Source organism: Pseudomonas sp. B8(2017) (genome assembly GCF_002113575.1).
In the GTDB taxonomy this organism is placed as follows: Bacteria; Pseudomonadota; Gammaproteobacteria; order Pseudomonadales; family Pseudomonadaceae; genus Aquipseudomonas; species Aquipseudomonas putida_Z.
In genome coordinates this window covers 1-57,671 of sequence record NZ_NEIO01000010.1, presented here as the reverse complement: position 1 = coordinate 57,671, position 57,671 = coordinate 1, and the positions used below count along the sequence as shown (strand labels likewise).

Here is a 57,671-nt window from a genome sequence, read left to right as displayed (position 1 = left end):
GCCGAGCCGCTGTTCCCCTATACCCAGCCTGCGCTGTTCTCCATGCCGTTGGCGTTTGCGGTGGCGTATGGCGTTTCCAGGCTTGACCGGACCACGCGGGCCAAGGCGGAGAGGGCGGCCTTCGCCGACCAGTTCGTACGCGGCCAGACCGGCCTCGGTGCCAGCGGTGCGGTCGATCATTGAGTCACAAGCGGCCGCTGGCGGATGAGAGCCTGCGGCCGCGCTCCCTCCTTAGTACCCCCTGAAGACCTCGCCGATGCTGGTGATCGGATGCCCCATGTGCTGCGCCGCCGCTCGGTTGACGAGGGACGGCCTGGGGGCAAGCAGGGCACTCAGGAAAATGGCCAGCGTCAAGACGGCCAGCAGAAAACCAAATCGGCGCATAGGAACCTCCAGCGACATTTTTGTAGTTGTTGTCTTCGGGGTCGATCCGAGAAGCCTGTAGAGCACAGCTATTCCTTTGCGTCTTTCTCGCAGGCGAACACCTGGGTGGCGGCCACGATGTCCTGGTCGCCATAACCCATCGATTCCGCGCGCTGCACGACCTGGCACACCGCGTCGAAGACCGGCGTCCAGGCCCCTTGTACCTGCAGGGACTGGGCAATGTGCGCGAAGGCGTGCGCATGCACATCGAGCCTCGCCTGATTGCCTGCGAAGTCCTGTGTTTCGAGTCGGCGTGTCGCTTCCTCCAGGGCGTCGGCGACGAAAAAGCGTGAGGTGTCGAGCAGGAGCCTGGCCGTCTTCGAAACCGGCAGGCCAAACCGCTCGCCCGCGCCCACGGCCTCGAAGAACGCAACCATCGCGGCAAACGCATGGGCGTGAAGCACGGTCGCAAAGGCCAGTGCTTCGTCCCAGGGAAGGAACACCGTATGCCCGGCGAGCCCTTCAAGCAGCGCCCTGTTCTGCTCGAAGGCTTCACGATCACCGGTATGAATGCTGTGGCTCTCGCGATGGCCGACGTTGCGCGGGTAGGCCACGATCATCCCTTTGACGTAATCGCCGCCTGCCCGGTTGACGAGGCCCTGAAGCGCCAGGCCCTCGTCCTGGGCGTTGGTGGTGTAGTCGACGATCGTGCGATTGGCCAGTGCATGCATCACACCTGGCATCCCGAGCACCTCGTGGGTCGCGTGGTCGTCCAGGAGCACGAAGATCGTGGCAGGGCTTGCGACCAGCGCGGCTTCGGCGCTGTCGCACAGGTGAGCGCCGGCGGCGACGAGCGCCGCGGCCTTGGCGGGTGAGCGGTTCCAGACCGCCACGCGTTTGCCTTGCTTGAGCAACGCGTGCGCCATGATCGTTCCCATGGCACCGAGCCCGACCACGGACACATCGAACTCGAAGCTTTCATCATTATTTTGTTCGCGCACGGCCAAAGCCTCCTGATTGTTGTTTGACGTGATGCCCCACGGGGGAGCCTTTTGCTCACAGCAGGTTCTGCGATCGCGCCCAGCCCGTCGCGTCAGCCAACGTGCGCTCGAAGGCGCTGAAGATCGCTTCGGTATCGTCCTGCGTGGTGATCAACGGCGGGCAGAACGCGATCGTGTCGTAGATGGCGCGAATGATCAGGCCGTGCTTGTGGGCCTGTTTGAACACGTAGCCACCCAGTGCACCTGGTTGGGCGAACGGTTGGCCGGTGGCCTTGTCCGCGACCAGTTCGATCCCGCCCATCAGCCCGACGCCTCGGACGTTGCCCACCAGCGGGTGGTCTTCGAACGCGCGCAGGTGGCGCTGGAACACAGGGGCCAGGTGCTGCACATGGCCAACCAGGTCGCGCTCTTCGATGATGCGGATGTTTTCCAGCGCAACCGCGGTGGCGACAGGGTGGCCCGTGCAGGTCAGGCCGTGGGCGAATGCGCCCAGGCGCTGGCTCTGGCTCACCAGCACATCGTTGATGGCATCGGACACCACCACGGCCGCCAGCGGCTGGTAGGACGAGGTGAGTTGCTTGGAGAGCACCATGATGTCGGGCTGGATGTCGTACAGCTGAGCCCCGAACATCGTGCCCAGCCTGCCGAAACCGGTGACGATCTCATCGATCACCACGAGGATGTCGTAGCGCTTGCACACGGCCTGGATCGCCGCCCAGTAGCCGGTGGGAGGAGGGATCACGCCGCCCGCTGCGATCACCGGTTCGCCGATGAAGGCGGCAATGGTTTCCGGCCCTTGCGCGAGGATGTAGCGCTCCAGTTCGTTCGCCAGGCGGGCCGAAAAGGCTTCCTGCGTTTCTCCAGGCCGGGCAAACCGGTAGAAGTTCGGGCACGTCAGGTGATGAACCGGGATGGCCGGCAGGTCGAAGTCGCGATGAATCGGGGGGATGCCGGTCAGGCTCCCGGCGGCGACGGTGGCGCCGTGGTAGGCCTGCTGGCGAGAGATGAACGTCTTCTTGTGCGGTTTGCCCAGCGCGTTGTTCACGTACCAGACCATCTTCACCATCGAGTCGTTGGCTTCGGAGCCTGAGTTGGTGAAGAACACGTGGTTCAGGTCGCCCGGCGCCAGCTCGGCCAGCTTGGCGGCGAGCGCTGCCGCCGGGGCATTGGTCTTGTGGCTGAAGCTGTGGTAGTAGGGCAGTTGCCTGAACTGTTCGACGGCGGCGTCGACCAGGCGCTGTTCACTGAAGCCCAAGGCAACGCTCCACAGCCCCGACATCGCCTCGATGTAGGCGTTGCCTTGCTCATCGAAGACCCGCACGCCATCGCCGCCGGCGATCACGAAGGGCCCGACTTCCTGGTGCTGCGCCAGGTTGGTGTTGGGGTGGATGAATGAAGCCAGGTCATTCTGGGCGGTTGAAGTGACGTTGCTCATTGACGTGATTTCCTGCCACGGTGGTTGTCCACTGCATGCGATGAGCCTGCGTACGGCACCTGTATCGATACGGGCCGCACGACAGGCCCGTGCAGTTACTGGCTCAGCGCTGCCGCGACCGATTCACCGAAGGCTTTCAGGCCTTCTTCGAGCTGGTCGGTCGGGGTGTTCACCGGTGGCATCAGCTTGATGATTTCGCCGTTCGGGCCGCAGCGGTCGACCAGCACACCCGCCTGCAGCACACGCTGCTGGGCATCCTTGGCGAAGGCGACGTTGCCGCGGCCGAAGTCGATGCCGGCGATCATGCCGCGACAGCGCGCGGAGGCGACGCCTGGAATTTCCGCGAAACCGGCCACCGCGCGCTCCATGGCTGCGCAGTTGGTGGCCAGCAACTTCAGGAACGACTCGTCGCGCCAATAGCCGAACGCAATCTGGGCCGTCAGGAACGCCAGCTGGTTGCCGCGGAAGGTGCCGATGTGATCGCCCGGTTGCCATACATCCAGCCCGGCGCGAATCAATACGATCGCCATCGGCAGGCCGAAGCCGCCGATCGATTTGGCGCAGGTGATCAGGTCTGGCACCACCCCGGAGCGCTCGAAGCCGAAGAAGTCGCCGGTGCGCCCACAGCCGGCCTGGATCTCGTCGCAGATGAGCAACACGCCATGATCGCTGGTCCACTTGCGCAAGCGTTGCAGCCATGCGTTGGAGGCCGGGTAGACGCCGGCCTGGATCTGCACGGACTCGACGATCACCGCGGCCGGCAGCTCCGAGCCGCTGCCCTGGTCGTTGGCCAGGCGCTCGAGGAAGCCAATGCTGTCGAATTCGCCGTAGGGGCTGTCTTCGTATGGCACGAACACCACGTCGGTGGAAAGCCCAGGGCCACGGCGAGTGCGGTTGCCGGTGACGGCCAGGGCGCCGGCGGTCATGCCGTGGTAAGCCCCGTAGAACGAGACGACCTTGGTGCGCCCTGTCGCCTTGCGCGCCAGCTTCAACGCCGCCTCGACGGCGTCGGCACCGGTCGGGCCGGTGAACTGCACCTTGTAGTCCCAGCCGCGTGGCTTGAACAGGTCGCGCTCGATCGCCTCGAGGAACTGGCGCTTGGTGGTGGTGTGCAGGTCGAGGGCGTGGGTCACGCCGTTGGACGACAGGTACGCGATCAAGGCATCGCGCATGCGCGGGTCGTTGTGGCCATAGTTCAGGGCGCCGGCGCCAGCGAAGAAGTCCAGGTATTCGCGGCCATCTTCACCTCGGATCTTGCTGCCTTGGGCGGTATCGAACACCAGTGGCAGGTCACGGCAGTACATCCGCACGTTGGACTCGAGCCTTTCGAACGTCTCGATGTTGTTCATGCAAACCTCTTGAAAAAATGATCTGGGCTATCGGGGTGGTGGGCGGTCAGTGCTTGAACATCACGTGGCGAACCACCGTGTAGTCTTCCAGCCCGTACATCGACAGGTCCTTGCCGTAGCCGGACAGCTTCACGCCGCCATGGGGCATTTCGCTCACCAGCATGAAATGGGTGTTGACCCAGGTGCAGCCGTATTGCAGGCGAGCGGCCAGGCGATGGGCGCGACCCACATCGGCGGTCCACACCGACGAGGCCAGGCCGTAGTCCGACTCATTGGCCCATGCCAGTGCCTGGGCTTCGTCTTCGAATGACGAAACCGTCACCACCGGACCGAAGATTTCACGGCACACCACCTCGTCCTGCTGCGTGGCGCCGGCCAGGACCGTCGGCTCGAAGAAGAAGCCGCCACCCGCAGCGCGCTTGCCGCCGGTGACCACCTCGATGTGAGGCAGCTCCTTGGCACGGTTGACGAAGCCCTCGACACGTTCCAGGTGCTCTTGGGTGATCAGCGGGCCCATCTCGGTCGCCGGGTCATCCTGAAGCCCGCACTTGATGCTGGACACGGCTTCGCCGAGCTTGCGCACGAACTCCGGGTACACCGCCTTCTGCACATAGAGGCGGCAGGCGGCGGTGCAGTCCTGGCCGGCGTTGTAGAAGCCGAAGGCGCGGATGCCTTCGACGGCGGCGTCGATGTCGGCATCGTCGAAGATCAACACCGGCGCCTTGCCACCGAGCTCCATGTGCATGCGTTTGACGCTGTCGGCGGTGCCTTCGATGATGCTGCTGCCGGTGCGCACGGAGCCGGTCAGCGACACCATGCGCACCTGGGCGTGGCTGGTGAGCGGCTCACCCACCGAGGCGCCGCGGCCGTGGACGATATTGACCACGCCGGCGGGGAAGATGTCGGCGAGCAACTCGCCCAGTTTCAAGGTGCTCATCGGCGTGTGTTCCGACGGCTTGAGCACGACGGTGTTGCCGCCGGCCAAGGCCGGGCCCAGTTTCCAGGCCGCCATCAGCAGGGGGTAGTTCCACGGCGCGATGGAGGCGACCACGCCCACCGGGTCGCGGCGGATCATCGAGGTGTGCCCCGGGATGTACTCGCCCGCCGCCGAGCCCTGCAGGCAGCGCACGGCGCCGGCAAAGAAGCGGAACACGTCGGATACGGCAGGCAGTTCGTCCTGCAGCACGGCGGTGAACGGCTTGCCGCAGTTGTCCGCCTCCAGACGGGCGAACACCGGCGCCTGGGCATCGATGCTGTCCGCGAGCTTGAGCAGCAGTGCCGCGCGGTCCTTGGGCGGCGTTTGCGACCAGGCGTCGAAGGCCGCATCGGCGCTTTGCACCGCGGCATGGACCTGGGCGCGGCTGGCTTCGGTGGTCTGTACCAGGACGCTGCCCAGGGATGGGTTGTACACGTCGAGGTTTTCGCCTTCGCCGGCCACCAGGGCACCGTTGATCAGGAGTTTGGTTTGCATGTCGATTCTCGCCATTGAACGGCAAGGCGAGGGCCTTGCCTTGTGGTTGTCGTCAGGGCATTCGATTGGAAGGTGGCCGCTACGCCAGCGCGTCGGGCACCGGGTTGCGGAAGAAACTGGTCCGGCAGGCGAGGTAAACCGCGCCTAGGGCGAGCCAGATACAGCCCATGATCAGTGCGTCTTTATCCAGGCTGGCCAGCATCCAGCCGGCCGTGACCAGGCCGATGAGTGGAAAGAGCACGCCGCGCAGCAGGCCAGCGCCGTCCTTGACCTGTGCGTCGAAGGTGAGCCGCAACGCGCAGAGGTTGACGGCGGTGAAGGCGAGAAACGCGCCGAAGTTGACCAGCGACGTCGCGGTGGCGATCGTCAGGCCAAAGCCCGCGGTGCCGAAAATGCCGCAGAGCAGGATGTTGAAGACCGGGGTCTTGTAGCGAGGGTGCAAGGCCCCGAACAGCTTGCGCGGCAGTTGGTTGTCCCGGCCCAGGGCGTACAGCAGCCGGCCCACGCTGGCCTGGAACGACATGCCCGCGGCGAAGTGGGCGATGATGATCCCCGCCAGGACCACGGCGAAGAACAGGTCGCCGCCGATCATGCGGGCGATCTCGAAGGCGGCCCCATCCACGAACTCGAAGGTGGGGGAGGGGTGCGCCAGGTACATGAAGTACGAGGAGCCGACGTAGACCGAGCCGCCGATCAAGGCGACCAGCAGGATGGCACGCGGCAGCGTGCGACCCGGGTCGCGGGTTTCCTCGCTGAGCGTGGACAGCGCGTCAAAGCCCAGGAACGAGTACGCGGCAATGGCGGCGCCGGCCATGCTGGTGGCGAAGGGCACGTCCTGGTTGAAGAACGGCTTGGCCGACAGCAGCCCGCCTGGGCCGTTTACTGCCACGATGTAACGCACGCACAGGCTGATGAACACGACGATGATCGCCAGTTGCGCGACCATCAACAGCACGTTGAAGCGGTTGGCGACCTGGATGCCCAAAACATTCAGCAGCGAGGTGGACACGATGAACCCGGTGATCCACACCCACTGCGGCACCTCTGGAAAGGCCATGTTGAGGTAGCTGGCGCCAAGCAGCCAGATCAGCATCGGAATGAAGAAGTAATCCAGCAGGGCGGCCCAGCCCACCATGAAGCCAAGGTTCGCGCTCAGCATCTTGCGGGTATAGGTGTAGGCCGAACCGGCTACCGGGAACACCCTGACCAGCCGGCCATAGCTCAACGCCGTGAACACCACGCCGGTCGCTGCGATCAGGTAGGCCATCGCCGTGGTGTTGCCACTGGCCTGCGAGATCACGCCATAGGTGCCGAAGACGATCAACGGGGCAAGGAACGCCAGGCCGAACAGCAGGACCGAAAACGGGCCCAGGGTGCGCTTCAGCGAAGCGCTGGGGGGTGATTCGCTCATGACTGACATCCCTCACGCTACGAAGTGGTAAGCGGTGGCGACGATTTCACGGTAGGTTTCCACGGTCATTTCCTTGGCATTGCTGCCATCGGAGAAGTTCTTCTTCGACTTTTCAGCGATGGCCAGGAAGTCTTCCTCGCGCACGCCTTTCACCTCGGCGAAGCGGGGGATGCCCAGGTCCCTGCTCATCTGGAACAGGTAGCCGACGGCGGCCTCGGCGGCCTCGGCCGGCGAAAGGTTGGGGTCGATACCCAGCGCGTAGGCGACTTGCGCGTGGCGGATGATGTCGGCGTCACGGTTATGGCCGAACACGAAGGGCAGGAAGATCGCGTTGCCCATGCCGTGTGGCGTGTCGTACATGCCACCGATGGCTTCGGAAATGCAGTGCACGCTGGCGACGTCCGCGTTGCCGAAGGCCATGCCGGCGATCAGGCTGGCCACCAGCATCTGCTCGCGGGCGTGCAGGTTGCCGGGTTCCAGCACGGCGGGCTTGAGGTGTTGGCTGATCAGGCGGATGGCATGCAGCGCCAGGCCGTCGCTGATGGGGTTCGACACGCGGCAGGTGTAGGCTTCGATGGCGTGGGTCAGGGCATCCATGCCGGTTGCGGCGGCAATCGACGCGGGCAGCGTGTCGAGGATATGAGAGTCAAGCAAGGCCAGGACTGGCCCGAGTCGGTAATCATGCACGCTCATCTTGTAATGACGGGCGGTGTCGGTGATCACCGAGAAGCAGGTTACTTCGCTGCCGGTGCCAGCCGTGGTCGGAATGGCAACGATAGGCGGGATGGCATGGGTGAGCGTGAACGACCCTTCGTAGTCCTCGATCCGACCCTCATGGCTGAGCAGCACGCTGATGGCCTTGGCTGCATCCATAGCACTGCCACCGCCGATGGCTAGCAAGCCATCGATACCTTTGCCGCGGTATCGCTGCGCGATCTGATTGACGTCCTCGCTGCGCGGATTGGCCTTGATGTCCGACACTTCCTCGAAGGCGATGCCTGCCTTCTCCAGGCTGGCGTAGACGCTGTCCAGCAGGCCCGCCGCCTTGACCCCAGGATCGGTCACGATGAGCACGCGGGCCAGGCCAAGTGAGTGCAGGTGTTCACCGGTGCGCTCGCGCAGACCAGGTTCCATCACGACTTTGCTGGGGAGTAAAAACTTGAAGTCCATACGTACCTCTTGCTCAATTGTTGTCATTGTTGAAAGGGCAGTAGAGGAGCACTTGCGCCAGGCCGTGGATAACAGCTCGAGCGGGTGATGTGTGGCCTGGCAATTCGCACAAGCCAGCATTTTGTTGTTGTGGGTTTTGCTTGAAGCTGTGGTCAAAGGCCTCCTTCGGGGGGAAAAAGAGGGGCGGCCAAGCTGCACGCCCCTGAAAGGGTGATCGCGCTACAGCATGTGTCCTGCCAGCAGGGACAGCAGCGTGCCGGACAGGCAAGGCGGGAAGTCGTGCCCCATCCCGGGCAGCAGCACCAGGCTGGAACCACGGATAGCTGCGGCTGTGGCGTACCCGCCGCTGGGCGCGACCATGAGATCTTCATCGCCATGGATGACCAGGGTGCGGCAACGAATCCGTTGCAGTTCCTGGGTGCGGTCGCCGGAATTGATGATCGCGCCGATCTGCCTGGCCGTGCAGATGTTGCTGGCCTCGCCACCGCCTCGCTCCCAGGCCAACAGGGCATAGTCACGGAAGGCGGGCTCATTCCACTCCAGGGTCGAGCCGATCAGGCGCATGATGTCCAGGTAGTCGCGAACGCTTTCCTGCTCGCTGCGCGGCGGGCGGCGCAGCAGCTGCCGAATGGATTTCAACGCCGGCTGGCCGACGCGCAGCGATCCGGTGGTCGAGAAGATCGAGGTGAGCGTCCTGATACGCTCGGGGTAACGGGCAGCGAGGGTCTGGGCGATCATGCCGCCCATCGACATGCCCACCACGTGCGCCGTTGCCAGGTTCAGGCCGTTCATGAGCCCGATCACGTCGTTGGCCATGTCACCCAGGTCATAGCCGGGGGTGCGCTTGCGCAAGAACTGCTGCATGGCCGTGGGAGGCACTACGTCGGTGAAGAACGACCGGCCCGAGTCGCGGTTGTCCAGCGTGATGACCCGAAACCCCCGCTCGACCAGGCCGGCGATGATCGGTTGCGGCCAGTAGGTCAATTGCAGCCCCAGGCCGACGATGAGCATCACCGCTGGCGCTGTTTCGGACCCGTGGCTGCGATAGCAAAGGGGGCGCTCGCCAGGCAGTTCGCAGAAGCGATCGGGGCTCATCCGCGGCTACCCTGTTGTTGCAGCTCGACGTTCGCGCGCAGGGGCGTGCTGGGTACGGAGGAGAACGCCAGGCACTTGTCAGCCACAGCGCCGCGGCGCAGGAGTTTGGTATCGCGGAAGTAGTCCATCGACATCACCCAGGGCTCGCTTGGCCCTTGGCGCGGAATGCTGTCCAAGGCGCGTTGCACATAACCGGCACCGAAATCCAGCAGAGGGCGGGTCTGGATCCCGTCTGGCGCCCGGGGTTCGCAAACGTTGTAGCCGTGGTTGTCCATGAAACCCAGCAGGCGACAGAAGTGATCGCACAGCAGGCACACTTTCAGGGTCCAGGAGGAGTTGGTGTAGCCCACCGCGAACGCGAAGTTGGGTACACCGGATAGCATAGTTCCTTTGTAGGCGAGAGTGTCGCTCAGCACCACTGGCTTATCGTCCTTGTACAGACTGATCCCCCCGAACATCTGCACATTCAGCCCCGTGGCGGTAATTACGATGTCAGCTTCCAACGCCTTGCCGGATTTCAGCAACAGGCCGGATTCGGTGAACCGCTCGATATGGTCGGTGACGATGTCGGCCTTACCCGCGCTGATCGCCTTGAACAGATCGCCTTCAGGTACCGTGCACAAGCGCTGGTCCCAAGGGTTGTAGGGCGGATTGAAATGGACGTCGACCGGGTAGCCTTTCGGCAGCTCCTTGCGCGTCAGCCACAGCAGCAGTTTGCGGGAAAGCTTGGGGAAGCGCTGGCAGAAGGCCCAGAAGGCCAGGGTGATCCTGGCGTTCTTGTAGCGTGTCAGAGAGTAAGCGGTTTGCTCGGGCAGGACCTTGCGCAGAAACGCCGCAATCGCATCATTGGCTGGTTGGTTGATGATGTAGGAGGGCGTACGCTGCAGCATGGTGATGCTGGCAACTTTGTCCGCCATCGCCGGAATCAGGGTCACTGCCGTCGCGCCGCTGCCGATCACTACGACACGTTTGCCCGTGTAATCCAGGTTCTCTGGCCAGTGTTGCGGATGAACGATCTGCCCCTTGAACTGTTCGGCTCCCTCGAAGCGGGGACTGAATCCTTGGTCGTACCTGTAATAGCCGCCCGCGCTGAACAGCCAGCGACATTCGATTGTGCGGGCCTGCCCCAGGTGACCGTCCTCCACCCGCACCGCCCACAAGCCCTTGTCCGTTTGCCAGTTCGCCGAGATGACTTTCTGCTTGTACTGGATCAAGGACTCCAGCTCATGCTCGTCGATCGCTTCACGCAGGTACTCGAGAATGTCTGCGGCGTCCGCCAGGGATTTCGCCTTGGTCCAGGGCTTGAAGTCGAAGCCGAAGGTGTACAGGTCGGAGTCCGAGCGGATGCCGGGATAGCGGAACAGGTCCCAGGTGCCGCCCATTCGCTCACGAGACTCGAGAATCGTGAAGGTCTTGTGAGGCTGATGGCGTCGCAAATAGGCCGCCGCGCCGATGCCAGACACACCGGCTCCCATGATCAATATATCGAGTGGCTCAACCGGAAGAGCAGTGTGCGAGGACATAGGGCTTCCCATTATTGTTTTTTAGGACTGATCTTTTGACTTGATCATTTGACCATGATGAGGCGACAGATTACCTGGGGCAAGGTGCAAAATGCACCGAGAAGCTATTTTTTTGGGACGATTTGAACCTGGTGGGATTGGGGTAGGGGTTATTACGCGTCGGACGACTCCAGGTTTTGGCGTCGTTATGACAGGGCGGTATGTGGGTTTGGGTGGGAAGAGGCGACAGTCCGTTTGTCTGTCAGACCCTATGGATACCGGATTGCCGTGTCACACCGGACCACGGCAATCTGAATGACGTCTCAGTAGCTGGCCACCAGCAGCTTAACCGCCTGGCAAGCCGTTTCTGTCTCAGCCTCCAGGCGTTCGAGGTTGCCGTGGGCGGTCCAGGAGAGAAGCAAACCATCGAAAAGGTTGATGAGCAGCCGACTGACTGTGGTGAGTGCGGCCTGATCCAGCGCATCGCCGGTCGCCTTCTGGATGGCCTGTCGGGTGGCTTCGATGGAAACGGTATAGATCTTCGCTGCCATTTCCGGGTCATTGCGCAGGTTCCAGAAGAACAGCTCGAACTGGGTTATGGCCCGTTCGGGGTGTGCGATGAACCACTTGACCAACTGGCGCAGCATTTCCCCTACCGATTCGGCGGGGAGAGCGTTTGCCGGAGCCTGCAGCGATTGCTGCGGCATGTTGATCAAGGACTCGTAGACCGCATAGAACAAGTCTTCCTTGGTGTGAAAAACGTAATGCAGCGAGGCCAGCGGCGAATCTGCCGCTGCAGCAATGCGCCGCGTCGTGGCGTTGGCTATGCCGTGTTCTGCGATCACCTTGATGGTCGCTTCAATGAAATCCTGTCTGCGTTCTTCCGCGCCTATCCGAGCCATTCAGCGTTCTCCCCTTTTGGCCTTGCGCCAACCGCCGGGTCCGGCGTCGGCGGTGACGAATGCTATCGCAAAGTCATGGCCCAATCCATGAGATGAGTCGATGCAACCCTTTCCGTCTGCGGTCTTGCCGTCGGTTTGTGGCCATTGCCCAGAGGCAGATGCTGACTGCCGTACCTCACCGAGGCCGGGGCAGTGGCGAGGTTGTAAAAAAAATCAGATCAAATGACTTGATCAAATGACTATATTCAATAATCATGGCAATGCCGAGCAGATCATTACGGGCTTCGGCAGCGGCATAAAAGGTTGCTGTGGTGGTTGCGCCGGTGGGACGAGGCGGTTGCCTGGGCTCGCTGGATAGAACAATGAAAAACCGGACAGGTAGAAGGCAGATGGATACACAAAAACTCTCGACGGTCAGCAGTGATGCGTCGGTGGAACAAGTGGTGGAAATCATTCGGCGTGACGGCGGGGTCATCATTGCTAATTTCGTCTCGCCAGAGACGCTCAAGTGCCTCACCGAAGAGCTGGACACCTACTTGAATGTCACGCCCTGCGGAGAAGACCCCTATTTCGCAGGCATGCAGACCCGTCGTATCGGTCGTATCATCGGGCGAAGCGATACAGCGGTGGAGGTGGCACTAAACCCGTTGTTCATCGGCGCGGCCAGGCAGATCTTGCAGACACCGACCCATGTCTGGGTGGGCAGCGACCGCATCGAGATGGCACCTGACATTCAACTCAGCATTACCCAGGCCATTCAGATCGGCCCGGGCCAAGGCCTCCAGCCCCTGCACCGCGACGATGCCACCTCGCTGTGGCGACATCCCCAGTTCGGGCGCGAGGCCCGCCTGCAGATCATGCTGGCCATCTCGGACTTCACCGAAGAGAACGGTGCCACGCGCGTTATTCCAGGCAGTCATCAATGGGATGACGAGCGCGGGCCGACCCAGGAAGAAACCATCGCCGCCGAGATGAAAGCAGGCTCTGCGCTGTTGTGGCTGGGGTCGGTCTATCACGGCGGTGGCGCCAATACCACAGCGTCTCCTCGTACTGGTCTGACCATGGCCTACGACTTGGCCATCCTGCGCCTCGAAGAAAATCACTTCCTTTCCATTCCCATTGAACGGGTTCGCCAGCTCCCCGCAGAAATGCAACGCCTGCTGGGCTGGAGTGTGAGCTCCACGCTGCTGGGCTGGGTGGAAATTGATGGCCAGATGCGAGACCCACAAGAGCTCTTGGGCATGCCTGCGTTTTCCGAGGCGGGAAAAGGCTTCTGAGCCCCTGAGTTTGCACAGCCTGCTGCGTATTGAATTTCTGCCCTTTTGGGCGCAACCAAGGAGATGACACCATGGCGTTCTCAATCGACTCAAAAGTTGGCGAGCTGCTGGATAACAGCACTACGAGCCAGATCCTTGAAAAGCACCTGCCCGGTATCGGTAAACACCCACAAATTGGCATGGCCCGTGGCTTTGCCTTAGTGACGGCGGCGAAATATTCTGGCGGGTTTATTTCTCAGGAAACGCTGAATAAAATCGACAGCGACCTGAGGTCTCTGGTCGACTAATCACGGCCATGCTGACCTGCTCGTATAACTTTAGTTGCCGGTGCAGGTCAAATAATTCAGCCCGTATTTCCCCGCTGATCGGGTTTGCAATAGTCGTCCGATTGGCTGCCGATTTCGACGTGCAGTGTGATGTCGATCCTCAGATTGAGAGAGGCTGTTCTCGTGGAACTGATAGAAGTGAGTATCCTGGGCTCATGTATATTGCTAATCATCTGTGGTCTGTATTATGGGGCGGCATTCCTCGGGCGAAGAAATTATCTGCTCGGCGGAGAGTTTTTGATTGTCGGGATATCCGCGACGAATTTCGCGATCTTCCTCGTTACGGGCTGGCTGGAAAATTATAACGTTGCCATATTCCTCGATGCTTTTTCCCGGGGCGTTGGAATTCCTGTTATTGCAACGCTTGGCTTGATGGCGGTAACGCACGATTACAAACCGTCCCCGGTGAATGACATTGTGTTGTTCCTGGCTGGCTTTACGGTTGCAGCCATTTACTTCATGTCGAGTTCATTCAAGCAGTTCCTGCCTTATTTTTATATGGTGATGTGGCTGGCGTACACAGCGTACCTGGCCTATTTCATTTGGCGACTGGTTTGTGCCAGAGAGCTTCTGCATGCGCTGGCTACCACCTTGGGCGGTGTGGCGGGGCTAACGATAGCATTCCGGTATGACTTCTTTCCGATTCCGGGTGACGACTCAAAGATGGTATTCATGACCTTTGCTTTCTTGACTTGGTCGTACTCGATTGTGCAATCGTTCTATGCCTATGGTGCACTTCAGCGTTCTAGAAGTGCCCCAGTTGAGGCGTTACTCAATGCTCGTTGAATTGAGCGGCGCAGGTGCGCCGTTATGCCGCCAATTTCTTGATTCGAAGTAACTCCATGTCGGGCCATAGGCCCGCTTCTTTACCGCCTCCAGGGGCGGTTTTTTTATGGGTAATTGATTCATTTCCATGATTGGGTTTTCAATGGAAATATTTAAGGCTTGCTCAAAGTAAACGGCAGCTTGCGATGGGTAAGTATAACTAGCAATGCATCATGGTTGGGCATGCGCTGGTAACACATGTTTCTTTACTTCCCATTAAGGTGCAGGCATCTGATGAACATAGATCGCCACTGTCGACTAAACACCTGATTTATCTAACTTAATCATTCCACGAGACTTCTGGCATATGGATTGCTTTCTGATCATTTGACATGGTCAATTGATTATGTCAAATGATCAGCCTGCGATAGGTGCCCATTTCCGTGTGGATGGTCGGGTAGCCGGTCCAGGCCCTTTGTTCGAGGAGCCTCCAATGAAAGAAGTATCTACAGGGCAGAAAGACGACATGTCCGCCCGCTGTATTTTCAGGCATCTGCTGGTCACCCTCGCGGTATCGACCGCGATGTGCTCGGTACAGGCCGCACCCCAGGGGGCGGGGGAGCTGGGTTCGAAGCTGACGCCACTGGGCGGTGAGGTGGCCGCTAGTTCAAGCGGGGATATTCCGGCCTGGACTGCTCCGGGGCCGCAAGGGGGGGGCTGGAGCTATGGCCAGGTGCGGGGGGACCACTGGAAGTTCAAGGATGACAAACCCCTCTACAGCATCGACTCGAACAGCGTGACGCAGTATACGAGCAAGCTGTCCCCCGGCCAGCTCGAACTGTTCAAGAAGATTCCGGGCTATCGCATGGACGTCTACCCGACCCGCCGCACCTGTGGCGTACCGGACTTCGTGGCGGATAACACGCGGCAGAACATTGGCTTCGCCAAGCTCGACTCCACAGGGGTTGCCCTCGAGGACGCCCATGTGCCAGGCATCCCGTTCCCTCTGCCCAGTACCGGCGCAGAGGTGATGTGGAACATGAAGATGCGCTATCGCGGCCTTGGTGTCGAAATTCCCAAAAGCATTTCAGGCATTTCACCGCGCAAGGGCGGGGAGTGGTTACGTCAGTCGTCAGACACCTTTTTCTTTACGCCCTGGGGAAAGAAAGGCAGTGCACTTTTTTCGTCCATTGGCCGCTTGGAAAACGCCACGTTCTCCAGTTACCGGGAGCCAGCGGCGCTGGCCGGCCAGGCTGGTGTGCAGACGACTGTAGCAGGCGAGCAGGCCAGCACCTTCTACTATTTCCCCGGCCAGCGTCGGGTGAGGCGCATGCCATCGTATTCCTACGACGCTCCGCAGATCGGGCTGGACAACCAGTACACCGTCGATGAGGCGAACGTGTTCTTCGGAGCCATGGACCGCTTCGATTGGAAACTGATCGGCAAGCAGGAGCTGCTGGTGCCGTACAACGCCTTTGGCGCCTATGACACCGCAGCCAAGGTGGAAAGCTTCGCTGGCGACGATTCCATCGCGCCACAGTCGCGCCGCTACGAACTGCATCGTGTCTGGGTCGTCGAGGCCAATGTTCGCCAGGGCATGCGCCACCAGGCACCCAAGCGCCTGTTCTACATCGACGAGGACAGCTGGAACCCGTTGCTGGCCGTTGACTATGACAAGCAAGGGCAGATTTGGAAGGTGCGTGAAGGGTTCTCGATCCCCGTCTACGAGATCGGCGCGTGCGACGTGCAGGCCCAGGTCCAGTACAACCTCGCCGATCATCGTTACCTGTTCGACATGACCTCGATCGGCGCGGGCAAGAACGATATTCGCTGGCTCACCGAAGACAGTGGCAACCCTCGCCTGAAACGCGACTTCTTCACCTCCGACAACCTGCGAGCCATCAGCGAGCGCTAAACCGACGCCAGATCGAGAGCCCACATGAAAAAAATAATTACGAAAGCATCAGGCCTTGTCATCGTGTGCGCAACCCCACTGGCAATGGGGTTCACATTTGAAACCGAAACCCTCAATGGCTCCTTCGACTCCACGATCACCGCAGGCATGGGCCTGCGTACCGAGTCACGGGCCTGCAACCTGATCAACCAGGGGCCGACCGGGCACAACGTGCCCTCCGGCTGCCTGGCGCAGAGTTCCGGCGTGGCGGACCAGGGCGACCTGAACTACGACCGCGGCGACATGTTCACCAACTACCTCAAGGGTACCCATGAGCTGTTGCTGAAGATGCCCGAGGAATTCACCTTCATGGCGCGCGGGACCTGGATCCGCGACTTCGCTGCCACCGATACCACCGGCACGCTGTCGTTCAACACCCCAGAGAGCGTCGGCAGCAACGGGCTGAGTGACGACGCCCGCGACGACCTCGCCTTCAAGGCTCGCCTGCTGGACCTGTGGGTGAGCAAAGGCTTCGACATGGGCGGGCAGCGGGTCCGTGCGCGCCTGGGCAACCAGGTGATCAACTGGGGCGAAAGCCTGTTCGTGGCCGGTGGCATCAACAACACCAACGCCTACGACTACCAGGCCTTGGCGCGCCCCGGCGTGCAGCTCAAGGAGGCCGTGCTGCCCGCGCCGATGCTCAGTGTCGCTTCGGGCCTTGGCTCGGGTGTTAACGTCGAGACCTACTATCAGTTCCGCTGGAACAAGAGCGAGTTGCCGCCGGTGGGCAGCTACTGGTCCACCAACAACGCGCTGGGCGAGGGCAGGGGGGACTACGGGTTCTCCGAGAAGGACGCCCGCGACAGCGGCCAGTGGGGCCTTTCGCTGCGCTGGCAACCGGAGGACAGCGACATAAACTACGGCTTCTACGTGATGCGTTATCACGACAAGTTGCCGTCATTGCGCGTCGCCATTCTTGACCCGGACACCTTCGCCGCTGCCCCCACCTGGGAATACCAGGAAGACCGAATGATGTATGGCATCAGTGCCAACATGCCGATCGGTGACTGGGCCGTCGGTACGGAGCTTTCGTACCGGCCGAAGGACTCGGTCATGCTCAACCCGGTCATCGACCTGTGCTCCAGCAATGGCGGCAAATGCTGGAAGGACGAAAAGAAGTTCCAGTGGCACCTCACCGGCCTGTACAGCTTCACGCCTTCCAACTCCCCGACGCTGCTCGACTTCACCGGAGCCAGCACGGGCACCTTGTTGTCCGAGCTTGTGGTCATCAAATACCCAGGGCTGCATGACGAGGTCAATGGCGAGCCACTCGCTGCGGGGCTCAATACCTGGCAGTTGGACCCTGCGACAGCGCCCAAGCCCCGTGGCGACAAGACGTCCTCTGGCATCAACCTGGACTTCAGCCTGACCTATGACGGCACCTTGCTGCCGGGCTGGCAGGTCACGCCAGGTGTATTCTATTCGCGCTCGCTAGGGGGCAGGACGCCGAACCTGAGTGCGACCTTCACCGAGGACGCGAGCAGCATGAACCTGTATCTGAACTTCGTGCGAAACCCGGCCAGTTGGCAGATCTCCCTCAACTACGCAAAGTTTATGGGCGGCGACACGCCCTACGACCAGCTTTATCGTGACCGCGACTATGTCGGCGTTGCGATTTCCCGCACCTTGTGAGGCCCGCCGTGAACGGTTCTGTAAAGTTATCCGAAGCTCCGGCACCTGGCCTGCTGTCACGTGTCGAGGGTGTGTTGTTCGGGCATCGTCGTCTGGTGCTGGCGACCCTGGCGGTGTTCACGCTGATCATGGGCTGGTTCGCCGTGCAACTGCGTATGGATGCAGGCTTCGAAAAGCAATTGCCGGTAGGCCACGAATACATCAAGACATTCGAGGCCTACCGCAACGACCTGCTGGGAGCGAACCGGCTGACCATCGTGGTCAAGGCCCGACAGGGCGATATCTGGAGCGCCCCGGGCCTGAAACGGCTGTATGACGTCACCCAGGCGGTGACCTTCCTCCCGGGGGTTTCCCGCAGCAGCGTGCGTTCGTTGTGGACGCCCAATGCCTTCGTCAACGAAATCACCGAAGAAGGTTTTCGCGCTGACCCACTGGTACCAGGAACGGTTTCGCCCGAGCACCTGGATGACCAGGTCATCGCGACGATCGCCAGCTCCACCGCCCAGGGTGGTTTCATCGGCACGCTGGTTTCCCGGGATCAGAGCAGTGCGATGATCACGGTGGAACTCAACGAATACGACACCAATGGCGCGCACCTTGACTATGTGGCGTTCAACCACAGGCTGGAGAAAGAGATCCGCCAGCAATTCGAGGATGGCGATTTCGAAATCCAGATCATCGGTTTCGCCAAGCAGATCGGTGATATTGCTGACGGGGCTTCAGCCGTGCTGGAGTTCTGTCTGCTGGCGTTGCTGCTGACGGCGGGGGCGGTGTACTGGTATTGCCACTCGCTGCGCTTCACGCTGCTGGCGCTGGTCTGTTCATTGGCCTCTCTGGTGTGGCAGTTCGGTAGCCTGCGCCTGTTGGGGTACGGGCTCGACCCGTTGGCGGTGCTGGTGCCCTTCCTGGTATTCGCCATCGGGGTGTCCCATGGCGTGCAACAAATCAACTTCATCGTCCGCGAGATCGCCATCGGCAAGAGCGCCGAAGCGGCGGCGCGTTCGAGCTTCACGGGGTTGCTGATCCCCGGGACGCTGGCGCTGGTGACCGCGCTGGTTTCCTTCGTGACGCTGCTGTTGATCCCGATCCCGATGGTGCGGGAGCTGGCGATCACGGCCTCGCTTGGCGTGGCCTACAAGATCATCACCAACCTGGTGATGTTGCCGTTGATGGCGTCGTTACTGCGTGTCGATGACAAGTACGCCGCTGCCCAGGAAGCCTCCCGGCAGCGCCGGACCCGCTGGCTGCGTGGCATGGCCCGGCTCGCCGAGCCGCGCAGGGCACAATGGGTGCTTGGCGTTGCCTTGGTGGTATTCCTGGTGGCGATCTGGCAAAGCCATGACCGTGTCGTTGGCACGCTGCAGGCGGGCGCGCCGGAATTGCGCGAGGACGCCCGCTTCAATCGCGATGCGGTCTCCATCGCCGGCAACTACGACATTGGCCTGGACTGGCTCAGCGTGGTGTTCGAAATCAACAAGGAGCCCTCTGGCGAAGACAGCCAGGTGGCCTGCGAGGATGTTGCCCTAGGCCAGTACCAGGATCGCTTCGTGTGGGCTATGCAGGGGGTGCCCGGTGTCCTGTCGGTAGCGTCGTTCTCCAGCAACATGCGCCAGTTCAATGAGGGCTACAACGAAGGCAACCCGAAGATGGCAGCGGTGCCCATTGACCCGATGAACTACGCCGCCCTGGCTACCGAGGTTGCGCGCACGCCCGGGCTGATGCGCACCGACTGCAGCATGTCCGCAGTGCACCTGTACCTGGCCGATCACAAAGCCACCACGATCAACCGGGTAGTGGATGCCGCCAAGGCATTCCGCAGCGAGTACCCCCTGCCAGGCATCTCGGTGCGCCTCGCTTCGGGCAACGCCGGGGTGCTGGCAGCCATCAACGAAGAAGTGGAAAAAAGCGAAACACCCATGCTGCTTTACGTCTATGCCGCCATCGCATTGCTGGTGTTCGTGGTGTATCGCGACTTGCGGGCAGTCCTGGTGTGTTGCCTGCCGCTGACCATCGGCACCTTCATTGGCTACTGGTTCATGAAGGAGCTGCAGATCGGACTGACCATCGCCACCTTGCCGGTGATGGTGCTGGCGGTGGGCATTGGCGTCGATTACGCCTTCTACATCTACAACCGTCTGCAACTGCACCTGGCTCATGGGCAGTCGATTACCAAGGCCGTGGAATACGCGCTGCTCGAAGTGGGTGTCGCCACTATTTTCACCGCCATCACCCTGGCCGTGGGCGTGGCCACCTGGGCCTTCTCGGAACTCAAGTTCCAGGCCGACATGGGCAAGCTGCTGGCCTTCATGTTCATCGTCAACATGGTCATGGCCATGACCGTGCTGCCGGCCTTCGCCGTGTGGCTGGAGCGGGTATTCCCACGTAAGCGCCCCTTGCGCATGATCGGCGCGCTGGTGCACTGAGGAGAGAAGCATGAAGTTCAGGGTTTCATTCACCGCAGCCTTGCTCGCAGCAGCAGTGCCGCTGATGTCTATTCAGGCCGCGCCGTTGCAGGCCGTACCGGCCGTACAGGCGAGCCATGCCACGCAGGCCACCATGCTGGCCGCCGGTTGGGCGGGGGCGCGCATGGTGGCCGTGGGCGACCACGGTGTCGTGCTGTTATCCGACGATCAAGGCATGCAGTGGCGCCAGGCGAGGTCGGTACCGTTGTCCACGCCATTGACGGGCGTGTCTTTCGTGGATGCCAAACGCGGCTGGGCGGTTGGCCACTGGGGCGCGATCCTGGCCACCACCGATGGCGGGGAGTCCTGGCAGGTCCAGCGACTGGTCACCGAAGAAGACCGGCCACTGTTCGCGGTGCACTTCTTCAATACCCGGCAGGGTGTTGCGGTAGGCCTCTGGTCGTTGGTGCTAACGACCGAGGATGGGGGGCTGACGTGGGCTGAGCAGGCGGTGCAAGCGCCGCCCGAGGCCAAACGGGCCGACCTCAACCTGATGGGGTTGTTTACCGACAGCCGCGGCACGCTGTACGCCACCGCCGAGCATGGGCGGGTGCTGCATTCCGAAGACCAGGGGAAGAACTGGCATTACCTGGATACCGGCTACGAAGGCACCCTGTGGTCTGGCGCGGTACTGGCCGATGGGCGTCTGCTACTGGGTGGCCAGCGCGGCACCCTGTTGCAGGGTTCAGCGGACGGCAAGGGCTTTCGCCGAGTGCCAACGCAAAGCAAGGGCTCTTTCACTAGCGTAGCGGTAGCGGGCTCTCGTGTGTTGGCGGTCGGGCTGGATGGGCTGAGCGTGCAGAGCAGCGATGGCGGGCACAGTTTTCAGGAAACGCAGACCGCTGATGGCCTTTCACTGACGGCGGCGTTGTTCAACGCCGAGGGTGTACCTGTCTTGTTTTCACGCCGTGGGGTAATGCCCTACCAGGAGTGAAGGGCCGGCCACTCGCTCAGAGGCCAGGCATCGCAAACCGATGCCTTGCCTGTTTCCTTGCCTGGGCGTTTGGGTGGTCGTGGCACCTTCAGGCCCAGCCAAGTCAACGCTGGACGCTAGAGCTGAAGGTAATCCGCCAGGTCTGCGTAGTTATGCTGCCAGAGGCCAGGGCTGCCATTGGGGTATTGGGAGCGGAAACCGAGGATCTTCTGAACCCGTGGAGAAAGCGTGCGCACCAGCTCGAGCGGCACGATCAACGGGTAGGCTTCTTCAGGCGTGATGATCGAAGCCTGCATCGGGATGGTCAGACCGCGACGGTAATGGTCGGCGGTCACGTTGGCCCCGCCACCGTGAACGACCTTGCCGCCGAACAGCACGGCATCCCCGGCTTTTAGCAGGGCTGGAATCGTCATCTCTGGGGTTCCGACATCGTCGAAGTCATCCCAGTCCTGGCTCCCCGGAATCAAACGCGTGGCGCCGTTTTCCTCGGTGAAATCGGTCAGCGCCAGCATCAGGTTGGTGATGGCGCGTGGCGCATGTTTGTTCATGGCCACGAACGGATGGTACTGCATCATGTCACGGTGCAGCATTTGCGCTTTGTTGCCTGGGCCGATCTCGATCAACTGGGCCGTGGTCAGCCACCAGTCACCGCACTCCGGGGCGTAGAGCACGTTCCCCAGTTCGTGAAAGAGGTCGTCATCTAGGATTTCCTCGCGAAAGGTCTTGCTGTGGGTGACGAGGTTGGTAAGCCGTTTGGTCTGATGGCCATGGAACTCGGCGATCAGCTCGTGCTCGTGCCTGGAGCCGGCATCGAGCGCGGCCAGGGGGGCGTCGAGTTCGTTGTTGATCCGTACGACTTGTTCTGGGGTCATGAAGTTGCGGATGATGACCGCACCTGCCTGGTCGTTCAGCAGCGCAATCTCTTGCGCGGAAGTCGAGCGGGTTACCACGGGCAGGCTTGGCATGGAGTCGCGAGCGGCTGACATTGAGAACACTCCAGATTGAAAGGAACGGTTGGCGGAAGCGGGTCGACGCTCAATCGAGGGGCATCAGGAAACAGGCCCGCTTGCCACTGCGCTAAACCCAAAAAAAGGACATGGAGCGTCACGGTGCCTCCTTGTATTTTTTGTTCAGGCAGTGCATTCATGCTAGGTTTCCACTGACCTTGCGCCAAGGTACGAACTGCACCACTTTCCAGACGATTTTTGAGTGATTTGCACTGCCCATGACCAGCACGCCATTGCCCTGGCCACGCCCCTCGGAAGCCGTTCGCGAGCTCATGCGCAAAGGCGCCGAACTTGCTCAGGCGCTGCCACCCGAGTGGATCGAGCGCCTGAATCAGTCACTGTTCTCTTCACCCGAGGATGCCAAGTTGCTGGAGGACCCGGTTATCCTCGCAGCGTGCCGGCGCGCCAACCGGGCAGAGTTGCTGCACTGGGCCAATGCCAACCTGCAGCGTCCTGGAGAGCCGGTGGAGCCCTACGTCTCCGCTGACATGGTGGACACGGCCAGGGAGCTCGCCCGCAGGGGGTTGTCCGAACTGCTGATGAATGTTGCACGGTCGACACAGAACGCAGCCTGGGACCTGTGGATGAAGATGGCCTTCAGCCTGACGCAGGATCCCGTGGTGCTCGAGGAATTCCTGGAGGTCTCGTCGCGGTCGATCTCGGAATTCATCGACAGCAACATGCGTGTGGTGACGCAGATCATCCTTGAAGAAAAGAGCGCCCAGGCCCATGACGATCCTGTCGATAAACGCAGCCTGGTCAGCCGGCTGCTCGATGGCAGGGATGTGGACGCCGAGCAGTTCGGCAGGCGACTGGGCTACAGCCTGGCGCAGAGACACCATGCCTGCCTCGTCTGGAGCGAAACCCCGGACGCCGAGATTCGCCCCCTGGAAGACATGGCGCGTGCCCTGGCGCAGCTCACGGGCACGGTAGCGCCGCTGATTGTGTTCGCGGGCCCTGCGACCCTGTGGGCCTGGAGCAATGCGGTAAAGCCGCTGGACCTGAACCTGCTGCAGGACGTCGCCCGGCAATTTCCGAAGATACGCGCGGCAATCGGTTCGGCGGGCGCGGGGATGAATGGCTTCCGGCGCTCGCACCTGGAAGCCTTGACCACCCAGCGGTTGATGGGCCGTTTGGCGGGTTCACCCGCCGTTGCCACGATTGACCAGGTGAGAATGGTGTCGCTGATGACCCAGGATGCCCGCGCGGCCAGGCAGTTCGTCTTGAGCACGCTGGGGCGCTTGGCGACCGAGCCCACGGTTCTTCAGCATTCGTTGCACGCCTTCCTGGCTAATGGCTGCAACATCACCCAGACCGCCGAGGTGCTGGGTACCCATCGCAATACCTTGCTGCGCCGGCTGGAGCGCGCCCAGGACTTGCTGCCTATTCCGTTTGGCGACCATCGCATCCAGATCGCTGCCGCACTCGAGCTGGTGATCTGGAATACCCCATTTGCAGACGACGAGAAATAGTTGTCAAAGCACGTTCAGAGTCAGGGCTGCAGGCCAGGAACCAGAATTCGAGCAGTTAAATACCTAGTGATTTGCCATGAGCTTGCGTCAACTGGCTCCGCTCGAATGCGCCCACGTTGTAGTTCTTACATCTTTTCGTCGCTGCCGAAGAACATTTGGACAGGGCTCTAACGCGGGTTTTTCGGGTGTAAAAAACAGAAATGTACCCCCGAAAATACCCTCGATACCCCCAGCTGCATGCGCGATCGAGAATGGCGATTTCTGACACGGATCGGGATGGTCGTCGGCGGCTTTTAGTGTACGTCAGACCCGACTCACTAGGAGGTTGCCTGGATGATTGGTTGCCTGGGCAGTGCGACAAGGGCCTCGTGGGATTAAGCTGCGTCCGTCCTTCGCGGGCCGCTGTATCTATTCAAATTGGTCGCCCGGGGAAGCCTCATGCCTGCTTTGAACAAGCTGAAGCTGGCTGGACTGTCGGCCGTGTAGCTCGACAGCGCTTTGGTGTGGAGCCTTCGGACCCGTTGTACCGGCTGATCGAAAAATGCGTCGAACTCTATTCTCTGGGACCCGCCCCTTGCATGGGGTGCAAGGGGTCGAGTGTTCGAATCACTCCGTCCCGACCAAAAAACTCCAAAGAATCCAGTCACTTAACGGAGGCTGGATTTCTTATGCCTGATCGATTTTAGCTGGTCAGCAATTTTGCCCCACTTTTTGCCCCACCAAGCTGTCGATTGTATTCCCATGCTGATTCCACATCAGAATCCGGGAGTAGGGTTGCTCAGATCCGTTTAGCTCTATGGATTGACGGTTAGATGCTTGGACAGGTGAATCTTGAATGGCCGTTTTCGACCCAAAGCTGCCCTTGGAGGAGTGCACTCAGCTACCTGGTTTAGTACTTGATGGGCGTTCTTCGATTCTGGGAGTTTACAGGACTTCAATGACCTGGTTGAGAGAGGTTTGCCAAGCAGCCCAGGATCAAAGTGGATCAGGGCTGCTATCCAGGTATCAGGCGACCATCTTAGCCGTTTACGTCGACAATCAGCCGGCCACGGATCTTTCCATCCATCAGGTCAGCAGCTGCTGCAATCGCGCCCCCAAGGGTGATGTCTTTCGTCATCAGCGACAATGCGCCGAGGTCCAACTGGTTCGACAGCCTGTCCCAAGCTTCGACTCGCCGCTCAAAAGGCTGTGTAACGCTGTTGATGCCGAGCAGGCTTACCCCGCGGAGAATAAAAGGCGCAACGGTTGCCGGAAAATCCATCCCTTGGGCCAATCCGCAAGCAGCTACCAAACCATCAGACATTGTGTTCGCGCATGCATTGGCCAGCGTATGGCTGCCGACGGAGTCGATAACTGCCGCCCATTTTTCTTTTGCCAACGGACGTCCCGGGGCTGAAAGCTCGGCCCGATCAATGATGGTCGTTGCCCCCAGGCTTTTCAGATAAGCCTCTTCGCTGGATTTTCCTGTGGCTGCAGTGACGGTATACCCGGCACCGGCCAGAAGGCTGATGGCACAGCTACCGACGCCGCCTGTTGCGCCTGTGACCAGCACTGGCCCATGGGAGGGTTTCAATCCGTGGCGTTCCAGGGCCATCAGGCACAGCATGGCGGTGTATCCAGCAGTGCCGATGGCCATGGTTTGGCGCTCGTTCAGGCGCCTAGGGTGGGGGATCAACCAGTCGCCGTTCAATCTCGCCTTTTGTGCCAGCCCGCCCCAGTGGCTTTCACCCACTCCCCAGCCATTGAGCAATACGCGATCGCCAGGCTGGTATCGCGGATCGTCACTCGCCTCGACCGTGCCCGCGAGGTCGATCCCCGGGACCATTGGGAACTGGCGAACAACCGGCCCTTTGCCGGTGAGTGCGAGCGCATCTTTGTAGTTCAAGGTGCTGTAGGCCACCTTCACCGTCACGTTCCCGGCGGGTAGTTGGTCATTCTGCAGCTCGGTGAGTCGGGCTGAGTGCTTATCTTCCAGCTTTTCGATCAGAATTGCGTTGAACATGGCTTGCCCTAATTTAGACTGGTTGTCTTTAAATTGTCCAAAAGGAATCACCGCGTGATTCCTGCCAGAAAACCTTGGAAAAAAATGTCCATGGGGCGGACATGTTGGGTCAGTCGTGCACGAAGTACGGCACCCTCCCAACCCACCCAGAAGTAGGCTGCGAGGGTTTTGCAATCATGCTCGCAAGACACCTCGCCCAGCTTCACCGCTTCCTCCAGGCATGCAGATAAACGCTGCTCCCAGTCCTGCAGTGTCAGTTCCAGCTGTTCGCGGAAGCTGTCGGGTAGCACCATTACCTCTTGGCCAAGGTTGCCGACCAGGCAGCCTCTGCGAAACTGGTACTTGGCCATCCCCCGTTTCGCTTCTTCTACGAAGTTTGACAGCCTTCGCAGCGGCAACACACTCTGGTCGCCAAAGCTGCGATCGAGCTTGCGAGCGAAATAGTCGGCATAGCGCTGAAGTACCGCTTGGCCGAATGCTTCTTTGCTGTCGAAGTAGTGATAGAAAGAGCCCTTGGGCACCTGGACACGTTTGAGCACGGTATCGATGCCGGTGGCGGCAAAGCCCTGTTCGGTGAGGATTTCCATGCCACAGCGCAGCAAGAGTTCGAGCGTTTCGCCATGCTCACGCGCGACTTTGGGCGGCCGGCCTCTTCGAGTGGTAGGTTGGGAGCTATTCATACGTTGTAATTTAGACTGATCGTCTCTAATGTCAACCATTGAGCGATTCGATTCCCGATAAGCCTAGCGTTGGATGGGTCATGAAAAAACGTTTGCCGCCCCTGAACTGGCTTCGAGCATTCGAGGCTTCCGCTCGATTGCTTAATTTCACGCATGCCGCTGAAGAGCTCAGTCTTACGCAAGCGGCAATCAGTCAACAGGTAAAGGCCCTGGAGTCCCAGTTAGGGGTAGCGCTTTTCAAGCGTCTGCCACGCGGGCTTGAGCTCACCGAGGCGGGTAAATCCTACTTTCCAGTAGTGAGAGAGTCGGTTGAGCGCCTTGCCGCATCGACCGATGAGATCTTCGGGCAAGGTCATCGAAGCGCACTCAGCATCCGTAGCAGCTTGGTATTCTTCACGCACTGGATAGCACCCCGATTATCCCGGTTTCGAGTGAAGCATCCAGATGCGAACATTCGAGTCGCGAGTAATATCTGGGTAGATGAAACAGAGTTCGATGCCGATCTCGAAATAAGGTACGGGCAAGGGCGCTGGCCTGGCATGAAGGCCGAGCGGCTGACGTGGGACACTCTGGTGCCCGTTTGTTCACCGGCATTGATTACCGGGGAATGTCCGTTGCAGCGCCCCCTGGATCTTGCGAAGCACCCGTTGCTGCACGTGCTGGGCTACGAAGAAGGGTGGGGCTATTGGCTTCAGAAGAACAACGCAGAGTGCGTTGACTCATCTCAAGGAATGCAGTTCGACACCCTAATTTCGGCATTGGCGATGGCTGAGCTGGGTCAAGGCGTCGCGTTGGCGCGCTCCTCGCTGGTCAAACACTTGTTAGACGAAGGCAGACTCGTCGCGCCCCTGGGCTGTCATGTGCCGACCAAGGAAGCGTTTTACCTGGTTTATTCGGCCCACAGCATGGTCAATCCCGATGCGGCGGCTTTTGCTCAGTGGCTGTGCGAAGAAGCACAGTCTTTCAAGGTGGAGTCCTGCGTGGAAGAGGGTGAACACCCCCCCAGCAATAAGCAAAGCACCATAGCAATAAAAAAAATGGCCCCTTAGGGCCATTTTTTATTGCTTTCGCGTTGCCTTCGAATTTCTGAAAGTAGCAACACATCGCAAGCCCTTGGATGGTGCAGTCGTCCAGGTGACCGGTTAATACGAGGCCTCAATAACAACAATAACCGCGCCGGCGAAACTCGTCGGCCCGAGCTACCTAGGGTTATCCTCATGCAGCAAACCAATCAATTGCCTTTGCAAGGCGTCAATGTCATCGATTTTGGACAGTACATCGCAGGCCCTGCAGTAGCGATGATCCTCGCTGATCTTGGGGCGACAGTCGTTCACATCGACCCGCTGGATGGGCCGCTCTGGGACAGCCCGGCAAATGCCACGCTCAATCGCAACAAGCTGTGCATGCGCCTCGATCTGAAGGCCCCAGATGGGCTGCAGCAAGCTCGCGAACTCATCTCCCGTGCCGATATCGTGATCGAAAATTTCCGACCCGGAGTCATGTCCAGGTTGGGTCTTGATTTCGCAGAGCTGCGACGTGCTCGCCCTGAGTTGATCACGTTGTCGATTCCAGGGTTTGCCAGCGATGACGAACTGCGTGCGCAATGGCGTGCTACCGAGTCGGTGATCGCTTCGGCCTCCGGTGTATTCACCGATATGGGTCAAAACCGCGTGCTGATGGGCATCAATCCTAGTTTTTCGCCACTTCCTCTGGCGTCAGCGTACGGCACCATGCTGGCTGTTTCTTCTGTCGTGCTTGCTCTGCAGGCGCGTGAAAAGAATGGCGTTGGCGATCAGATCGAAGTGCCCCTGGCATCAGCGGTGATGGAAGGCCTGTCGTACAACTCGATCAAGATCGATGGGTACCCGCTGCGCTACAAGACCCTGCGTGAGAAGGAGAGCGAGCGTCGTCGGTCAGAGAACCTGCCGATGAATCTGAGCTATCAAGATCTGCAGGAGTTCCTCGACCCGTTCTACCGCACTTATGAATGTGCCGATGGCCGTAAGTTTTATGCAGTTTGCCCATCGCATCGCGCACATGCCAAGCGCTGCCTGCAGGCAATGGGTATCTACGAAGAAATGGTTGCCGCCGGCTTGCCGAAGGTTGATGACCCCTACCTGCCGATTGATCAATGGGACGGCAATGCATCCTTGGGCGTTTATCCGTTGCCTGCCGATTGGGCTGCACGTATCTCGGCCCGGATGAAAGAAGTGTTCCTGACGAAAACTGCTGCCGAGTGGGAAGTCATCTTCGGGGAGGGGGGGGTCCCCGGCGCGCCACACCGATCTACCCAAGAGTGGCTCCATGACGAGCACTCGAATACTGCTGGTTTGATCGTCGAGGTCAATGATCGCGAGTTCGGCGTCATGAAACAGCCAGGCCCAATTGCCTGGTTGGAGGGGTGTTCGGAGCCCATGCTCAAGCCTCTTTCGCGTCGCGATGTTAGCTTCGAGCAAGCGCTGGCAACTCTGTCTGAACGCGCTGCACGTTCCTTGCCGGCTGCTAAGCGCGACAAACCTGCCGGTTGGCTGGAAGGTGTCAAGATTCTCGACCTGACGAACGTGATCGCAGGGCCACACTCGACATCGTTCCTGGGCCGCTTCGGGGCAGACGTCATCAAACTCGACCCTGTTGTGCCCAATTATGATCCGTGGAATACCGTGGTATTCGGCATGTCTTCGGCACGTGGCAAGGAAAGTATTCTGGTCGATCTGAATAAGTCCGAAGGCCGGGACGTTTTCAATCGTCTCGTGAGGGAGGTTGACGTGATCGTCATGAACGCGCCTGATCGCCAACTGGCACCGCTCGGTCTCGATGAAGCAAGTCTGCAGGCGGTGAACCCCGGCGTTATCTTCTGCCAGCTGGACTGCTTCGGAGGCCCACGTCGCGGTCCTCGTACAGATTATCTGGGGTATGACGATCTCATCCAGGCCACCACCGGGATCATGCTTCGCTTTGGTGGCGGCATGGAAACGCCGGAAGAACATGCTCACGTCGGCACGATCGATGTGATGTGCGGGTTTGCTGCCGCGTTGGGCGTGGCAACAGCCCTGTATCGCAAGCATCATTCCGGCGAAGCTTACCGGGCACGCACCTCGCTGGCATCACTGGGTAATCTGGTACAGATCCCGTTCTGCTACGACTACTCAGGTCGAGCGCCATTCAATGAGCCGTCCGGGCGTGACGTGGTTGGCTACAGTGACCTTTCCCGGTTTTACAAGTCGGCGGATGGCTGGATCTACCTGGATGCCTGCGAGGCAGAACTGGACAAATTCGCAGCCATCAAAGAGTTCTCTGGCCTGGCGTCTGCGCATGATCGCGCTGCCTATCTGCAAAATGTCATTGGCCGCATGAGCAGCGCTTTCCTGCAAGAGCGTCTGCAGGCCGCCAACATCGCTGCTGCGGTGCCGGACAACATCGACCAACTGCGCAGCCAGTACAGCCGAACCGCTGATGGCCTGCCAGGTACAGAGAATGGCAGCTATTCCTTCAGCATCTACAGCGACCATCCGAGCGGTCATCGGATTACGCAGCTGGATCCCTACGCCATTCGCCCACGGGTAGCGCGTATTCGAGCGCTGCCACCCGCTGAGAAGTTTGGCGCTTCCACCCGCAAGGTGTTGGCTCGCTACGGCTATACCGATGCGCAGATTCAGTCGCTCCTGGATGCCGGCGCAATCGGCGAATCCTGGAGTGAGGAATATCTGCCGAGCTGAATTCTGAAGGCAGGTCAAGGGGCGGGCCTTTGATACGCCCCCCATGCTTGCCGATTTACCGATCAAGCGAACACGAGCCTAAGGCTGCTCGCGGGCGCGCTCATGCCCAGAAAAAGAGATAGAGCCATGACTTATAATAGCATCCTCCCGCGTATCCTGCAAACCGGTGCCGGTGCCAGCCAGCAAATCCATCAGGTACTGGCGAGCCTCGGCTGCCACAAGCCACTCATCATCACTGACCGAATGATGGTTGAGTTAGGTTATGCCGGTCGTATCAGCGCAGTTCTGGCAGAGCACGCAATAGACGTCGACGTGTTCTCCGACACCGTCCCCGAGCCTACCGTCGCTTCGATTCAAGCCGGCGTCGCGACCGCCAGGGAAGGGGGCTATGACAGCATCATCGCACTGGGTGGCGGAAGCCCGATCGACAGCGCCAAAGCGATTGGCATCCTGGCCAAGTTCGGCGGAGTCATGCGCGATTACAAGTTCCCGCGCAATGTCACCGAAATGGGCTTGCCGATCATTGCCATTCCAACGACTGCCGGCACTGGCTCCGAAGTCACCCGTTTCACCATCATCACCGATGAGTCGACTGACGAAAAAATGCTGTGCGTCGGCGCAGGCTTCATGCCTGTCGCTGCACTGGTCGACTATGAGCTGACGCTCTCGTTGCCGCCTCGCGTAACGGCCGACACCGGTATCGATGCGTTGACTCATGCCATCGAGGCTTATGTCAGCAAAAAAGCGAATCTGTTCAGTGATGCCCAGGCACTGGCAGCCATGCGCCTGATCGGGCCAAACCTGCGCAAGGTCTACCACGACGGGGCAGACCGCGCCGCACGGGAGGCTGTGATGCTGGGGTCTACCCTTGCGGGCCTGGCTTTCTCGGCGGCCTCTGTTGCCCTGGTGCATGGCATGAGCCGCCCAATCGGTGCTGCGTTTCATGTTCCTCATGGCCTGTCGAACGCCATGCTGCTGCCTGAAGTGACGGCCTTTTCCATTCCCGCTGCACAGGACCGGTACGCCGATTGCGCGCGCGCCATGGGTGTTGCCACGCAAAGCGACACGGACCAATCCGCAGTGGAAAAACTGCTGGAAGAGTTGGTCGCGATCAACGATGAGCTGAATGTTCCTACCCCGGCAGAGTTCGGAATCGATCGCGAGAAATTCTTCGAGCTGATGCCAACCATGGCTGCTCAGGCGCTGGCTTCCGGCTCTCCTGGCAATAACCCACGCGTGCCTACAGAGGCCGAGATGGTTCAGCTTTATCGCAGCCTTTGGTAATCGAACACCATCGCCATAGTTGAATAACAAAAAAGTGGAGTTTTACATGAATACTGTCGGTCATCTGATTAACGGCGAAGTCGTCCTCGAGTCCAAGCGCACCCAGGATGTCTTCAATCCCGCCACCGGCCAGGTGGCTCGCCAAGTTGCGTTGGCATCGAGCCAAACCGTTGAGCATGCCATTGCCACTGCTGAAGCTGCTTTCCCGGCTTGGCGCGATACGCCACCTATCAAGCGGGCTCGCATCATGTTCCGCTTCAAAGAGCTCTTGGAGCAGAACGCTGATGCGATCTGCAAACTGATTGGTGAGGAGCATGGGAAAATTTCCCATGATGCTGCAGGCGAACTGCAGCGCGGCATTGAGAACGTCGAATACGCCTGTGGGATCGCCGAGCTGCTTAAAGGCGAACACAGTAAGAACGTCGGCCCGAACATCGATGCCTGGAGCGAGTTCCAGCCGCTGGGTGTGGTGGCAGGGATCACGCCGTTCAACTTCCCCGTGATGGTTCCACTGTGGATGATTCCAGTGGCCATCGCCGCAGGCAACTGCTTCATTCTAAAGCCTTCCGAGCGCGACCCCAGCTCCACGCTGTTCATCGCCCAACTGCTGCAGGAAGCCGGTCTGCCCAAGGGCGTGCTTAACGTAGTGAACGGGGACAAGGAAGCGGTCGACATCCTGCTGCGCGACACGCGCATTCAGGCGGTCAGCTTCGTGGGTTCGACGCCGGTCGCCGAGTATATCTACGCCACCGCCACCGCTCACGGCAAACGCTGTCAGGCACTGGGTGGGGCCAAAAACCACGCCATCGTCATGCCAGACGCCGATATCGACAATGCGGTCAACCAGTTGCTGGGCGCTGCATTCGGCTCGTCCGGTGAGCGTTGTATGGCGCTCTCAGTTGCCGTTGCGGTGGGTGATGCGGCAGCCGATGCCTTGATCGGCAAAATGAAAGAAGCCATGAAAAACTTGAAGGTGGGCGCTTACACCGATAGCAAGAACGACTTCGGCCCAGTGATCACCAGGCAGCATCAGCAAAAAGTGGTTGGCTACATCAACAGTGCTGAACAGCAGGGTGCAACCGTGGTTGTCGATGGGCGTGAGCCAAACGTTGCTGGCTACGAGGAAGGATTCTTCGTCGGTGGTACGCTGATCGATCGCGTTACCCCAGACATGCAGAGCTACAAGGAAGAGATCTTTGGACCGGTGCTGCAGGTCGTGCGAGTCAACAGCATGCAGGAAGCAATGGCGCTTATCGACAAGCACGAGTACGGCAATGGTACGTGCATCTTCACCCGAGACGGCGAGGCTGCTCGCTACTTCTCCGACAATATCAAGGTGGGCATGGTTGGCATCAACGTGCCGCTGCCAGTGCCCGTCGCGTACCACAGCTTCGGCGGTTGGAAGCGCTCGCTGTTCGGTGATTTGCATGCCTACGGGCCCGATGGCGTCCGTTTCTACACCCGCCGCAAGACAGTCACCCAGCGTTGGCCGTCGTCAGGCGTTCGGGAGGGCGTAGAGTTCTCCATGCCGACCATGAAGTAACGTTTTGCTGTTGAGCGGGTGAGTATGGCTCACCCGTTCCAAGTGTGTTGATTTGCCAGATTACCGTTGACCGAACAATAACAATGGAACGGTTGTAATGTACGATTCAAACGCGAAGCGCCCGGACACTGCCACTAAAATTGACCTGCCGTTAGTTTTGTTCAGTATGTTGGTTATCGGCTTCAGTGTCGGGGGGCTGATGATGTTCCCTCAGCAATCCATGGAGCTGTCCACTCTTGCATTCGACAGCACCAGTCGGCTTTTTGGCTCGACCGTACAAATTGTCGGGTTCTTTTGTGTGGGCATGATTTTTTGGCTGGCCTGCAGCAAATACGGAAACATCCGCTTGGGGGAAGGCAAACCCAAGTATGGAAACGTCAGTTGGGTGTTCATGTTCATTTGTGCCGGCCTGGGGTCGGCAACCATGTACTGGGCATTCATGGAATGGGCGTATTATTACGTCAGTCCAGGATTGGATATTGCGCCGCGCAGTAAAGATGCACTGGAGTACAGCATCGCGTACTCATTCTTTCATTGGGGCATCACCCCGTGGGCCATCTACGGAATAGCGTCCCTGGCGATGGCGTACCATTTCCATGTCCGCAAAAATCCGGGGCTGAGCCTTTCAGCAGCGGTAGAGGCCATCACGGGGCTGCGTGCCACCAGTCTCCTGGGGCGGAGCATGGACATCATCTTCCTGCTGGCGACATTTGGTGGATTGGTGCTGACCATCACGCTGTCCTCGTCCACTGTCGCCAAAGGTTTATCGATGTTGTTTGGCTTCACCGATGGATATGCCTTGAAGGCCTCGCTGGTCATCATGGTGACCCTGGTATTTTCGATAAGTTCCTGGGTGGGCATCGGCGGTGGCATGCAGCGACTGGCGCATGCCGCGTGTGGTTTGACAATGGCCTTTGCCGTGGTTGTGCTGGTGTTGGGGCCCACGGGGTTCACCCTCAACAATATCGCCAATGGCGCGGGCCTGATGCTGCATAACTTCATCCACATGAGCTTGGCAACTGACCCGGCAGGGACGGGAGACTTCGCACGTGGATGGACGGTCTTTTACTGGTTGTACTGGATCACTTACACACCTGGCGTCGCCCTGTTCGTGACGCGAGTATCACAGGGGCGAAAAATAAAAGAAGTGGTTTTTGCAATGGTGCTGGGAGGATGTGGCGGCTGCTGGTTGTTCTTCGGCAGCTTGCAGAGTTTTGCCATCCACCAGTTCATTACAGGCGCCATCGACTCGCCTGCTTTGCTTGACAGCATGGGCGGTGAGACCGTTGTCTCCATGCTGTTGGCAAGTCTCCCCCTCGGCAAAGCCCTGGCCGCAATCTACTTCTTTCTGATGATGGTCTTCCTGGCGTCACACCTGGATGCTGTGGCGTTTTCCGTGGCGGCCACCAGCACACGAAATTTGCATGAAGGTGATGACCCCTCTCCAGGCCTTCGTCTGTTTTGGTGCCTTATGCTGGCTGCGATTCCGTTGGCAATGTTGTATATCGACGCCCCGTTACATGCACTGAAAACAGTGGTAACCCTGGCGGCCATTCCATTTGTCATGATTTTGATTATCAAAGTGTACGGGTTGTTGAAGTGGATGCGTGAAGATTACGGAGATGTACCGGCTCATCTCATTGAACTGAATCCTGACTACCGCTCCGTGCTGGATCCTCACCAAGCTCTGGCGGTTGAAGATAAGAAATCTGAGGTTGCTTGACATTATCTAGGTTCCCTCTGGCGGGACGTGCATAACGCTGCATGGCCCGCTTTTTTTGCGAGCTGGCATAAAAATTTTAGGGGCTTTCCCCCTTTTTTTATTGCTTTCGAAGGTGGGTTTTTTTTTGGAAAGTAAGTGGGCGGAAGTGCAAGTTTCGTCGCAAGCAAAACTCCATCACATAGAATAATAGGGGTCACTGTCATGAAAAAAACAGCAGCGCTGTTGCTGGTAGGTGCCGTGTGCACGCAAGCTTGGGCTGAGCAGAAAATCACCGTGGTCTCCTACGGCGGTAGTCTGGCGGAGGCACAAGTCAAATCGGCCCACATCCCCTACACCAAGGCCACAGGCATCAAGGTGACCTCAGAGGATTACTCTGGCGGTATCGCGCCCATCAAGACACAGGTCGATGGCAAAAAGGTCAGCTGGGATGTAGTCGACGCCGAGTTGCTCAATGTATACCGCGCCTGCAGTACCGGATTGCTCGAAAAAATCGATCCCAAGACCCTCAGTCCGGCGCCGGACGGAACCCCGGCCGAAAAAGACTTCATTCCGGGGGCATTGAGCGAATGTGGGGTGGCCAGCTATGTCTGGTCAACCGTGGTCGCTTACAACACCCAAGCCTTTTCCGGCGCACAGCCAGCCAGCTTGAAGGATTTCTTCGATCTAAAGCGTTTTCCCGGCAAGCGCTCCTTGCGCAAGGCTCCCCAGGTGAACTTGGAGTGGGCGCTGATGGCCGATGGTGTGCCTCGCGACCAGGTCTATCCCATGCTTGAGACAGAAGAGGGCTTGGAGCGGGCGTTCCGCAAACTCGACACCATCAAGGATCAAGTCATTTGGTGGGAAGCTGGTGCACAACCCCCACAACTGCTTGCCGATGGTCAAGTCAGCATGACGTCTGCATATAGCGGTCGAATAGTTATTGCCGCTCGTAAAGAGCATCAACCGTTCAAGATTGTTTGGGACGGTCAGGTCTACGACATGGAAGCCTGGGTCCTGCCGGCGGGCAACCAGAACAAAGCACAAGCGTTGGACTTTTTGAAGTTCGCGACGCAAAGTTCGGTGTTAGCCGATCAGTCGAATTACATTCCCTATGGACCTACCCGTTACTCAGCGCAGAAGATGGTCAGCGCTGACGTCCAGGCCGACCTTCCGACCAACCCAGAAAACTTTGCCACTGCGTTGCAAGTCGACTCGCAATGGTGGGGTGACCACGCTGACGAGCTTAACGAAAGATTCAATGTCTGGTTAGTGAAGTAATCAAGACGGCTGATGCCGGTTCTCCAGAAATGTGCGCGCACGAAAACAATAATAGGTGCTCTGATGGATTCTCAATCGTTTGTTAGTTTTCGCAATGTTCAGAAGAGTTATGACGGCGAATCACTGGTCGTCAAGAACTTCAATTTGGAGATCGAAGCAGGTGAGTTTGTCACAATGCTCGGTCCTTCTGGTTCTGGAAAGACCACCTGCCTGATGATGCTAGCCGGTTTCGAGACCGTGACGAATGGCCAGATACTCATCGACAGCAAGCCGGTCAACGATATTTCTCCCCAAAAACGCGGTATTGGCATGGTGTTTCAAAACTATGCACTCTTCCCACATTTGACCATCGCAGAGAATCTGGCGTTTCCTCTGAAAGTCCGCAAACTTTCGAAAAGCGAAGTCAACGAGCGCGTCAACAAGGCGCTCGATATGGTGGCACTGAGTAAACTGGGTAACCGCATGCCGGCACAATTGTCCGGTGGCCAGAAACAACGCGTCGCCTTGGCTAGGGCACTGATCTTTGAGCCGCGTCTGGTACTGATGGATGAGCCCCTCGGTGCACTGGATAAACAGTTGCGAGAGCAGATGCAGTACGAAATAAAACGTCTCTCTCGGCAATTGGGTATTACGGTCGTCTATGTAACACATGACCAAAGTGAGGCGCTCACCATGTCTGACCGCATCGCTGTGTTCAATGATGGGATCGTGCAGCAACTCGCGTCCCCTGCGGATCTTTACGAAAAGCCAGAGACCGCATTTGTGGCGAGTTTCATTGGTGAAAACAATCGTCTGCAGGGGCAGGTTGTTGCTATTCAAGATGCCACTTGCAGCGTTCGCGTCGGGGGGGAAACGGTAAAGGCGCTGGCCGTCAATGTCGCGGGCGTAGACTCAGCTGCAACACTCTCGATTCGTCCAGAGCGGGTGTTGATCAACCCGGCGCAATGGGAGTGCGAGAACCGCTTACCTGCGCGCGTTCTCGAAGTGGTTTACCACGGCGACCACCTGCGGGCGCGCCTGGAGTTGGCTGGGCAGCAGGAGTTCATCGTGAAAGTTGCCAATGCCGCGGGGAGCGGGTGCCCTAGGTTGAGCGAGCACATACACGTCGGCTGGTCTCACCAAGACTGCAGAGCCTTGGATGCCTGACGGTCAAGTACGCCCTTGTGCAAATTCCGGAGCTTTCCATGAGCAGCTTATATACCGTCACTCCGCCAATTGAAGAAAGCAGCGGCCCTGGCGAGCAGGCGAACCTGAAGGTTCGCCTGCAGAGGGCTGAACGCAGTAACAAAATGCGTTCACTGCTACTCGTCATGCCATTATTGGCTTTTATCCTTGTGTTCTTCCTGTTGCCCATTGGGGATATCCTCGTGCGCAGTGTGCAGAACCCGGCTTTATCCTCTTACATGCCGCAAACGGCCGCCTATCTAAAAGCCTGGGACAATCAAGGCCTGCCAGATGAACAGGTTTTTGCGGCGCTCGGCACCGAGATGCTAAGTCTGGCTGCTCAGCAGGAGCTGGACCGAGTCGGCTCGGACCTCAACCGGGTTCAAAGTGGCTTGAAAAGCCTGTTCAGCAAGACCGCTAGGGTACTGAGCAAATCGCAGCCGGTAGCGGGGCGATACAAGGATGCCTTTATTAGTATTGATGGCCGCTGGGCGAAATTGGAAACCTGGGCACAACTCAAAAGCATGGCGCCGGCCTATTCAGATATACATTATCTGGCGGCACTGGATCTGCAGTACGATGAGCACGGTAAAATTGTCCGTCAATCCGAAAGTCGTCGGATCTATGTGGATGTACTGATCAAGACGTTCACGATGACGTTTGGAATAACCTTGCTGTGCATGGTGCTGGGGTACCCCTTGGCGTACATGTTGGCCACACTGCCAGCCAAAGTGAGCAACGTGCTCATGATTCTTGTATTGTTGCCTTTCTGGACATCGTTGTTAGTGCGGACTACGTCCTGGATGGTGATTCTACAGTCTAATGGAGTGCTCAACAGTGCATTGATAAAGTTGGGCCTTATTGTCCAGCCACTGGACGTCATGTTCAATATGTGGGGCACGGTGATTGCCATGACGCACATCCTACTTCCGTTTATGGTCCTGCCAATGTACAGCGTCATGCGGAGCATCGACACCACATATATTCGAGCAGCCCATTCAATGGGAGCAAGCCCGCTTCGCACCTTCCTGAAAATTTATTTCCCGCTTTCGTTGCCTGGCCTTAGCGCGGGAGGGATTTTGGTGTTTATCCTCGCCATTGGTTATTACATCACGCCCGCACTGGTAGGGGGCGAACCGGCCAGGTGATCAGCAACTTTATTGCCTATCACATGCAAACTTCCCTCAATTGGGGGCTGGCGGCGGCTATTGGCAGCATCCTGTTGGTGGTGGTGCTGTTCTTGTACTGGCTATACGACCGAGTGGTCGGCATCAGCAATATGAAGCTGGGGTGAACGATATGAGTCTTCCAACTTACACGGGTTTACTGGGAAAAAGCTGGTACTACAGCATGCGTACCGTCGGTGTTGTGGTGCTCTTGTATCTGGTGTTACCAGTACTAGTAATCATGCCGCTCTCATTCAACGCGGAGCCATACTTCAGCTTTACCAGTGGCATGTTGCAGCTTGACCCTGCCGCTTTTTCTACCCGTTGGTATCAGGAACTATTCAATGACCCTATGTGGACGCTGTCTTTTCGTAATAGTTTGTTGATTGCGTTCAGCTCCACGGTTATAGCGACCGTTTTGGGGACGGTAGCTGCATTAGGGTTGAGCCGTGCAAACCTGCCTTTCAAGGGCTTACTCATGGGCGCACTAATATCGCCAATGATTGTCCCCGTGATCATTTCATCGGCCGGTATGTATTTCTTCTATAGCAAATTAGGTATTGCCCAGAGTCATCTTGGGGTCATCATCGCCCACGCAGTATTAGGCACGCCCTTCGTCATCATTACGGTCACTGCGACCCTGACCGGATTTGATCATTCCTTGACACGTGCTGCGTCAAGCCTTGGTGCGTCTGCCCCTTATACGTTCATGCGAGTGAGTTTTCCGATCATTCGCCCAGGGATAATTTCGGGCGCGCTGTTTGCCATGGTCACCTCTTTTGATGAGGCCGTTATCGTTCAGTTTCTTGGCGGAGTAGAGCAACGCACAGTTCCACGGCAGATGTGGTCTGGCATGCGTGAGCAGATAAGTCCAACGATTCTTGCTGCTGCGACTCTGCTGATCCTCGGCTCCATCATTATGCTGGTGGCAATTGAAGTATTGCGCAGGCGCTCGCTGAGAATGCGTGGAGTACGAGAGTGAGTTGGTGTTCATGGTGTTCAGGCGATTGTTCTCCTCGTGCGCTGTGGTGGTGGCACTGACAGAACTGTGGAGCCGTACGGGCGTCGGTAGGGCATGGGTACTGCAAACTCAGTGTGCAGCGCCCGCGGGAATAGCTGGCGTGAAAGCGGCTTACTCTCTCGTTCTAGGACCGCTCAGCGTTAGCGGTCCGTAACTGTGGCTTCCATTTCCGGCGCAGTGGGATCATAAAGTCCTATTGGTGCAGAGAGTGCCTACGAGAGCTTGCGGTAGTCTCTGCTCAGCGTCACGGCGGAATTCAGAAGAGGAGAGACAAGTCCGAACTAGACAGTGCTAGCCCAAGCCTTTTACTTGATCAAGGAAAGGAGCTCAAAGTGTCGGAGGCTGGAGAGAAAGGAACGGGTTATCGTGAGAAGTCGGCAGGCCGAGGAGATTCCTTTGACGCGGGATGTAGCTGTTCAGGAAGGTGGTTTTCCGCAGGCCTCGTACGCTACAAGCCCAAATGTTCTAGCCATTGGGCTTTTTTACATGAAGTGAATCGCCGCTAATTACATAGCCGCTTCGGCTGGCTGCAATGGCTAGAATGCAACCCGTCGCTAATGACCGCTTTCGACCCATTGCGGACACCTGTAACCGGGGCCGCTTCGCGGCCCATCGCCGGCAAGCGTACAGCACATGCCTGAAAGCTGGTGATATTCCTGTGGGAGCTGGCTTGCCGGCGATGAGGCCGGTACTTACAACAGAGCTTTGGATCAGTGTCCGCTCTGGGTCGATAGCGGACACGCACCTAGGGCAGATCATGCGTGTATTTGAGAAAGTTCGAATTCCTACGCTACATTCGAACTGGAGTTTATATATTATTGATTTATATGGCTTTGTTGTCAGGGCTTTGGCTGGGGTATCTAAGTTCGAATCCCGAATACTCCGCCATACTCACGAGATTCAGTTTGCTCATCCTGATAAGGCAGTTGTTGTGATCGTGAAGGTGGGGGAGTGCAACTATGATGTGTGCTTTCTTGGTAACTATTCAGACGCATGTTTGGCGTTGTTGCGAAGCCGGTCGAGGTAGTCGGCCCACTGCTGTGCTGCCTCTCGGCGCTGCGGCAGCAATTGCGCGCGGGCATACACGGCACCCAGTGCGCCTGGCATGCGATGCGATAACGACAACTCCAATACAATCGGATCGATACCTAAATGCTCGTGGGCAATGGTGCGGTAGGTGGCGCGAAAGCCATGGGCAGTAATGGCGTATTCCGGCCAGATTCGCTGGTAGGACTTGGCCAGAGAGGTGGCGTCGATGGGGCGGCCAGGATAGATCGGCGAGACGAACACCCAACCGTTGCCGGCCTCATCCACCACCCGGCGTTTGTACAGTTCACGTAGAAGCACGAGTGCCTGCTCAGGCAGCGGTACGATGTGTTTGCTCTTGTCCAGGTGGCGAGTTTTACTGACCACGTAACGCCAGTCGGCGCTGATCAGATCAACATCCTCCCAGCGCATTTTCACCAGTTCGCCCGGGCGCACTGGCAGCATCACCAGCAGGCGCATTGCGGTGGTCACGCTGCTCGCGTCGAGCTCATCCAGGCGCAACAGGAACTGACCCAAGTCGGCCGGTCGTTCGATCGCTGGATTGCTGGTGACCACGTGGCGGATTTTGAGCTCCTCGGTGTTGCTCAGAGCCACGTTACGCTCCACCCAGCCCCTGCCTTCAGCGAAGCCGAGCACGGCGCGAATGATGGTGCGAACGCGCTTGGCCATGGCCATCGTCCGAGCACGGCGCAGCGTACTGATGATCGAAGTGATGTGTTCGAGTCTGATCTCGGTGACAGGCTTTTCGCCGATGGCCGGCAAGATGTGATTTCGCAGTGCACCGCGAAACCCTGCAATGGATTTGCTGACCAAATCCGGAGATTTGAAATTCATCCACTCTTCGGCGACGTAGGCGAATGTGCGCGCCTCGTTGAGCCATTGCGCCTCGATCTTGGCTTTTTTTGCTTTGAGTGGGTCGATGTGATTGGCCACGCTATTGCGCGCTGCCCGGGCGAGCTCACGGGCTTCCTTCAAGCCCACATCCGGATACCTGCCGATCACGAACACGTTTTCCTTGCCACGAAGACGGTACTTCAGTCGCCAGTGCCGGGAGGGTGATTTGCCGGGCTTGAGCGAGGCACGCACCTGTAGATACAGACCCGGTACGTCGCCATCAGCGTACTTGCCTGAAGTGGTCAGCGAACGGATGAAAGCATCGCTCAGCTTTGGGCGGAAAGGAGGCGGTTTTTCGGGGGACATGGTGTGGGGGTATCTTTTTTAATTTTGGCTTGATGTCCCCCCAAGATACCCCCAGTCAAGCTGGAATTGAGTGGATTCTGACGGATGGCCATGGACGAATAATCTTTCTAACTCCATGTATTTAAAGGATTTGTGGCGCTTAGTGGAACTCGGTCAGAGACTATCGGGATCCCCGAAGAACATCTGTATCCGCGACCGCAACCACCGCTCTGCCGGGTCATTGTCCTGCGCCCCGCGCCAGGCCATGTGCAGCTCGAAACTACGCACATCCAGCGGCAGATCCTCGGCCCGCAACCCACCCGCCGCGGTCAACGCATCCGCTGTGTAGTCCGGCACCGTAGCGACAATATCGGTGCCCGCGAGCAAGCTCCCCAGCCCGTTGAACTGCGGCACCGCCAGCACCACGTGGCGCTTGCGGCCAATCTCGTCCAGCGCCTCGTCGATGAACCCCGACAGGTCCCCGGCAAACGACACCAGCGCATGCGGCCGCGCGCAGAAGTCGTCCAGGGTGATGGCGCCGGGCACGCTGTCGGCGCGCAGCAGTTTCGGCATGCTGCGGCGCAGCACCTTGCGCTTGGCGTTGGCTGGCAGTTCGCTGGTGTAGCTGACCCCCACCGAGATCTCGCCCGAGGCCAGCAGCGTCGGCATCAGCAGGTAATTGACCCGGCGCACCACCAGCACGATACCCGGCGCTTCGGCGCGGATACGCTTGAGCAACTGCGGCAGCAGGGCGAATTCGGCGTCGTCCGACAGGCCGATGCGGAACACCGCATTGCTGGTGGCCGGGTCGAATTCGGCAGCGCGGCTGACGGCGGTGGAAATCGAGTCCAGCGCCGGGGACAGCAGGGCGAAGATTTCGTGGGCCCGGGCCGAGGGCTCCATGCTGCGGCCGGTGCGTACGAACAGCGGGTCGTCGAACAGGTTGCGCAGGCGCGACAGGGCCGCGCTGATGGCGGGCTGGCCGAGGAACAGTTTTTCCGCGGCACGGGTCACGCTGCGTTCGTGCATCAGCGTTTCGAACACGATCAGCAGGTTGAGGTCTACGCGACGCAGGTCGTTTCGATTCATCGGTGCGCTTCGCCTAAAGTGGGGCAGAGGTGAATCTTAAGGCCAAAGGCTGGTACCCTGCACGGGTTTAGGGGGACCAATCGCAGGGAAAGTCAGGTGCCCAATCGATGACAAGCATGTCGACTATTAATGACCACTGATGGTCTAACCGGCAAAGCCCGGATAAAGTCCGTGGTAATTAGAGATTCACAAAGGCGAGGTATGCGATGTCCCGCATGATCCGTTTCCACAAGTTCGGCGCTGCCGATGTGCTCCGTTGCGAGGAGCAGGCCGAATCGTCACCTGCTGCCGACGAGGTACAGATCCGCGTCGAGGCGGTTGGCGTCAGCTGGTATGACGTGCTCTGGCGCCAGAACCTGGCACCGTCCCAGGCACGCCTGCCGGCGGGGATCGGCCACGAGATGGCCGGGGTGGTGACCGCGGTCGGCGAAGGGGTCGAGGATATTGCGGTAGGCGACCGGGTTGCCAGCTTCCCGGCCACCAGTGCCAACGACCACCCGGTGTATGGCGATGTCATCGTGCTGCCGCGTACGGCCATTACCCGTTATCCGGATGTGCTCACCCCGATCGAGGCCAGCGTGCACTACACGCCGCTGCTGATCGCCTATTTCGCCTACGTCGACCTGGCCCGGGCGAAAGCCGGGCAGACTGCACTGGTTACCGATGCCAGCCACTGCGCGGGCCCTGCCTTCGTGCAACTGGGCAAGGCCCTGGGGCTGAAGGTGTTCGCCGCCACCAAGGAGCCGGAACAGCGTGAGTACCTGCTGGGCCTGGGCGCCGACAAGGTGATTGTCACTGAAGAGCAGGACCTGTTGCTGCAGGTTGGCAAGTACACCGATGGTCGTGGCGTGGACATGGTCCTCGATGGCATGGGCGGGCCGCAGATGTCGCTGCTGGGCGATGTCCTGGCTCCACGTGGCAGCTTGGTGCTGTATGGCCTGCAAGGCGGCAACCAGACGCCGTTCCCGGCCTGCGCTGCGTTCCAGAAGAACATCCAGTTCCATGTGCATTGCATCGGCAACTTCACCGGCAAGCCTGAGCTGGGCATCAGCCAGGATCAGGTGGCGCTGCAGCGCGCCCTGCGTGATATCAACCAGTTCACTGCCGACCAGTTGCTGACACCGCAGATCATCAAGGTGTACCCGTTTGAGCAGGTGGTCGAGGCGCATCGCCACATGGACCAATGCCCGTGCGGCGGGCGTGTGGTGCTGGACATGGCGCAACGCTGACAGCAGTCTGCATCTATCAGGAAACCCGGGCAGAGTCCCGGGTTTTTTGTGCCCAATACAGACTGGGTTTACGTTAAAAAAAGAAGTTTCCTACAATTAAATACGACACGGACTATCTTTGAACTGATTGCTCCGTGGTTTGCCGAAATATTCCGCCAAGTTTTTTGTCTTGTACTGTTCCTGCCTGGCAGTCAATGTGTTTTCTCACTTCCGCTGAATGGTTTTTTTACCCTGATCTGTATCTTCTATTCGCTTTGCATCCCTCGATAATGGCTCAATGATAGTTTGCGCAAGGAGCGTGGAATGAGCATGGCTATGCCCAGGCCAGGGCGGTGTATGGCAGCGGCGGGGCGTCGCGACGATGCGTTTTTCTCGATGTCATGGCGACAGTGATGGTTACGTCATTACTTCCAATTAGTTGTAGGAAATTTCTTCTGAAAAAGTTCAGGGCATGTTGATGTTCAGGTCCTCTGATCAACGTGCGCTGGCTGCATGAAGTTGATGAGGTGATCTCGTGACTGCTATTCACGACCAGGCAATGCACTATATCTACCAGCAAGTACTCGAGCGCTTGCTCAGTCATATGTCACAAGCGCAGCGTGCTTCCTTGCAATTGCTGATACAACGGCTGCTGGTTGCTGCAGGCGGGCCCGACTACATCGGTACCTGCCGCTTGCTGGTGCTGCAAGGCAACGATCGCCGCAGCGCCCGTCTGCTGGCCATGCTGCGTGCCGCACAACTGAGTATCGCCCTGCGTGCGCCGGTAACCTTCCAGCTGCGGGTGCTGGTGGTGAGCCTGCCCGTGGCTGACAGTAACACGCTCGAATGCCATGAGCGCAGCTTCAATGCGCTGTTCTTGCAGGATGACCCGCGGGTGCAACTGCAAATGATCAAGGGGCGTGAAGTGGTGCCGTTCAGCCGGCATGCGCCTGCCGCGCCCGACAACTGGCTGTTGGCGAGGGAGGCCATGCTGATGTTCGGTCACCTGGTCGACGCCAGGCCCGAAGCGCTGCTGGGGTGTCGCCTGCACCTGGAACTGGCGGCGGCCGTCGGCTTTGCGCTGCAGGCCCATTCACCTGCGGATGTATTTATCACCGCCATCCCTGCGCGCCAGCGCCGCCGGTACCTGGCCTGGGCACGGCGCAGCCTGCGCCTGGCAGGGGAGCGTGGTCCGCATGTGGTGCACCAGTGCCTGGCGACGCTGGCACAGGGGCTGAGCCGCCTGCACGGCAGCACCGGGTTGCCATCGGGTGCCTTGGCGGGGCCGACCTCGGCGAGCGTGCCGCAGGATACGCCGGTGCGGTTGATTGCCATTGACGACCTGCTGCCGCCATTGCTCGAAGAGCAGCAGCTGGACCTCATGCTCGGTTGTCGCTTCGAGGGGAGCCAGGACGCCTGGCCATTGACCGCGTTCGTCGAGCCGTTGGCCCCGGTGCAGCTGCGGGAGCTGCATGCACGCAGTCTCGAGCCGCAGGCCAGTCGCCCGGCATTGCGGCTGGCTGGCCAGCCGGGCGCCAACAAGCGGCGCGACACGCTTCGGCTGCAGTTCGGCAAGGCATATGGCATCAACCAGATCCAACAGGTGTGCCTGCTGTTCAGCCCGTTTGCCAGGCAGGGGAAGAACCTGGAGCGTTTTCTGCAATGCTGGCATGCCGACATGCTGGTGGCGCTGCCATACCTGCATCGGGCCTTGCAGGGTAAACCCTGCCCTGATGCGGTGAAAAACTGGCTGGTGAACACCAGCGGCCTGCCGCTGGGGCAACTCCGGTTGATCTATGGCGGAGGCCTGCCGCTGGCCTCCTGGCGCCTCATGAGCCACCTGGCCCGTCGCGATGTACAGCTGAGGTTGCTGCCACGGCGGGCAGCGGGGCGGCGGCGTGGTCATGCGGGGCCGCCTTGATGGAGCAATCGGGCTCCGGCGAGTTCGCCTATCGCAAGGTCTATCGCTACCTGGAAGCCCTGATCGACCAGGCGCCACACAGTGGCCCGTGCCGATTGCCGTCGTTGCGCGTGTTGGCCCGGCGGTTGCGGGTGTCATTGGCCACCGTGCAGAGTGCCTACAGCCTGCTGGAAGAAGAGGGCCGCGTGCAGTGCCTGCCCAGGTCGGGCTATTACGTACAGGGCGCTGCCAAGGGGGATGCTGCGGCCATGCCCCGGCAGGCACCCCTGCCGGTACAGCCGATGCTGGAGCGCACCCTGTTCACCCACGAGCGGCGCCTGGCCCGTCAGCGCACGCACAGTGTCGCCCCGTGGGACGCGCCCGGCAGCGCCCGCCTGCGCAATGCCATTGCCGAACGCTATACCCGTTCCTCCCACCAGTACTGGCGTGCCGAGGACGTCCAGCTAGCGCCAGATGTGCAGGCGTTGCTGGAGACTTTGCTGGCGGCGCTGGCCCTGCAAGGCGGGACCGTGGTGGTGCACTCGCCCTGTTGCTGGCAGGTGCTGCGTGCGTTGGCCCGTGCCGACATGCGAGTGCTGGAGGTACCACTGGATACCCGCGGCAACCCGGACCTGCGCGCCCTGGCCCGGCTGCTGGCCAGCGAGCCAGTGTGCATGCTGGTCATGCCATCGTGCCTTGGCATGCCGCAGGGGCGGCTGGTTTCACTGCACTATCAGCAGCAGCTTGGCCAGCTGCTTGGCCAGCACCCTGTATGGTTGCTGGAGAACGACCTGGACAGCGAGCACTGTTACAGCGGGCCGCCGAATACGCGCCTGCGCGATTGGGTCGATCCTCGGTGGCTATTGGTGATGGGGGCGTTCGATGCCGCAGTGGGGAGCGAGGCGCCCTATGCCTACCTGCTGGGCCATGATGCCGGCCTGACCAGGGCTTTCGCTGAGCGTGCATTTCGGCTTGCACCGCTTCGCCTGCAAGCGCTGGCGCACATGCTGGGCAAAGGCGAAATCGAGGCGCAACTGGTGCGGCTGCGCACCGACCTGCAAAAGCGCATGCAATGCTTGGCGCGTGAGTTGCAGCTGCAGTTCGGCCAGCGGGTGGTGGTGGAAACGCCGGAGGGTGGCCGGACACTGTGGGTGCGCTTTCGCCAGCCGCTACCGTGGGAGGGTATTGCAGCAGCGCTGGCTGGTTCAGCACTGCATGCCCTGCCGGGCGAGCAGTTCAGCCTGCAGGGTCGCTACCAGCAGTACCTGGCGATGGCGTGGCTGGGTGATCACCCGGGGGAGCTGCAACAGGCGGTAGAGCGCCTGGCCCAGGTGCTGGAACTGCGCTGTGGCCGGCCTGCCGGCGCTACACCTTGAGCCGCCGGGGTTGCGTTGCAACCCATCGCCGGCAAGCCAGCTCCCACGGGTGCAGCGTTGAACTCAAGGTTGTCGCTGTACCTGTGGGAGCCGGCTTGCCGGCGATTAGGCCCTGGCAGGCAAACGCCTCCTGTCAGCGATTCGCTTGCTCCTGCCCTTGCCGCAAGCGGGTACTGACCAGCGCTGCCACCACCAGCAACGCGGCGATGATCCACAAGCCATTGCGGGTACTGCCGGTGGCCTGCTCGATCAGGCCCATCACCGATGGGCCGACGAAACCGCCAAACAGGCCGCAGGTGGTGACAAAGGCCAGCCCTGCCGCCAGGGCGCTGCCACTCAGGCGGCTGGAGGGGAAGACGAAGATGATCGACTGCACCACGAACAGCATCAGGGCTGTCAGCGAAAACCCGATCAGGCCGATGAACGAGTTGGCCAGCGACGCCAGCAGCAGCCCGGCCGCCATGGTCAGCAGGCCGCAGAACAGCAGGGTGCGGCAACGGCTCGGCGAGGTGGCCAGGCGCGGGAAGGTGGCGGCGCCGATGGCGGCGGCAATCCACGGTACGGCGGTCAGCAGGCCGACCTGGAAGGGCGACAGCGCGCCGTAGGTGCCGATGATGCCCGGAAGGAAGAAAATCACCGTGTAGATGGTGATCTGGTGCACGAAGTACACCACGATCGCCAGCCAGATCTGCCGGTCGCGGAACATCTGCCCCAACTTGCTCTGCTGCGGTGCGGCGGCCCGCTCGGCAGCCAGGCGGCGCTCCATGTCCTCGGCTTCGGCGGGCGACAGCCAGGGCGCCGAGGCCGGGCCATCGGGCAGTTTCTTCCATACCACATAGGCCAGGGCCACTGCCGGCAGGCCCTCGAGCACGAACAGCCATTGCCAGCCGTGCCAGCCCAGCACACCGTCCATTTCCAGCAGGGCACCCCCCAGCGGGCCGCTGAGGATGTTGGCCAGGCACACACCCAGCAGGAAGTAACCCGTGGCGCGGGCACGCTGTTCTCGGTCGAACCAGTAGGTCAGGTACAGCATCACGCCGGGGAACAGGCCCGCTTCGGCGACCCCGAGCAACAGGCGCATGACGTAGAACGAGGTTTCGCCCTGGACGAAGGCCATGCCCGCCGAGAGCAGGCCCCAGGTGATCATGATGCGGGTGATCCAGAAGCGTGCGCCCACCCGATGCATGATCAGGTTGCTGGGTACTTCGGCCAGGGCATAGGTGAGGAAGAACAGGCCGGCGCCCAGGCCGTAGGCCGCTGCCGACAGGCCGAGGTCGATGCCCATGCTGGCCTTGGCCAGGGCAATGTTGGTCCGGTCAAGGAAGCTCATCACGTAGACAACGATGAGCAGTGGCATCAATTTGCGCAGCAGCAGGCCGTTCAGGCGCTGTTCGGTGGTGGCGGCAGGGGCGGGCGCCGCTGCAGTACCGGTGAGGATTGTCATTGTTTTTTCCCCGTGGAAAGTGCTGGTGGGGTGCCGCGCAAAGGCGGCGCACCCAGGTAGGTGGGTCAGGAACGGTTGATGTCGAGCCACACCGCGCCGTTGGGGTACTGGTAGCGCTCCAGGGTCTCGGCATGCATTTCAATGCTGTAGCCCGGGCGTTGCGGCGGCATGTAGCGCCCGCGCCGGATCACCACCGGGTCGATGAAATGCTCGTGCAGGTGGTCGACGTACTCCAGCACCCGGTTGTGCAGCGAGGCCGATACCGCGATGTAGTCGAACAGGGCAATGTTCTGCACATATTCGCACAGGCCGACACCGCCGCCGTGCGGGCACACCGGTACGTCGTACTTCGCCGCCATCAGCAGCACGATCAGCACTTCGTTCAGGCCACCCAGGCGGGCCGCGTCCAGTTGGCAGAAGTCCAGCGCGCCGGCCTGGAACATCTGCTTGAACATCACCCGGTTGTGGCAATGTTCACCGGTGGCCACGCCAATCGGCGCAATGCGCTGGCGGATGGTGGCGTGCCCGAGGATGTCGTCCGGGCTGGTCGGCTCTTCGATCCACAGTGGCTCGAAGGCGGCCAGGCGGCGCATGTTGGCGACGGATTCCTCGACGCCCCATACCTGGTTGGCATCCATCATCAGGGTGCGCTCCCAGCCAATTTCGTCGCGCAGGATGCTGGCGCGGCGAATGTCTTCCTCCAGGTCCGCACCGATCTTCTGCTTGATGTGGGTCCAGCCATCTTCCACCGCCTCGCGGGCCAGCTTGCGCATCTTTTCTTCGCTGTAGCCCAGCCAGCCCGGCGCGGTGGTGTAGCCGGGGTAGCCTTCGCGCAGCATCTGCGCTTCGCGCTGGGCCTTGCCCGGGGCCTGGCGGCGCAGCAGGGCGATGGCTTCTTCGGGGGTGAGCACATCGGTGACGTAGCTGAAGTCCAGGCAGCGCACCAGCTGCTCGGGCGTCATGTCGGCCAGCAGCTTCCACACCGGCTTGCCCTCGTGCTTGGCCCACAGGTCCCACACGGCATTGATGATCGCGGCGGTGGCCAGGTGGATCACGCCCTTTTCCGGGCCCAGCCAGCGCAACTGGCTGTCGCTGACGGTGAAGCGGTGCCAGAAACCGCCCATGTCGGCCGTGATTTCCTCCAGGGTGAGGCCGACGATCAGCGGCGCCAGCGACTGCACCGCCGCCGCGCAAATCTCGTTGCCTCGGCCGATGGTGAAGGTCAGGCCGTGGCCTTCCAGGGCCTCGGCGTCGGTGTGCAGCACCACATAGGCCGCCGAATAATCGGGGGCGCTGTTCATGGCGTCGGAGCCGTCCAGCGACAGCGAAGTGGGGAAACGAATGTCGCGAACGCTCAGGTGGGTAATACGTATGCTCATGGTCGGCTCTTGTTCTGTTCAAGCACTGGGAGACCTGACTGTAGGTTGTCGAGCGATACAGGCATAATCGCCAAATCTTAACCAGCGATATCGGATTCGATATGTCTCGCTTGCCTCCCGACAGCGCCCAGGCGCCTGCCAGCCTCGGCGCATTGAAGATCTCCAGCCGGCAGATCACGCTGCTCAACGCCTTGGGCGAGTTCGCTAACCTGCGCCGTGCTGCCGCGGCGATGCACACCACGCAACCGGCAGCGAGCCTGTTGCTGCAACAGCTCGAGGAGCGCCTTGGCGTACGCTTGTTCGAGCGTTTGCCACGGGGCATGCAAGCGACGCTGTATGGCGAAGTGATGATCCGCTATGCGCAGAACGCGCTGCATGAGTTCGAGCACGCCCAGGCGCAGATTGCCGAGCTGGCGCGCGGGGCCCAGGGCCTGGTGCGGGTGGGCAGCGTCATGGGCCCGGTGCCGGGTGTGCTGACCAAGGCGGTACTGGCCTACAAGCGCGACCACCCCAAAGTGCGCATTTCCCTGGAGGTCGGCACCAGCGACACCTTGCTGCCGGCCTTGCTGCGTGGCGACTTCGACATGGTGGTGGGGCGCCTGCCGGACCAGAGCGACAGCCAGGACCTGAACATCGAACTGTTCGAAGGCGGTGAGCAGATGCGTGTTATCGCCCGCGCAGGCCACCCGCTGGCCAATGCCGCCGGGCTGCAACTGGCCGACCTGGTAGCCTTGACCTGGATCCTGCACCCCATCGGCAGCCCGATGCGCCGCCGCGTCGAAAGCGCGTTGCAGGCCGGCGGCATGGTGCAGTCGCTGGATATTGTCGAAACTGCTTCGATCCTGGCTACCACCGCCATGCTCGAAGCCTCCGAAATGATTGCGGTGGTGCCCGATGACGTGGCCAAGCATTATGCCCGCTATGGCATGGTCGCCATCCTGCCGGTGGAATTGCCGCTGGCCATGGCCAACCTGGGCGTGCTGACCCTACGCTCGCGGCCCAACTCGGTTGCCCTGGACACCTTGCTGCACTACCTGCGGGCGCAATAGCCCTGCCTTTTCACTTGCCTGAGGCCCTGCGTCAATGCCGCCGGACATGACCCATTCCAGCTTTTGCAACTGGATACGCTACAAGCACCTGGTGCTGATCGACACCTTGGCGCGCACCCGCAACATGCACGCCACCGCCACGCGCATGAACCTGAGCCAGCCGGCACTGAGCAAGATGTTGCGTGACCTTGAGGAGCAGTTCGGCTTCGCCCTGTTCGAGCGCCTGCCCCGGAGCATGCCACCCACCGAACTGGGCGAATATGTGGTGCGTTATGCCCAAGGCGCGCTGGCCGAGTCGCAGCAGTTCGTCGATCAGGTAAACCGCCTGCGCAACGGCGGGCACGGCTTTATCCGCGTCGGCGGGATCTTTGCCGCCACCGCACTGGTGCTGCCGCAGGCCATCGCCGCGATCAAGGCGCGCAGCCCGTTGCTGTCGATCGAAGTGGTGGAGCATTCCAGCGATCACTTGTTGACCATGCTGGAGCAGAACAAGCTCGACATCATGATTGGCCGCTTCACTGAAGAACGCTTCAGCCAGCTGTTCGACTTCCAGCCCCTGGAGCCGGAACCGTTCAGCCTGGTGGTCAACAGCGAGCACCCGCTCAACCAGCTGGAAAGCACGCCGCTGACAGCGCTGGGCGACTGGCCGTGGGTGCTGTACCCGGTGGGCACGCCGATCCGCAACCGCCTGGAGCAGGCCTTCCGGGTTGCCGGCATCGCCACGCCTGCCGACAGCGTCGAAACCATCTCCATGCCGATGTTCCTGCAATTGCTGCAGGCGGCGCCGATGATCGCCATGTTGCCGCGCTCGATGGTTGCCGCGCAGCTGGCCAGCGGCCAACTGAAGGAACTGCGCAGCCCCCTGCACCTGGCGGCGCTGGAGTACGGCGTGGTTACCCGCAAGGACGAGCCGCTGAGCGCTTCGGCCCGGGCGTTTGTCGAGATTTTGCTGGAGGGCGCGCGGCGCCGTCAGCAGGAGCAGAGATAAAACCCATGGGGCCGCTGCGCAGCCCATCGCAGGCAAGCCAGCTCCCACGGGTGCAGCGTTGCTCTCGAGGTTGTCGCTGTACCTGTGGGAGCGGCCTTGTGTCGCGAAAGGGCCGCAACGCGGCCCCAGGATTGATGCGCAACAGTTGAAATTGCTGGGGCTGCTTTGCGGCCCTTTCGCGACACAAGGCCGCTCCCACAGCGATCGCGCCACTTTGTGGAATTTGAGCAAGACAGCGCATGGCTTGATGCCAATGCAGTCGGTGTGGGAGCGGGCAAGCCCGCGAAGGGCTGCGCAGCGGCCCCAATGGCCCTCAAATGTGATTGATAAACACGCGCTGAGACCGGCTTTTGATAACCCAGGGTTATCGAACGATCGGATCATCTCATTGGGAATGTTGCACAAGGGTTCTTACAGTGGTCGCAGCCATAACAAGAAGCCAGCCGCACCGCCCTGAGAGGTCCCATGCAACTGATTGCCAAGTCCGGTGACCTTGCCGTCATCCGCCTCAACCCGCTGGACAACGTGCTCATCGCCCGCCAGGCCCTGCCGCAAGGCCTGCGCCTGGACGCCGAGGCGATTACCGTGCGCCAGCCGATCCCCTCGGGCCACAAGGTCGCTACCGAGCGTGTGGAGCAGGGCCAGCCCCTGCGCCGTTACGGGCAGATCATCGGTTTTGCCTCGCAGGCCATCGACGCCGGCGATCACGTGCATGTGCACAACGTGCAGATGGGCGATTTCGCCCGTGACTACGCCTTCGGTGTCGACACCCGCAGCCAGCCCGGCCGCGAGGCGCAGTTTCAGGGCATCGTGCGCGCCGATGGCCGGGTCGCCACCCGCAACTACATCGGCATCCTCACCTCGGTGAACTGCTCGGCAACCGTGGCCCGGGCCGTGGCCGACCATTTTCGCCGCGACATCCACCCTGACGTGCTGGCCGATTACCCGAACATCGACGGCGTGGTAGCGCTGACCCACGGCGCCGGCTGTGCGGTGGACCCCAGCGGTGAAGCCTTGGGCCTGTTGCGTCGCACCCTGGCCGGGTACGCCGTACACCCCAATTTCGCTGCCGTGCTGATCATCGGCCTGGGCTGCGAAACCAACCAGATCGAAAGCCTGCTGGAAACCCAGGGCCTGCAGGCCAGCGCCCAGCTGCGCGCCTTCACCATCCAGGGTATCGGCGGCACCAGCAAAACCATCGCTGCCGGTATCAACCAGGTCAAGGCGCTGCTGGCCGAGGCCAACCAGGTGCAGCGCCAGCCGGTCAGTGCGCGGCACCTGGTGGTCGGCCTGCAATGTGGCGGTTCCGATGGCTATTCCGGCATTACCGCCAACCCGGCGTTGGGCAATGCCGTCGACCGCCTGGTGGCCGCCGGTGGCACCGCGATTCTCTCCGAGACCCCGGAAATCTACGGTGCCGAGCACCTGCTGACCCGCCGTGCGGTCAGCCGCGAGGTCGGCGAAAAACTGGTGGCGCGCATCCACTGGTGGGAAGACTACTGCCAGCGCATGAACGCCGAACTGAACAACAACCCCTCGGCCGGCAACAAGGCCGGGGGCCTGACCACCATCCTCGAGAAGTCCCTCGGCGCGGTGGCCAAGGCCGGCTCCAGCAACCTGGTCGATGTGTACCAGTACGCGGAAGCGGTACGCGCCCAGGGCCTGGTGTTCATGGATACCCCCGGTTACGACCCGGTTTCGGCCACCGGCCAGGTGGCTGGCGGGGCCAACCTGATCGCCTTCACCACCGGCCGTGGCTCGGCCTACGGCTGCGCCCCGGCGCCGTCGATCAAGCTGGCCACCAACAACCGGGTGTTCGAGCACCAGGAAGAAGACATGGACGTCAATTGCGGTGGCATCGCCGACGGCTCCACCAGTATCGAGGAGCGCGGCGCGTTCATCTTCGAACAGATGCTGCGCATCGCTTCCGGTGAGCGCAGCAAGAGTGAACTGCACGGCTACGGGCAGAACGAATTCGTGCCCTGGCAGATCGGTGCCGTGACCTGATCGCCAGCCCTGTTCCATTTCCGAGGCAACCGCAATGACTCAAGCCACACATTACAACGTGCAAGCGCTCACCACCTTCGTCGAGCGGCTGTTCGAAAAGGCCGGCGCCGATACCGAAGTCGCCCAGGTAGTGACCCGGGTACTGCTCGAAGGCGAATTGCTGGGCCATCGCACCCATGGCCTGAACCTGGTCAGCCGCTACATCGACGGCATGCTCGGCGGCCAGGTCAAGGCCCGCGCGCAGGCACTGGAGCAGGTGTCGGACAGTGGCATTTCCAGCCTGTTCGATGGCCACTACGTGTTGGGGCCGTACTGCGTCAGCCGTACCCTGGACTGCGCGGCAAAGGGCGCCACTTCGCAGGGTATCGGTATCGCCGTGGTGCGCCGTGCCGCGCATATCGGCTGCCTGGCAGCCTACCTCAAGCCCTACACCGACCAGGGCCTGATGGCCATGCTGTATTCCTCGGACCCATCGGTAGGGCTGGTCTGCGCCCATGGTGGCGTCGACCCGGTGTACACCCCCAACCCGATTGCCGCGGGCATCCCGACCCAGGGCGAGCCGATTCTGCTGGACGTCAGCATGTCCACTGTCACCCTCGGCCTGGTCGGCCAGTGCCGCGATGCCGGCAGCCGCCTGCCGCACCCGGTGCTGGTGAGCAATGACGGGCAACTGAGCGACGACCCGCGCGACTTCTTCACCAGCCCGCAAGGCAGCATCCTGCCCTTGGGTGGCCAGGCTTTTGGCCACAAAGGTTTCGCCCTGGCGCTGCTGGTCGAAGCCCTGACCTCGGGGCTGGCCGGCCATGGCCGCAAGGATGCACCAGACCAGTGGGGTGCCTCGGCCACCGCCGTGGTCATCGACCCGCGTTTCTTCGGCGGCCTGCAAGCGTTCACCGACGAAACCAGCTTCCTCGGCCGGCTGGTCCTGGCCAGCCGGCCACTCGATCCCGAGCGCCCGGTGCGCCTGCCTGGGCAGGCTGGCCTTGCCCTACGCCGCCAGGCCCTGGAGCAGGGCGCAAGCCTTTCGCCACAGCTGGTGGCCGACCTTGACCGCCTGGCCGGGCAGCTGCAACTGCCGGCACTTTCCCAATGAATGACAGTAAGGGTACACAGATGACTGATCGAGCGAACGGCAAGCGACCGCTGCCTCTGAATCACGATGCCAGCGCGTTCGACAGCGGCAGTTGGGTAGGGCGGGTCTGGCTGCCGGAGCAGGGCCCTGCGGTGGTGCTGGTGAAGGCCGGCGCCGTGCACGATATCAGCGCCCATGTAGCCACCGTCTCGGCCCTGCTGGAAGTGGCCGACCCGGTGGCCTACCTGCGCAGCCTGCCGCTGGCCGAGCCGCTGATCGGGCTGCCAGCCTTGCTGGGCAACAGTGACCCGGCCCGGCGCGACCCGCACCAGCCATGGCTGCTGGCACCCATCGACCTGCAGGCGGTGAAGGCTGCTGGGGTGACCTTCGCCACCAGTCTGCTGGAGCGCGTGGTCGAAGAGCAGGCCAAGGGCGACCCGGCCAAGGCCGATGCCATTCGTGACACCCTGGCCAGCCGCATCGGCGCGGACCTGTCGCAGATCGTGCCGGGCTCGGCCCAGGCCGAAGCGCTGCGCAAGGTGCTGGTGGAGCAGGGCCTGTGGTCGCAGTACCTGGAAGTGGGTATTGGCCCGGATGCCGAGGTGTTCACCAAGGCCCAGCCGCTGTCGGCGGTCGGCCACGGCGCCGACATCGGTATCCACCCCAAGTCGAGCTGGAACAACCCCGAGCCTGAAGTGGTGCTGGCGGTGTCGAGTGATGGTCGCATCAAGGGCGCGATGCTCGGCAACGACGTCAACCTGCGCGACTTCGAAGGCCGTAGCGCCTTGCTGCTGTCCAAAGCCAAGGACAACAATGCCTCCACCGCGCTTGGCCCGCTGCTGCGCCTGTTCGACGAAAGCTTCGGCCTGGACGACGTGCGCGCCGCCGAGGTGGACTTGCAGGTGGTGGGCGAAGACGGTTTCATCCTTGCCGGCCGCAGCTCCATGCGCCAGATCAGCCGCGACCCGCAGGACCTGGTGCAGCAAACCCTCAACGAGAACCATCAGTACCCCGACGGCCTGGTGCTGTTCCTCGGTACCTTGTTCGCCCCCAAGCAGGACCGCGACCAACCGGGCAACGGCTTCACCCACAAGCAGGGCGATGTGGTGAGCATCAGCAACCCGCAACTGGGTACCCTGTGCAACCGCGTGACCACCAGCGACCTGGCACCGCAGTGGCACTTTGGCCTGCGTGCGCTGATCGACAGCCTCGGTCGGCGCGGGCTGCTGGACGTTGCAACTACCGCGCGCCAGCCTTGAGCGGCGCGCTGCGTCAGGGAGGGCGCAGCTTGAACGAAGGACCGCCAAGGCGCTGACAGCGCGGCAACAATAATAATAAAGGTCATCACATGAACCCTATGAAGAAGTACCAACGCATCACCGTCGTGTTCCTGCTGTTGATCGGCATCGTCAACTACCTGGACCGTAGTGCACTGTCGATCGCCAACACCTCGATCCAGAAAGACATGATGATCAGCCCGTCGCAGATGGGCATCCTGTTGTCGGCGTTTTCCATTGCCTATGCCTTTGCCCAGCTGCCGATGGGCATGATCATCGACCGCCTGGGCAGCAAGATCGCCCTCGGTGCCTCGCTGCTGGGCTGGTCGGTGGCCCAGGCAGCGTTCGGCATGGTCAACAGCTTTGCCGGCTTCATGGGCCTGCGGGTGCTGCTGGGGATTGGCGAGGCGCCGATGTTCCCGTCGGCGGCCAAGGCCCTGTCGGAGTGGTTCGATGCCAACGAACGCGGCACCCCGACCGGCGTGGTCTGGTCCTCGACCTGCCTCGGCCCGTGCCTGGCGCCACCCTTGCTGACGCTGTTCATGGTCAACTTCGGCTGGCGCGGCATGTTCATCATCACCGGCGTGATCGGCGTGGTGCTGGCGCTGTGCTGGCTGACCTTCTACAAAAGCAAGGCCCGCTACCTGGCGGAGCTTGCTGCCGAGGGCAAGCCGTTGCCGAGTGGGCAGCAGGCGCCGGCAGCCACTGCACAAGCGCCGAAGGCCTCGTACTTCGCCGGCTGGCTCGACCTGTTCAAGCACCGCAGTACCTGGGGTGCGGTGCTGGGCTTCATGGGCGTGATCTACATGCTCTGGCTGCACCTGACCTGGCTGCCTGGCTACTTCGAGCGTGAGCACGGCCTGGACCTGTACAAGACCGCCTGGGTAGTGTCGCTGGCCTATGGCTTTGGCGCAGCGGGCACGATCGTTGCCGGGCGCTTCTGCGACTTGCTGGTGAAGCGCGGCATGAGCGTGCTGGCCAGCCGCAAGTTCAGCGTCATCACCGGCCTGGTGCTGGCGGCGCTGTTCACCCTGCCGCTGTCGTTCGTCACAGGCCTGACCGGTTGCATCATCCTGCTGTGCCTGGCGCTGTTCAGCATCAACATGGCCAGTGCCACTGCCTGGATGATCGTCAACACCATCGTCGACAGCCAGCGCGTGGCCTCGTTTGGCTCGATCCAGAACTTCGGCGGCTACATTGCCGGCTCGGTGGCGCCGATCGTCACCGGCTTCAGCATCCAGTACTCGGGCTCGTTCACCACGGCGTTCATGATCAGTGCGGTGGTGGCGCTGTGTTCGGCGGTGGCTTACTTCCTGCTGCTGCAGGCGCCGATTGGCAGTGCCAAGGTCAAGGCGGCGGAGATGGTCGGGGCGACGGAACAGGGGTGAATTCCGGGGGGCGCTTTGCGCCCCAATCGCGACGCAAGGCCGCTCCCACAGGTATCGCGCTGGTTTCAGCAGCACTGCAATACCTTGTGGGAGATTCTATGGTTGTGGGCAATGCTTTTTGCCCCCTTTGCTCATGTATTCGCCTTGAGTCTTCATCAAGGCGAATGCAATTCTGGCCAGCTTT

General features: G+C 60.5%; 45 protein-coding genes (1 of these 45 running past the window's edge). 28 read left to right on the top strand and 17 right to left on the bottom strand.

The genetic code is table 11. The features are described 5' to 3' along the window. Nucleotides 1–183 carry the 3' portion of a cation acetate symporter gene (locus CAG22_RS16050; protein WP_085705774.1) on the top strand. 1,476 nt of this gene lie to the left of the window's left edge, so only the last 183 of its 1,659 coding nucleotides appear in the window; the start codon falls outside the window, past its left edge; the stop codon is at nt 181–183. A 48-nt stretch (nt 184–231) separates the two neighbouring features. Here CAG22_RS16050 and CAG22_RS16045 read toward each other — a convergent pair whose 3' ends face one another. From CAG22_RS16045 to CAG22_RS16000, 10 genes are all read right to left on the bottom strand, one after another. Next, the gene (locus CAG22_RS16045) at nt 232–384 is read right to left on the bottom strand and encodes an amino acid permease (RefSeq protein WP_085663867.1); all 153 of its coding nucleotides are present in this window, start codon (nt 382–384) and stop codon (nt 232–234) included. 68 nt (nt 385–452) lie between these two features. Next, a complete protein-coding gene (locus CAG22_RS16040) occupies nt 453–1,301 on the bottom strand; it encodes an NAD(P)-binding domain-containing protein (protein WP_371916858.1) in 849 nt (282 codons plus the stop codon). 118 nt (nt 1,302–1,419) lie between these two features. Then, nucleotides 1,420–2,799, bottom strand: coding sequence for an aspartate aminotransferase family protein (locus tag CAG22_RS16035; RefSeq protein ID WP_085705772.1), 1,380 nt, complete (start codon nt 2,797–2,799; stop codon nt 1,420–1,422). A gap of 95 nt (nt 2,800–2,894) precedes the next feature. Then, complete coding sequence (locus CAG22_RS16030) at nt 2,895–4,148, bottom strand: diaminobutyrate--2-oxoglutarate transaminase (protein ID WP_085663864.1); 1,254 nt, start codon at nt 4,146–4,148, stop codon at nt 2,895–2,897. A 46-nt stretch (nt 4,149–4,194) separates the two neighbouring features. Continuing rightward, a complete protein-coding gene (locus tag CAG22_RS16025) occupies nt 4,195–5,619 on the bottom strand; it encodes a gamma-aminobutyraldehyde dehydrogenase (RefSeq protein ID WP_085705771.1) in 1,425 nt (474 codons plus the stop codon). A 79-nt stretch (nt 5,620–5,698) separates the two neighbouring features. Then, on the bottom strand, nt 5,699–7,030 hold the full coding sequence (locus CAG22_RS16020; RefSeq protein WP_085705770.1) for an APC family permease: 1,332 nt from the start codon (nt 7,028–7,030) through the stop codon (nt 5,699–5,701). 12 nt (nt 7,031–7,042) lie between these two features. Beyond that, entirely contained in the window at nt 7,043–8,200 is a 1,158-nt protein-coding gene (locus CAG22_RS16015; RefSeq protein WP_085663861.1) for an iron-containing alcohol dehydrogenase, read from the bottom strand. A 219-nt stretch (nt 8,201–8,419) separates the two neighbouring features. Next, complete coding sequence (locus CAG22_RS16010; protein ID WP_085663860.1) at nt 8,420–9,295, bottom strand: alpha/beta fold hydrolase; 876 nt, start codon at nt 9,293–9,295, stop codon at nt 8,420–8,422. Then, entirely contained in the window at nt 9,292–10,818 is a 1,527-nt protein-coding gene (locus CAG22_RS16005; RefSeq protein WP_085663859.1) for an NAD(P)/FAD-dependent oxidoreductase, read from the bottom strand. The genes CAG22_RS16010 and CAG22_RS16005 overlap by 4 nt, the downstream gene beginning before the upstream one ends. A gap of 302 nt (nt 10,819–11,120) precedes the next feature. After that, complete coding sequence (locus CAG22_RS16000) at nt 11,121–11,699, bottom strand: TetR/AcrR family transcriptional regulator (RefSeq protein ID WP_085663858.1); 579 nt, start codon at nt 11,697–11,699, stop codon at nt 11,121–11,123. A 389-nt stretch (nt 11,700–12,088) separates the two neighbouring features. Here CAG22_RS16000 and CAG22_RS15995 point away from each other — a divergent pair, with 389 nt between their 5' ends. The 7 genes from CAG22_RS15995 to CAG22_RS15965 all read left to right on the top strand — a co-directional run bounded on the left by CAG22_RS15995 (nt 12,089) and on the right by CAG22_RS15965 (nt 21,049). Beyond that, nucleotides 12,089–12,976: a phytanoyl-CoA dioxygenase family protein gene (locus CAG22_RS15995; protein WP_085663920.1), complete on the top strand. Its 888-nt coding sequence runs from the start codon at nt 12,089–12,091 to the stop codon at nt 12,974–12,976. A 71-nt stretch (nt 12,977–13,047) separates the two neighbouring features. Next, nucleotides 13,048–13,263 (top strand): hypothetical protein, encoded by a 216-nt coding sequence (locus CAG22_RS15990; protein ID WP_054905267.1) that lies wholly within the window; start codon nt 13,048–13,050, stop codon nt 13,261–13,263. 177 nt (nt 13,264–13,440) lie between these two features. Next, the gene (locus tag CAG22_RS15985) at nt 13,441–14,088 is read left to right on the top strand and encodes a hypothetical protein (RefSeq protein WP_139833475.1); all 648 of its coding nucleotides are present in this window, start codon (nt 13,441–13,443) and stop codon (nt 14,086–14,088) included. Nucleotides 14,089–14,593: 505 nt separating this feature from the next. Continuing rightward, complete coding sequence (locus tag CAG22_RS15980) at nt 14,594–15,982, top strand: DUF1329 domain-containing protein (protein ID WP_371858537.1); 1,389 nt, start codon at nt 14,594–14,596, stop codon at nt 15,980–15,982. Nucleotides 15,983–16,006: 24 nt separating this feature from the next. Beyond that, nucleotides 16,007–17,653 (top strand): DUF1302 domain-containing protein, encoded by a 1,647-nt coding sequence (locus CAG22_RS15975; protein WP_371916857.1) that lies wholly within the window; start codon nt 16,007–16,009, stop codon nt 17,651–17,653. A gap of 8 nt (nt 17,654–17,661) precedes the next feature. Further along, nucleotides 17,662–20,076 (top strand): RND family transporter, encoded by a 2,415-nt coding sequence (locus CAG22_RS15970; protein ID WP_085705767.1) that lies wholly within the window; start codon nt 17,662–17,664, stop codon nt 20,074–20,076. Between the two features lie 10 nt (nt 20,077–20,086). Continuing rightward, a complete protein-coding gene (locus CAG22_RS15965) occupies nt 20,087–21,049 on the top strand; it encodes a YCF48-related protein (protein ID WP_085663853.1) in 963 nt (320 codons plus the stop codon). Nucleotides 21,050–21,165: 116 nt separating this feature from the next. Here CAG22_RS15965 and CAG22_RS15960 read toward each other — a convergent pair whose 3' ends face one another. After that, a complete protein-coding gene (locus CAG22_RS15960) occupies nt 21,166–22,035 on the bottom strand; it encodes a phytanoyl-CoA dioxygenase family protein (RefSeq protein WP_085663852.1) in 870 nt (289 codons plus the stop codon). A 239-nt stretch (nt 22,036–22,274) separates the two neighbouring features. On the opposite strand from CAG22_RS15960, the gene CAG22_RS15955 reads away from it, so the two are divergent. Next, on the top strand, nt 22,275–23,528 hold the full coding sequence (locus tag CAG22_RS15955) for a CdaR family transcriptional regulator (protein ID WP_218191634.1): 1,254 nt from the start codon (nt 22,275–22,277) through the stop codon (nt 23,526–23,528). Nucleotides 23,529–24,546: 1,018 nt separating this feature from the next. On the opposite strand, the gene CAG22_RS15950 is transcribed toward CAG22_RS15955, so the two are convergent. Both CAG22_RS15950 and CAG22_RS15945 read right to left on the bottom strand, forming a co-directional pair. Further along, nucleotides 24,547–25,530 carry an MDR family oxidoreductase gene (locus CAG22_RS15950; RefSeq protein ID WP_085588374.1) on the bottom strand — a complete coding sequence of 328 codons (984 nt, stop codon included), beginning with the start codon at nt 25,528–25,530 and terminating at the stop codon, nt 24,547–24,549. A 47-nt stretch (nt 25,531–25,577) separates the two neighbouring features. After that, a complete protein-coding gene (locus CAG22_RS15945; protein ID WP_085705766.1) occupies nt 25,578–26,117 on the bottom strand; it encodes a TetR/AcrR family transcriptional regulator in 540 nt (179 codons plus the stop codon). A 173-nt stretch (nt 26,118–26,290) separates the two neighbouring features. Between CAG22_RS15945 and gcvA the strand changes: the two genes are divergently transcribed. The 10 genes from gcvA (at nt 26,291) to CAG22_RS15900 (ending at nt 39,045) form a co-directional block, all read left to right on the top strand. After that, nucleotides 26,291–27,259: a transcriptional regulator GcvA gene (gcvA, locus tag CAG22_RS15940; RefSeq protein ID WP_085588321.1), complete on the top strand. Its 969-nt coding sequence runs from the start codon at nt 26,291–26,293 to the stop codon at nt 27,257–27,259. 168 nt (nt 27,260–27,427) lie between these two features. Further along, on the top strand, nt 27,428–29,926 hold the full coding sequence (locus CAG22_RS15935) for a CoA transferase (RefSeq protein ID WP_085588323.1): 2,499 nt from the start codon (nt 27,428–27,430) through the stop codon (nt 29,924–29,926). Nucleotides 29,927–30,052: 126 nt separating this feature from the next. After that, nucleotides 30,053–31,210, top strand: coding sequence for an iron-containing alcohol dehydrogenase (locus CAG22_RS15930; RefSeq protein WP_085588325.1), 1,158 nt, complete (start codon nt 30,053–30,055; stop codon nt 31,208–31,210). A 46-nt stretch (nt 31,211–31,256) separates the two neighbouring features. Next, nucleotides 31,257–32,753 (top strand): CoA-acylating methylmalonate-semialdehyde dehydrogenase, encoded by a 1,497-nt coding sequence (locus CAG22_RS15925; protein ID WP_085588327.1) that lies wholly within the window; start codon nt 31,257–31,259, stop codon nt 32,751–32,753. Between the two features lie 97 nt (nt 32,754–32,850). Next, nucleotides 32,851–34,476, top strand: coding sequence for a BCCT family transporter (locus CAG22_RS15920; protein ID WP_085705765.1), 1,626 nt, complete (start codon nt 32,851–32,853; stop codon nt 34,474–34,476). Between the two features lie 201 nt (nt 34,477–34,677). Continuing rightward, a complete protein-coding gene (locus CAG22_RS15915) occupies nt 34,678–35,733 on the top strand; it encodes an ABC transporter substrate-binding protein (RefSeq protein WP_085588330.1) in 1,056 nt (351 codons plus the stop codon). 63 nt (nt 35,734–35,796) lie between these two features. Continuing rightward, on the top strand, nt 35,797–36,879 hold the full coding sequence (locus CAG22_RS15910) for an ABC transporter ATP-binding protein (RefSeq protein WP_085588376.1): 1,083 nt from the start codon (nt 35,797–35,799) through the stop codon (nt 36,877–36,879). Between the two features lie 38 nt (nt 36,880–36,917). Further along, nucleotides 36,918–38,045: an ABC transporter permease gene (locus tag CAG22_RS15905; protein ID WP_256582432.1), complete on the top strand. Its 1,128-nt coding sequence runs from the start codon at nt 36,918–36,920 to the stop codon at nt 38,043–38,045. Beyond that, nucleotides 38,042–38,191 carry a hypothetical protein gene (locus CAG22_RS28755; RefSeq protein WP_256582431.1) on the top strand — a complete coding sequence of 50 codons (150 nt, stop codon included), beginning with the start codon at nt 38,042–38,044 and terminating at the stop codon, nt 38,189–38,191. Before CAG22_RS15905 ends, CAG22_RS28755 begins: the two co-directional genes overlap by 4 nt. A gap of 5 nt (nt 38,192–38,196) precedes the next feature. Next, nucleotides 38,197–39,045, top strand: a complete 849-nt coding sequence (locus CAG22_RS15900; RefSeq protein ID WP_085705814.1) for an ABC transporter permease — start codon at nt 38,197–38,199, stop codon at nt 39,043–39,045. Between the two features lie 1,020 nt (nt 39,046–40,065). On the opposite strand, the gene CAG22_RS15890 is transcribed toward CAG22_RS15900, so the two are convergent. Further along, nucleotides 40,066–41,331, bottom strand: a complete 1,266-nt coding sequence (locus CAG22_RS15890; RefSeq protein ID WP_085705764.1) for an integrase arm-type DNA-binding domain-containing protein — start codon at nt 41,329–41,331, stop codon at nt 40,066–40,068. 153 nt (nt 41,332–41,484) lie between these two features. Beyond that, nucleotides 41,485–42,399 (bottom strand): LysR family transcriptional regulator, encoded by a 915-nt coding sequence (locus tag CAG22_RS15885; protein ID WP_038409468.1) that lies wholly within the window; start codon nt 42,397–42,399, stop codon nt 41,485–41,487. A 206-nt stretch (nt 42,400–42,605) separates the two neighbouring features. Here CAG22_RS15885 and CAG22_RS15880 point away from each other — a divergent pair, with 206 nt between their 5' ends. The 3 genes from CAG22_RS15880 (at nt 42,606) to CAG22_RS15870 (ending at nt 46,883) form a co-directional block, all read left to right on the top strand. Beyond that, nucleotides 42,606–43,628 (top strand): zinc-dependent alcohol dehydrogenase family protein, encoded by a 1,023-nt coding sequence (locus CAG22_RS15880; RefSeq protein WP_085705763.1) that lies wholly within the window; start codon nt 42,606–42,608, stop codon nt 43,626–43,628. Between the two features lie 514 nt (nt 43,629–44,142). Then, nucleotides 44,143–45,528 carry a hypothetical protein gene (locus tag CAG22_RS15875; RefSeq protein ID WP_085705762.1) on the top strand — a complete coding sequence of 462 codons (1,386 nt, stop codon included), beginning with the start codon at nt 44,143–44,145 and terminating at the stop codon, nt 45,526–45,528. After that, a complete protein-coding gene (locus CAG22_RS15870; RefSeq protein WP_085705761.1) occupies nt 45,528–46,883 on the top strand; it encodes an aminotransferase class I/II-fold pyridoxal phosphate-dependent enzyme in 1,356 nt (451 codons plus the stop codon). The genes CAG22_RS15875 and CAG22_RS15870 overlap by 1 nt, the downstream gene beginning before the upstream one ends. Nucleotides 46,884–47,016: 133 nt before the next feature. On the opposite strand, the gene CAG22_RS15865 is transcribed toward CAG22_RS15870, so the two are convergent. Both CAG22_RS15865 and CAG22_RS15860 read right to left on the bottom strand, forming a co-directional pair. Beyond that, on the bottom strand, nt 47,017–48,327 hold the full coding sequence (locus CAG22_RS15865) for an MFS transporter (protein ID WP_085705760.1): 1,311 nt from the start codon (nt 48,325–48,327) through the stop codon (nt 47,017–47,019). A 65-nt stretch (nt 48,328–48,392) separates the two neighbouring features. Further along, nucleotides 48,393–49,706 (bottom strand): L-fuconate dehydratase, encoded by a 1,314-nt coding sequence (locus CAG22_RS15860; protein WP_023663021.1) that lies wholly within the window; start codon nt 49,704–49,706, stop codon nt 48,393–48,395. 101 nt (nt 49,707–49,807) lie between these two features. Here CAG22_RS15860 and CAG22_RS15855 point away from each other — a divergent pair, with 101 nt between their 5' ends. The 6 genes from CAG22_RS15855 (at nt 49,808) to CAG22_RS15830 (ending at nt 57,487) form a co-directional block, all read left to right on the top strand. After that, nucleotides 49,808–50,755 carry a LysR family transcriptional regulator gene (locus CAG22_RS15855; protein WP_085705759.1) on the top strand — a complete coding sequence of 316 codons (948 nt, stop codon included), beginning with the start codon at nt 49,808–49,810 and terminating at the stop codon, nt 50,753–50,755. Nucleotides 50,756–50,789: 34 nt separating this feature from the next. Then, entirely contained in the window at nt 50,790–51,743 is a 954-nt protein-coding gene (locus tag CAG22_RS15850) for a LysR family transcriptional regulator (protein WP_025339435.1), read from the top strand. Between the two features lie 465 nt (nt 51,744–52,208). Then, nucleotides 52,209–53,750: a UxaA family hydrolase gene (locus CAG22_RS15845; protein ID WP_085691862.1), complete on the top strand. Its 1,542-nt coding sequence runs from the start codon at nt 52,209–52,211 to the stop codon at nt 53,748–53,750. Nucleotides 53,751–53,784: 34 nt separating this feature from the next. Next, nucleotides 53,785–54,843 carry an Ldh family oxidoreductase gene (locus tag CAG22_RS15840; protein ID WP_085705758.1) on the top strand — a complete coding sequence of 353 codons (1,059 nt, stop codon included), beginning with the start codon at nt 53,785–53,787 and terminating at the stop codon, nt 54,841–54,843. Nucleotides 54,844–54,863: 20 nt separating this feature from the next. Further along, a complete protein-coding gene (locus CAG22_RS15835; protein ID WP_085705757.1) occupies nt 54,864–56,081 on the top strand; it encodes a fumarylacetoacetate hydrolase family protein in 1,218 nt (405 codons plus the stop codon). 98 nt (nt 56,082–56,179) lie between these two features. Beyond that, on the top strand, nt 56,180–57,487 hold the full coding sequence (locus CAG22_RS15830) for an MFS transporter (protein WP_170929311.1): 1,308 nt from the start codon (nt 56,180–56,182) through the stop codon (nt 57,485–57,487). Nucleotides 57,488–57,671: the final 184 nt, after the last annotated feature.

Coding starts and splice junctions, on each gene's coding strand:
- CAG22_RS15850 (WP_025339435.1), top strand. CDS start 50,790: ATGCCGCCGGACATGACCCATTCCAGCTTTTGCAACTGGATACGCTAC.
- CAG22_RS15830 (WP_170929311.1), top strand. CDS start 56,180: ATGAAGAAGTACCAACGCATCACCGTCGTGTTCCTGCTGTTGATCGGC.
- CAG22_RS16035 (WP_085705772.1), bottom strand. CDS start 2,799: ATGAGCAACGTCACTTCAACCGCCCAGAATGACCTGGCTTCATTCATC.
- CAG22_RS16020 (WP_085705770.1), bottom strand. CDS start 7,030: ATGAGCGAATCACCCCCCAGCGCTTCGCTGAAGCGCACCCTGGGCCCG.
- CAG22_RS15925 (WP_085588327.1), top strand. CDS start 31,257: ATGAATACTGTCGGTCATCTGATTAACGGCGAAGTCGTCCTCGAGTCC.
- CAG22_RS15900 (WP_085705814.1), top strand. CDS start 38,197: ATGAGTCTTCCAACTTACACGGGTTTACTGGGAAAAAGCTGGTACTAC.
- CAG22_RS15885 (WP_038409468.1), bottom strand. CDS start 42,399: ATGAATCGAAACGACCTGCGTCGCGTAGACCTCAACCTGCTGATCGTG.
- CAG22_RS15955 (WP_218191634.1), top strand. CDS start 22,275: ATGACCAGCACGCCATTGCCCTGGCCACGCCCCTCGGAAGCCGTTCGC.
- CAG22_RS15845 (WP_085691862.1), top strand. CDS start 52,209: ATGCAACTGATTGCCAAGTCCGGTGACCTTGCCGTCATCCGCCTCAAC.
- CAG22_RS15840 (WP_085705758.1), top strand. CDS start 53,785: ATGACTCAAGCCACACATTACAACGTGCAAGCGCTCACCACCTTCGTC.
- CAG22_RS16040 (WP_371916858.1), bottom strand. CDS start 1,301: ATGGGAACGATCATGGCGCACGCGTTGCTCAAGCAAGGCAAACGCGTG.
- CAG22_RS15930 (WP_085588325.1), top strand. CDS start 30,053: ATGACTTATAATAGCATCCTCCCGCGTATCCTGCAAACCGGTGCCGGT.
- CAG22_RS15945 (WP_085705766.1), bottom strand. CDS start 26,117: ATGGAAATCCTCACCGAACAGGGCTTTGCCGCCACCGGCATCGATACC.
- CAG22_RS15880 (WP_085705763.1), top strand. CDS start 42,606: ATGTCCCGCATGATCCGTTTCCACAAGTTCGGCGCTGCCGATGTGCTC.
- CAG22_RS15855 (WP_085705759.1), top strand. CDS start 49,808: ATGTCTCGCTTGCCTCCCGACAGCGCCCAGGCGCCTGCCAGCCTCGGC.
- CAG22_RS16015 (WP_085663861.1), bottom strand. CDS start 8,200: ATGGACTTCAAGTTTTTACTCCCCAGCAAAGTCGTGATGGAACCTGGT.
- CAG22_RS16025 (WP_085705771.1), bottom strand. CDS start 5,619: ATGCAAACCAAACTCCTGATCAACGGTGCCCTGGTGGCCGGCGAAGGC.
- CAG22_RS15975 (WP_371916857.1), top strand. CDS start 16,007: ATGAAAAAAATAATTACGAAAGCATCAGGCCTTGTCATCGTGTGCGCA.
- CAG22_RS15995 (WP_085663920.1), top strand. CDS start 12,089: ATGGATACACAAAAACTCTCGACGGTCAGCAGTGATGCGTCGGTGGAA.
- CAG22_RS15865 (WP_085705760.1), bottom strand. CDS start 48,327: ATGACAATCCTCACCGGTACTGCAGCGGCGCCCGCCCCTGCCGCCACC.
- CAG22_RS15905 (WP_256582432.1), top strand. CDS start 36,918: ATGAGCAGCTTATATACCGTCACTCCGCCAATTGAAGAAAGCAGCGGC.
- CAG22_RS15915 (WP_085588330.1), top strand. CDS start 34,678: ATGAAAAAAACAGCAGCGCTGTTGCTGGTAGGTGCCGTGTGCACGCAA.
- CAG22_RS15890 (WP_085705764.1), bottom strand. CDS start 41,331: ATGTCCCCCGAAAAACCGCCTCCTTTCCGCCCAAAGCTGAGCGATGCT.
- CAG22_RS15935 (WP_085588323.1), top strand. CDS start 27,428: ATGCAGCAAACCAATCAATTGCCTTTGCAAGGCGTCAATGTCATCGAT.
- CAG22_RS16045 (WP_085663867.1), bottom strand. CDS start 384: ATGCGCCGATTTGGTTTTCTGCTGGCCGTCTTGACGCTGGCCATTTTC.
- CAG22_RS15910 (WP_085588376.1), top strand. CDS start 35,797: ATGGATTCTCAATCGTTTGTTAGTTTTCGCAATGTTCAGAAGAGTTAT.
- CAG22_RS15870 (WP_085705761.1), top strand. CDS start 45,528: ATGGAGCAATCGGGCTCCGGCGAGTTCGCCTATCGCAAGGTCTATCGC.
- CAG22_RS16005 (WP_085663859.1), bottom strand. CDS start 10,818: ATGTCCTCGCACACTGCTCTTCCGGTTGAGCCACTCGATATATTGATC.
- CAG22_RS15835 (WP_085705757.1), top strand. CDS start 54,864: ATGACTGATCGAGCGAACGGCAAGCGACCGCTGCCTCTGAATCACGAT.
- gcvA (WP_085588321.1), top strand. CDS start 26,291: ATGAAAAAACGTTTGCCGCCCCTGAACTGGCTTCGAGCATTCGAGGCT.
- CAG22_RS15950 (WP_085588374.1), bottom strand. CDS start 25,530: ATGTTCAACGCAATTCTGATCGAAAAGCTGGAAGATAAGCACTCAGCC.
- CAG22_RS16030 (WP_085663864.1), bottom strand. CDS start 4,148: ATGAACAACATCGAGACGTTCGAAAGGCTCGAGTCCAACGTGCGGATG.
- CAG22_RS15990 (WP_054905267.1), top strand. CDS start 13,048: ATGGCGTTCTCAATCGACTCAAAAGTTGGCGAGCTGCTGGATAACAGC.
- CAG22_RS16010 (WP_085663860.1), bottom strand. CDS start 9,295: ATGAGCCCCGATCGCTTCTGCGAACTGCCTGGCGAGCGCCCCCTTTGC.
- CAG22_RS15960 (WP_085663852.1), bottom strand. CDS start 22,035: ATGTCAGCCGCTCGCGACTCCATGCCAAGCCTGCCCGTGGTAACCCGC.
- CAG22_RS15965 (WP_085663853.1), top strand. CDS start 20,087: ATGAAGTTCAGGGTTTCATTCACCGCAGCCTTGCTCGCAGCAGCAGTG.
- CAG22_RS15920 (WP_085705765.1), top strand. CDS start 32,851: ATGTACGATTCAAACGCGAAGCGCCCGGACACTGCCACTAAAATTGAC.
- CAG22_RS15980 (WP_371858537.1), top strand. CDS start 14,594: ATGTCCGCCCGCTGTATTTTCAGGCATCTGCTGGTCACCCTCGCGGTA.
- CAG22_RS15860 (WP_023663021.1), bottom strand. CDS start 49,706: ATGAGCATACGTATTACCCACCTGAGCGTTCGCGACATTCGTTTCCCC.
- CAG22_RS16000 (WP_085663858.1), bottom strand. CDS start 11,699: ATGGCTCGGATAGGCGCGGAAGAACGCAGACAGGATTTCATTGAAGCG.